This is a genomic window from Streptomyces sp. NPDC016640 (assembly GCF_043076215.1).
In the GTDB taxonomy this organism is placed as follows: domain Bacteria; phylum Actinomycetota; class Actinomycetes; order Streptomycetales; family Streptomycetaceae; genus Streptomyces.
The window spans coordinates 229,988-286,491 of the sequence record NZ_JBIBRG010000009.1 but is presented as its reverse complement, the minus strand read 5'-3'; the positions used below and the strand labels follow the sequence as shown (position 1 = coordinate 286,491).

Below are 56,504 nucleotides of genomic sequence, written 5' to 3'. Positions count from 1 at the left end.
CCCAGTGGTTGCGCAGCCCCCGGCGCAGCAGGTGGTCCTCGTGCGCGAACTGGTGCACGGGCAGCAGCTCGACGGCCGTGACGCCCAGCTTCACCAGGTGCTCGACCGCCGCGGGATGCGCGAGACCGGCGTACGTGCCGCGCAGCTCCTCGGGGACGCCCGGGTGCCGCCGGGTGAAGCCCCTGACGTGCAGCTCGTAGATCACCGAGTCCGCCCACGGGGTCTTCGGCCGGTGGTCGTCCGCCCAGTCGTCGTCGTCGTGGACGACGACGCCCTTGGGCACGTACGGCGCGGAGTCCCGGTCGTCGCGCACGGTGTCCGCGACGTGCTGCTCCGGCCAGTCGCGCACATGCCCGTACACCTCGGGGGCCAGCCCGCCGGCGGCGTAGTCGCCGTCCACCGCGCGCGCGTACGGGTCGAGGAGCAGCTTCGCCGGGTTCCAGCGGGCGCCGGTCCACGGGTCCCAGCGGCCGTGCACCCGGTAGCCGTACCGCTGTCCGGGCAGCACACCCGGCACGAAACCGTGCCAGATCTCGTGCGTCAGCTCGGTGAGCCGGGCCCTGCTCTCCCTGCCCCGCTCGTCGAAGAGGCACAGCTCCACCGCCTCCGCCCCACCCGCCCACAACGCGAAGTTGGTCCCCGCCACCCCGTCCGGGCCGGCCCGGAACCGGGCGCCCAGCGGCGTCGGCCGGCCCGGACGCACCGGCACCGTGGGCACCGGCGCCGCCGGCCGCCCCCCGGTCACGACGGCGACCGGGCGCCCGTCCCCGGTGGCCCGCTCCCCGGTGGCCCGCTCCCCGGTGGCCCGCTCCCCGGTGGCCCGCTCCGCGGCCACCGCCTCCTGCTCGGCTGCGCTGGACACCTGTCAGCCTCCCGCGGCTCGTGGGGGACGACGGCGGACCGGGGGGCGCGGCCCTCTTCCTCGGCTCCGGCCGCGACTCCCGGCGTGTCGTCCTCCCCCTGTTCTGCCCAGAGCGTGCCTCGCACTCACGTTTCCCCGGGGGCGGCATGGTCGTTTCCCGGGGGCGAGGCCGGTCGTTGGGTACCGCGTGAGGTACGTACAAGGGCGCGCACGGCGCGCGAGGGCCGCGCTGGCCGCCGTAGTGACATGGGCAGGACTGCTGACCGGAGCCGCCGGCTGTACCGCGGACGGTCCCGCCGGCGGAGCCCTCGGGCCCCCGGCCGCCGGGGACGCCATCCACGTCGCGCCCGACGACGGGAGCCGGGACGTACGCCCCGGCTCCCGGCTGCGGGTGCGGGTGCCGGACGGGCGGCTGGAGACGGTGAAGGTCGTCGTCTCCCGGGACGCGCGGGAGTCCCCCGTCACCGGGCGGATCTCCGCCGACGGGCTGACCTGGACGCCCGACGACGAACGGCTGGCGCTGGCGGCGAAGTACACCGTCGACGCGGTGGCCGTGGACGGCGAGGGCCGCCGCTCCGCCCGGCACACCACTTTCACGACGCATGTCCCGGAGGAACGCTTCATCGGCTACGTCGCCCCCGAGGACCGCTCCACGGTCGGCACCGGCATGATCGTCTCCCTGGAGTTCAACCGGGAGATCGTCCACCGCGCCGCCGTGGAGCGCGCCGTCCGTGTCACCGCCCGCCCGGCCGTGGAGATCCGCCCGCACTGGTTCGGCGGCTCCCGCCTGGACTTCCGCCCCGAGCACTACTGGAAGCCCGGCACCCGGGTCACCGTCGACCTGCGGCTGCGCGACGTCGAGGGAGCGCCCGGCGTCTACGGCCTCCAGCACCGCAGCTTCACCTTCACCGTCGGGCGCAGCCAGGTGTCGGTGGTCGACGCCTCCCGGCACACCATGCGGGTGCGCCGGGACGGCGAGCTGCTGGCCACCGTGCCGGTCACGGCGGGGGCGCGGAAGACCCCCACGTACAACGGCAGGATGGTGATCACCGAGATGCTCGAGGTCACCCGCATGGACAGCCGCACGGTCGGCTTCGGCGGCGAGTACGACATCCCCGACGTGCCGCACGCCGTCCGGCTGACGGACTCGGGCACCTTCCTGCACGGCAACTACTGGGCCGCGCCCGGTGTCTTCGGCCGCACCAACGTCAGCCACGGCTGCGTCGGTCTGCGCGACGTGAAGGGCGGCGGCGCGGACACCCCGGCGGGCTGGTTCTTCGACCGCAGTCTCGTCGGCGACGTCGTCGAGGTCGTCAACAGCAAGGACGAGGAGGTCGCGCCCGACAACGGCCTCGGTGGCTGGAACATGAACTGGCGGAAGTGGAAGGCGGGCGGCGCGGTGAAGTAATCCCCGGGCGGACCGGAGAAGTTGGAACGCAACGGTGACAAACCCGTCGCGTTCCACGCCCCTGGCCTGTGGTTACTATGCGCCGTGCGCGCGAGGGGCGCGCGGGGGCGCGGGTCCGGCCGGGGCCGGGTCCGCCGAGGGGAGAGCAAGTTGAACATGGGGCCGATATCGGGGGCGTCGGTGGGCGCTCGGGGGCGGGGCGGCAGCAGGCTGGCGGCGCTGGCGCTCGGCGTGATGCTGACGGTCACCGCCTGCGGCGGGTCGTCGGACCGGGGGGCCGGCGCGGGCGAGGGCAAGGGCGAGGACAAGGGCTCCAGCGCGGCGCAGGGCGAGCAGTCCGAGGCCGTGATCGGCATCGCGCCGAAGGACGGCGCCAAGTCCGTGAGGACCAGCGGCGCGCTGAGGGTGACCGCCGGCAAGGGCAAACTGACCGAGGTCGTCGTCAAGGACCCGGACGGCGAGAGGATCGACGGGAAGATATCCGGCGGCGGCGCCTCCTGGACGCCGTCGACCCACCTGGCCGCCTCCACCACGTACACGGTGCACGCGGTCGCCAAGGACTCCGCGGGCCGCACCGCGGCCGAGGACTCCAGATTCACCACCCTGACGCCGGAGAACACCTTCATCGGCCACTTCACGCCCGAGGACGGCTCCAAGGTCGGCGTCGGCATGCCGTTCTCGCTCCGCTTCACCCGGGGCATCACCAACCCCGAGGACGTCGAGAAGGCCGTCCGCATCACCACCGAGCCGGCCGTCGAGGTCGAGGGCCACTGGTTCGGCAACGACCGCCTCGACTTCCGTCCCGAGACGTACTGGAAGGCCGGTACCAAGGTCACCGTCGACCTCGACCTCGACGGCGTCGAGGGCCGTGACGGCGTGTACGGCGAGCAGACCAAGACCGTCTCCTTCACCATCGGCCGCGAGCAGGTCTCCGTCGTGGACGCCAAGAAGCTCACGATGAAGGTCATGCGGGACGGCAAGGCCGTCAGGACCATCCCGGTCACCACCGGCGCACCCGGCTACGAGACGTGGAACGGCAAGATGGTCATCAGCGAGAAGCTGACGGTGACCCGGATGAACAGCGAGACGGTGGGCCACGGCAACGAGTACGACATCAAGGACGTCCCGCACGCCATGCGCCTGAGCACCTCCGGCACCTTCATCCACGGCAACTACTGGGGCGGCGACGCCTTCGGCAACCGCAACGCCAGCCACGGCTGCGTCGGCCTGCGCGACGTCCGCGGCGGCTGGGACGAGCAGGCACCGGCCGCCTGGTTCTTCGACAACTCGCTGCTCGGCGACGTCGTGGAGGTCAAGAACTCCGACGACGCCACCATCGCCCCGGACAACGGACTCAACGGCTGGAACATGTCCTGGGAGAAGTGGAAGGCGTAACCGCCCGCACGGACGCGGCCCCGGTGTGAGGTACGGCACCGGGGCCGCATCCGTTAGTCGCCGTTAACCTGCTGGCATGACCGTACATCTCGAAGTCGCCGGGGGCGTCGGCACGCTGCGCCTGGACCGCCCGCCCATGAACGCGCTGGACATCGCCACGCAGGACCGTCTGAAGGAGCTCGCCGAGGAGGCCGCCCGCCGCGACGACGTGCGCGCCGTGGTGATCCACGGCGGCGAGAAGGTGTTCGCGGCCGGCGCGGACATCAAGGAGATGCAGGCCATGGACCACGCGGCGATGGTCGCGCGCGCCCGCGCCCTGCAGGACTCCTTCACGGCCGTGGCCCGCATCCCCAAGCCGGTCGTGGCCGCCGTCTCCGGGTACGCGCTCGGCGGGGGCTGCGAACTGGCGCTCTGCGCCGACTACCGCATCGCCGGGGAGAACGCCAAGCTGGGCCAGCCCGAGATCCTGCTCGGCCTCATCCCGGGCGCGGGCGGCACCCAGCGGCTGTCCCGGCTGATCGGCCCCTCCAGGGCGAAGGACCTCATCTTCACCGGCCGTCAGGTCAGGGCCGACGAGGCGCTGGCCCTCGGCCTGGTGGACCGCGTGGTTCCCGCCGGGGAGGTCTACGGGCAGGCGCACGCGTGGGCCGCGAAGCTGGCCCAGGGCCCGGCGATCGCGCTGCGCGCCGCCAAGGAGGCGGTCGACACCGGTCTCGAGACGGACATCGACACCGGTCTGGCCGTCGAGCGCAACTGGTTCGCGGGGCTGTTCGCCACCGAGGACCGCGAGCGGGGGATGCGCAGCTTCGTGGAGGAGGGTCCCGGCAAGGCGAAGTTCCTGTGACCCCCCGGAATTCCCTTCGGCTGCTTGCGATTGACGCGACGTCTCGTCCGGGTCCCCCGAAAGGGCGGTTTATGACAGCCTCACCCCGCCCTTGAGCCGTTTGTGCCGAAGGAACCCGCCGACTGTCCGAGAGCGAGCGCTTCCCGCAGGTGGTGCCGGGTTCCCCGCGCTCCGAAGCGCCCCCGGCACATGCCTGCGGGCAGGGGACGGGCGGGGGCGCACGGGGGGCGTATTCCCGGGGAACGGCCCTGGGGGCCGCTGCGGACGGCCATGATGGGGGCATGGCGGGGCTGGAGGGCATGGAACAGCCGCGGGGAGACGGAGGTGCGACCACGTCGCGCTGGTCGCCGACGGTCGAGGACGAATACGCTCTGAGAGTACTGGAGTTGCACGGCAACCCGGCGGACGCAGAGGTTTCGCTCCTGTCCCGGCCCGAGTCTGCAGCCACCGCCCGCCGGCTCGTCCAGGTCGTGACCCTGCGCCACTGGGGCCTCACGGCCAGGACCACCGAGAACGCCGTCCTCCTCGTCTCCGAGCTGGTCGGCAACGCCGTACGCCACACCGGTGCCCGGGTCTTCGGCCTCCGTATGCAACGGCGGCGCGGCTGGATCCGCGTCGAGGTCCGCGACCCGTCCCGCGGCCTGCCCTGCCTCATGCCGGTGCACGACCTGGACGTCAGCGGCCGCGGCCTCTTCCTCGTCGACGAACTGGCGGACCGCTGGGGCGTCGACCTGCTGGCCCGGGGCAAGACCACCTGGTTCGAGATGCGCGTCACCGACCGCTGACGCACGGCACCGGCGCGGTCCCCCGGCCGCGCGGGAACAGCGCCCGCGGACCCACCGGCCGCGCCCCTCGAGTCCCCACGCGCGGGATGACCGAGTTCGACGCGGCGGACGGGGGGCCGGACGTGCCCGCCGGCAGCTCCCCGCGGTTCATGAGCCGCCTGGGGCGGCGCGCGGGCGACGCGCTGCGGGAGGGCGTCGAGCCGGACCCGCCCCGGGCGGCGGGCATCCTGCGCGACCTGATCGGGGAAGCGGACCCGGCCGCCGTACGGGAGTCCGACGTGGCCGGATAATCTGACCTGCGTCAGTAGGACGTACAGGACGAGTCGAGGGGCGGATCGGTGGCGGACATCGAGGAAGCACGCAAGCAGTTCGAGCGGATCGATACGGACGGGGACGGATTCGTCACCGCTGCCGAGTTCAAGACCGCCCTGGCCCAGGGCGGTGACTGGAACGTCACCGAGGCGGTCGCGGAGGCCGTGATCAAGTCCCGTGACCTGGACGGCGACAAGGTGCTGTCGTTCGACGAGTTCTGGGCGCAGCTGAACAAGTAGGTCCCTGCGGAATAGCCCGCCCGTCCGGGGGGTTGATGCCGACCACGACGGTTCCCGCGAGGGACCGAAGCGGACATCGACCCCCGGAAGGGCGAGGCGAGCGGACATGAGGATCGGCATCATCGGTGCGGGCAACATCGGCGGGAACCTCACGCGGCGGCTCACCGCCCTCGGACACGACGTGTCCGTCGCCAATTCCCGAGGTCCCCACACACTCACGGACCTGGCCGAGGAGACCGGCGCGCGGCCGGTACGGGCCGAGGACGCGGCGCGCGGCGCCGAGATCGTCGTCGTCACCGTCCCGCTGAAGGCCGTCCCGGACCTGCCGGCCGGCCTGTTCGACGGCGCCGCGGAGGGCGTGGCCGTCATCGACACCGGCAACTACTACCCCCGGCAGCGGGACGGCAGGATCGCGGCCATCGAGGACGAGGGCCTCACCGAGAGCCGCTGGACCGAACGGCAGCTCGGCCACCCGGTGATCAAGGCCTTCAACGGCACGTACGCCCAGGACATCCTGGACCGCCACCGCCCGGCCGGCGACCCCGGCCGCATGGCCCTTCCGGTCGCCGGCGACGACGAGGCGGCCAAGCGCAGGGTCCGGGACCTGATCGACGAACTCGGCTTCGACACGGTCGACTCGGGCGGCATCGACGACTCCTGGCGCCAGCAGCCCGGCACCCCCGTCTACGGCCTGCGCGCGGGGGCCGAGGCGGTGACCGAGGCCCTGTCGGAAGCCTCCCCGCACCGCACGCCGGACTTCCGGGGCTGAGGCGCGCCGCGGAGAGCGCCGCGGTGCGGCGGAACCCGGCTCGGGCGGTGTGCCGCACCGTCGGGGCCGGTTCCGGCCGGGACCGTGATCAGGTGCCCTGCGCCCACTCCCGCAGCGCCGACCTGCTGGGGAAGTCGGCGACGTTCTTGTCCAGCGGGTCGTCGGTGTACTGGTGGAAACGCCACGTGGCCTTGATGCGGGGCCTGCCCGCGGTGACGTAGTCGGCGATCCAGAGCCCGTCACCGGCGTAGGACGTCGTATCGACGGTGAGCCAGAAATCGCGGTTGCAGTACAGGACGACCCTGTTGTCCGGACGCAGTTGCTTCACCTTGCGGATGAAGCGGTCCTTCTCCGCGTTGCTCGCCCGGGTCCCGTCACCGGTGGTCTCCCAGTCGACCGCGAGGATGTCCCCCCGTCTCTCCGGCGCCCTGCTCACGAAGTACTCGGCCTGGGCGGTGAGATTCCCCGGCCAGAGGAAGTGGTAGAAACCGACGGTCAGACCGGCGTCACGGGCCGTCTTCGTCTGGGCGCCGAGCTTGGGGTTCACATACGAACGGCCCTCCGTCGCCTTGATGAAGACGAAGGAACAGCCGTCCGTGTCGTACGCGGAGGACTGGTACGAGCTCACGTCGATGCCACGCAGCATGCGGGTCTCCCGTGTCGTGCCGTGGGGGACGGGAGTTGTGTTATGCCCCGCTCCAACCGCTTTGACGCGGGGAGCCGTTCAGCATTCGATGATGTTGACCGCCAGCCCGCCCCGGGCCGTCTCCTTGTACTTGACGGACATGTCCGCGCCGGTCTCCTTCATCGTCTTGATGACCTTGTCCAGGGACACCTTGTGGGAACCGTCGCCGCGCATCGCCATCCGCGCCGCCGTGACCGCCTTGACCGCGGCCATGCCGTTGCGCTCGATGCACGGGATCTGGACCAGGCCGCCGACCGGGTCGCAGGTGAGGCCGAGATTGTGCTCCATGCCGATCTCCGCGGCGTTCTCCACCTGCTCCGGCGAGCCGCCCAGCACCTCGGCCAGCGCGCCCGCCGCCATCGAGCAGGCCGATCCGACCTCGCCCTGGCAGCCGACCTCGGCGCCGGAGATGGAGGCGTTCTCCTTGAACAGCATGCCGATCGCGCCGGCCGCGAGCAGGAAGCGGACCACACCCTCCTCGTCGGCGCCGGGGACGAAGTTGACGTAGTAGTGCAGCACCGCCGGGATGATGCCCGCCGCGCCGTTCGTCGGCGCGGTGACGACCCGGCCGCCGGCCGCGTTCTCCTCGTTCACGGCCATCGCGTAGAGGGTGATCCACTCCATGGCGAGGGCCCCCTGATCGCCCTCGGAGCGCAGCTTGCGCGCGGTGTTCGCGGCGCGGCGGCGCACCTTCAGGCCGCCGGGCAGGATGCCCTCCCGGGACATGCCGCGCGACACGCACGCCCGCATCACGCGCCAGATCTCCAGCAGGCCCGCGCGGATCTCCTCCTCGCTCCGCCAGGCGCGCTCGTTCTCCAGCATCAGCGCGGAGATGGACAGGCCGGTCTCCCGGGTCAGGCGCAGCAGCTCGTCGCCCGTGCGGAAGGGGTACTTCAGGACCGTGTCGTCGAGCTTGATGCGGTCCGCGCCCACCGCCTCCTGATCCACGACGAAGCCGCCGCCGACCGAGTAGTACGTCTTCGACAGCACCTCCGCGCCCGCTGCGTCGTACGCCCACAGGGTCATGCCGTTGGCGTGGTACGGAAGCGTCTCGCGGCGGTGCAGCACCATGTCGTCGTCGAAGGAGAACGGGATCTCGTGCTCGCCGAGCAGACGGATCCGGCCGCCCTCCCTGATCCTCTCCACCCGCTCGTCGGCCGATTCCACGTCGACCGTGCGCGGCGAGTCGCCCTCCAGGCCCAGCAGCACCGCCTTGGGCGTGCCGTGGCCGTGACCGGTGGCGCCCAGGGAGCCGTACAGCTCCGCGCGGACCGAGGCGACCGAGCCCAGGAGATCCTCGTTGCGCAGCCGCCGGGCGAACATCCGGGCCGCCCGCATCGGCCCGACCGTGTGCGAGCTGGACGGGCCGATGCCGATCGAGAACAGATCGAAGACCGAGATGGCCACGGGAGGACTCCTAGGGGTTCGGCGGACGGCGCTGTCCGCCGGGAAGGGTGGGATCGGGAGCGGGCGGGGACCGGGGGAGTGCGCGGTGCACGGGGCGGGGCACCGCGCTCACCGACCCAGTGTGCGCGATGCCCCGGATGTCCGTACCAATAAAAGCGTACGGAATTACTTCAGACCGGGATACAGCGGGTGCTTCCCGGCGAGAGCGGTCACCCGCGCCCGGAGGGCCTCGACGTCGTACGACGGCTTCAGCGCCTCGGCGATCACGTCCGCGACCTCGGCGAAGTCCTCGGCCGTGAAGCCGCGGGTGGCCAGCGCGGGCGTGCCGATGCGCAGGCCCGAGGTCACCATCGGCGGGCGCGGGTCGTTCGGGATCGCGTTGCGGTTCACGGTGATGCCGACCTCGTGCAGCCGGTCCTCGGCCTGCCGGCCGTCCAGCTCGGAGTTCCGCAGGTCCACCAGGACCAGGTGCACGTCGGTGCCGCCGGACAGCACGTCCACGCCCACGGCCCTGACGTCGTCCTCGGCCAGGCGCTCGGCCAGGATGCGGGCGCCCTCCAGGGTGCGGCGCTGACGCTCCTTGAAGTCCTCCGAGGCGCAGACCTTGAAGGCGACGGCCTTGGCGGCGATCACGTGCTCCAGCGGACCGCCCTGCTGGCCGGGGAAGACCGCGGAGTTGATCTTCTTGGCCAGCTCGGCCGTGGAGAGGATCACGCCGCCGCGGGGGCCGCCCAGCGTCTTGTGCGTGGTGGTCGTCACCACGTGGGCGTGCGGGACCGGGTTCGGGTGCAGGCCCGCGGCGACCAGACCGGCGAAGTGCGCCATGTCGACCATGAGGTACGCGCCGACCTCGTCCGCGATCCGGCGGAACGCGGCGAAGTCCAGCCGGCGCGGGTACGCCGACCAGCCGGCGACGATCAGCTTCGGCCTGCTCTCCTTGGCGAGGCGCTCGACCTCGGCCATGTCGACCCGGCCGTCGTCGCCGACGTGGTAGGCGACCACGTCGTAGAGCTTGCCGGAGAAGTTGATCTTCATGCCGTGGGTCAGGTGCCCGCCGTGCGCGAGGTCCAGACCCATGATCGTGTCACCGGGCTGGAGCAGCGCGAACATGGCGGCGGCGTTGGCCTGGGCGCCGGAGTGCGGCTGCACGTTGGCGTGCTCGGCGCCGAAGAGCTCCTTGACCCGGTCGACGGCGATCTGCTCGACCACGTCGACGTGCTCGCAGCCGCCGTAGTAGCGGCGGCCGGGGTAGCCCTCGGCGTACTTGTTGGTGAGGACCGAGCCCTGGGCCTCCATGACCGCGACCGGGGCGAAGTTCTCCGAGGCGATCATCTCGAGCGTGGACTGCTGGCGGTGCAGTTCGGCGTCGACCGCGGCAGCCACCGCCGGGTCGAGCTCGTGCAGGGGCGTGTTCAGAACGGACATGCGGTGACGACTCCTCAGCCCGCGACGTGCGCGTCGTACTCGGCGGCGGTCAGCAGGTCGTCCGGCTCGTCCGTGACCCGCACCTTGAACAGCCAGCCACCCTCGAAGGGGGCCGAGTTCACCAGCGACGGGTCGTTCACCACGTCCTCGTTGACCTCGGTGATCTCACCGGACACGGGGGAGTACAGGTCGCTGACCGACTTGGTCGACTCCAGCTCGCCGCAGGTCTCGCCCGCGGTCACGCCGTCACCGACCTCGGGGAGCTGGACGAAGACCACGTCGCCGAGCGCGTTGGCCGCGTGCTCCGTGATGCCGACCGTCGACACGCCGTCCTCGGCGGCCGACAGCCACTCGTGCTCCTTGCTGTAACGCAGCTGCTGGGGATTGCTCATGGCCTGGATTCTCCTGTATGCGGGGGCTGCTGGTGACGGGGGGAACCGCGCGAAGCGCGCGTGAGCGGGCACGGCGCGGGAACGACGGGGCCGGCCCGGGTGCCGGCCGGATGCCCGGGGACCGCTACGACGGTGTCACTTCCGCCGCTTGTAGAACGGCAGCGCCACGACCTCGTAGGGCTCGTGGCTGCCGCGGATGTCCACGCCGACGCCCTCGGTGCCCGGCGCCGCGTACGCCGCGTCGACGTAGGCCATCGCGATCGGCCTGCCCAGCGTCGGGGAGGGGGCGCCGGAGGTGACCTCGCCGACCACCTCGCCGCCGGCGACGACCGCGTACCCGGCGCGCGGGACCCGGCGGCCCTCGGCGACCAGGCCGACCAGCACGCGGGGCGGCGTGGCGGCGGCGCGCCCGGCGGCCTCGGTCAGCGCCGCGCGGCCCACGAAGTCACCCTCCTTCTCGAACTTCACCACCCGGCCGAGACCGGCGTCGAAGGGGGTCAGGGAGGTGGTCAGCTCGTGCCCGTACAGCGGCATGCCCGCCTCCAGGCGCAGTGTGTCCCGGCAGGACAGCCCGCACGGGACCAGGCCGGCGTCCTCGCCCGCCTCGGTCAGCGCCTGCCACAGCGCCACCGCGTGCTCCGGCTTCACGAACAGCTCGAAGCCGTCCTCGCCGGTGTAGCCGGTGCGCGCGACGAGGGCCGGCACGCCGGCGACGGTGCCGGGCAGGCCGGCGTAGTACTTCAGGCCGTCGAGGTCGGCGTCGGTCAGCGACTTCAGGATGCGGGGGGACTCCGGGCCCTGGACGGCGAGCAGCGCGTAGGCCTCCCGGTCGTCGCGCACCTCGGCGTCGAAGGCGGCCGAGCGCTCCACCAGCGCGTCGAGCACCACCTGCGCGTTGGAGGCGTTGGCGACCACCATGTACTCGGTCTCGCCGAGCCGGTAGACGATCAGGTCGTCCAGGATGCCGCCGTCCTCGCGGCAGATCATGGTGTAGCGGGCGCGGCCGGGCTTGACGCCCCCCATGTCGCCGACGAGGGCGTGGTCGAGGAGCGCGGCGGCCTGGCGGCCGCCGACCGTGATCTCGCCCATGTGGGAGAGGTCGAAGAGGCCGGCCCTCGTGCGCACGGCGTTGTGCTCGTCGCGCTCGGAGCCGTAGCGCAGGGGCATGTCCCAGCCGGCGAAGTCGGTCATCGTCGCGCCGAGCGCGCGATGCAGGGCGTCGAGCGCGGTCCGGCGGGGTTCGGTACTGCTCATCGGGCGTTCTCCCAAGGCGATGGGGGTCCCTCCCGCGCGAGTTCGTCCGGGCGTGAGGGAGGGCGAGGGCGTGTCCTCCCCATCTGTCATCGGAACCTGAGAGGTTCGCCGTGACCGCCCGCGCGGGGCGGGAAGCACGGCTTGCACCGTGGGTGGGACCGGCGCGGTACGACCGCGGCGGCCCGCTTTTCAGATGTGCCTCGCCCGCGCGGTAACGGGGCCTGAGAGATTCAAGGGAGGGACTTGCTCCTTCGGCGCCCCGGCGGCAAACGGTGCCGGGGACTCTCCCGCGCGGATTCAAACGGCCGGTATGCAGTTGGCGCGCACATCATTGCACGCATTGTGCGGGTGTGGCAGGGGGACCCTTCCCAGGGGGTGCACAGTGCGTACGGGCCCGGTCACGGGCGGCTGTGACAGGCCTGTTTCAGGAAATGGACGAAAACGAGAGCACCCGGCATTACCTTCTTTTTACACTCGGTGGGGACCGGGACGTGTATCCGGCCCCAGGGGAGGACGATCACGGTGAACAGGACCACGGCGTGCGCCACCACCACGGGGGTCGCGCTGCACCAGCAGCCGGCCGCACCGGTCCGTCGGGCCCGCGGCGCGCTGCCGGCGCCCGTCGTCCGTGATCTGCGCGAGCGGGCCGGCCGCAGCCCGCGCGCCCTGCTCTTCGGGCCCCGTGACGTCGTCGTGGTCACCGGGCTGCCCGGCAGCGGCAAGTCCACGCTGATGCGGCGCGCGGTGCGGGGGGTCGGCATCGACTCCCAGGACGCCCGTGACCGCTGGGAGCGCCGGATGCCGGACTTCCTGCCGTACGCCGTCTACCGCCCGCTGGTCCGCCTCGCCCACTACGCCGGGCTGCGCCGCGCGCTGCGGGCCGGCGAGGGGGTCGTCGTGCACGACTGCGGCACGCAGGCCTGGGTGCGCCGCTGGCTGGCCCGCGAAGCCCGCCGCCGGGGCGCCGGCCTGCACCTGCTGCTGCTCGACGTCACCCCCGGGGAGGCGCTGGCCGGCCAGCGCGAGCGCGGGCGCGGGGTCTCCCGGTACGCGTTCCGACGTCACCGCGCGGCGAGCGACCGGCTGCTGCGGGCCGTGGAGCGCGGGGAGGCGCCGGCCGGCTGCGGTTCGGCGGTCCTGATCGACCGGGACGCGGCGAACACGCTGCGCCGCATCGGCTTCACGGGCTGACCCCGACGGCCGGACCGGGCGTGCCCACCGGACCGGGCGGACCGGGCGCGGCCCCGCGTCGCAGCGGTTAGCCTTTCCAGCCACAGCAGTGGTTCCAGGCGAGTGGCAGGCAGAGATGGACTTCCCGGCGGACTTCCCGGCGCAGACGCATCCCCATCCGCACGGTGGATGGCCCGGCAACGAGCTGGAGGAGGTGCTCTCCGCCTCCCTCGGCGTCCCCTCGGCCGGGGGCAGGATCATCGAGGTGCTGGGCCGCAGCTTCGTCTGGGTCCCGCTGCCGAACGGCGGCGGCCCGGACAGCGGCCCGCTCGACCTGCCCACGATGGAACTCCAGGGCCAGGCGTACGTCCCGGTGTTCAGCTCGGAGGAGCAGTTCCGCCAGGTCGTCGGCTCCCACGCGGCGTACACCGTCGCGCCCGCCGTGGAGTTCGCGCGTGGTCTGCCGCCGCAGGCCGGGATCGCGGTGAACCCCGGCGGTGTGGTCGGCATCCCGCTGCCGCCGGCGGCCGTGGCCGAGCTGTGCCGGGCCGGACGCACCCCGCTGGACGGCTCGGCGAGCGGCGGCCGGGTCCGGCTGTTCGAGCCCGACTGGCAGGACGACCCGGTCGACTTCCTCGGCGCGGCCTCGGCCGAGTTCGCCTCCCTCGGCGTGGTGACCAGCGCCCGCCGCTGTCTCGCCGCGATCGAGACGGCCGACCCCGTGCTCTTCGTCGGCGTGGAACTCTCCTCGTGGGAGGGCGACGCCCGCACCCTGCCGATGGAGGCGCTGGGCCGCGCCCTGGGCCGTGTGCCGGTGCGGTGGCCGGTCAACCTGGTGCTCCTGGACGTGACCCGGGACCCGGTGGGGGAGTGGATGCGCACCCACGTCCGCCCCTTCCACCAGCAGCCGTGAGGACCCCGCCCGCGGGCAGCCACGCGGCGCACGGACAGCGGCCGCCCGGGCGCGGGCGGCTTAAGCTAGGTTCATTGGCCGGCTGGTGTTGTACGGAGGGGCGATACAAGTGAGCGCTGGCACCGCGGCGGCCGGGCAGGTCGAGCACATGCTGCGCCAGGTGACGCCCGGGCGTTACGACGCGTACGAGGCATTGCTGCGCGCGCTCGCGACCCCTTCGTCCGGCCAGGTCTGGATGCTGCTCTGGCACGGCCAGGCCGGCTCGCCGGACGCCCAGTACGGGAACGTGGAGGTCGACGGCTTCGGCTACGCCCCCTGTGTCACCTCCGCGCAGGAGCTGTCGGCCAGCGGCTGGAACCGGTCGTACGAGGTGGTCGACGGCCTCGAAGTGGCCCGCGCGCTCTATCCCGGCCACTACGGGCTCTGGCTGAACCCGCACGCCCCCGGCGGCGGTGTCGGCATTCCCTGGCTGGACCTGCGCCGGATCGCCGGCGGCCTGGACCACCGGCCCGCCGGACCGCTCAGACTGTCCGAACCGGCCATCGAGATCCCGCAGTTCTACGCCCTGCTGGCGCAGAACGCCCACCGCACCCCGGCCGTCCGCGCGCTGCGCCGCGCCTGGGTGCAGCCCGCGCTGGGCGCCCCGTACCTCGCCATCGGCCTCGACGTGTACGACGCCTCCCCGCCCGCCGTGGACGCGGTGCGCGCGATGATGCAGCAGTCCCTCGGCGCGGTCCCGGACGGGCTGCCCGTGTCGACCGTCGCCATGTCCGACGAGCACGACCCGGTCGCGATGTGGCTGCGCGCCAACGCCCGCCCGTTCTACGACCGTGAGGCCCACGCGCCGACCCCCGCGGCGGGGTACGGATACCCGCCCGCGCAGCGGCACTGACCCGCGCTTTCGCACCCCGGGAGGCCGCCGCGAGCGGCCCGGCCGCGACCGTTCGTGATGACTCAGCGTGACCACTGTCCACGGAGTGGACACGGGTGCCGGTGCGGACGGACAGGGTCCGGCCGGAAGCTGAAATCGCGTCAGATTTTCGGTCGTGTGCGCTGTGCTATGACCGGTTGACTGCCTGTCACCTGCGGTTTCACCTGTTCTTCACGTCAGTTGACGCCCTTCCGGGGGCCTCGTGGGGCGGGGCCGACGTGTCCGGCAGGTTAATTTCCGGCGGCGGGACGCCTGAAGCATCCCTTATGTCAACTGTTCAGATCTCAGGTAGGTATCACCGTTATCCGGACTGTTCCTGACTCACTGCGAACGTCTGTAGTGTTCGGCCGGTCAAGATGCATCCACATAGCGGACCCGGAGTGGCCCCAATATGCGCATACTCAAGTCCCGAGCCGCTCGGGCGATCACGGCCGCGGTGGCGGTCGGTCTGATCGCCACGGGCTGCTCCAGCGAGCGGGACAACAAGAGCGACGGCGACGGCGCCAAGGACACCTTCGTCTTCGCCGGTGCAGGTGACCCGGGTTCACTGGACCCTGCCCTCGCCAGCGACGGTGAAACCTTCCGTGTGACGCGTCAGGCGTTCGAGGCCCTGCTCGAGCACGAGTCCGGCGGCACCAAGCTGGTCGGCGGCCTCGCCGAGACCTGGTCGAGCAACGACAAGGGCACCGTCTGGACCTTCAACCTCCGCAAGGGCGTGAAGTTCCACGACGGCGAGGCGTTCAACGCCGCGGCCGTCTGCGCCAACTACGACCACTGGTTCAACTGGACGGGCACCTACCAGTCCAGCGCGGTCTCGTACTACTGGCAGACCATCATGGGCGGCTTCGCGAAGAACGAGGACAAGGAGACGCCCGAGGCGAACTACAAGTCCTGCACCGCGAAGGACGAGAACACCGCCGTCATCGAGGTCAAGAAGCCCTCCGCGAACCTCCCCGGCGGCTTCTCCCTCCAGGCCCTGGCGATCCACTCGCCGAAGGCCCTCGAGGAGTACGAGAAGCAGGACGCGTCCGCCAAGGGCGATGCGATCACGTACCCCAAGTACAGCCAGGAGGCCGGCACGGTCGCCGGCACCGGCCCGTACAAGATCGTCAAGTGGAACAAGGGAAACAAGGAAGTCTCCCTCCAGCGCTTCGACGACTACTGGGGCGACAAGGCGAAGATCAAGAACCTCGTCTTCCGCACCATCGACACCGAGGAGGGCCGCCGCCAGGCGCTCCAGGCCGGTGACATCGACGGCTACGACCTCGTCGCCCCGGCCGACGTCAAGACCCTCGAGGACCAGGGCTACGTCGTCCCGACCCGCGGCGTCTTCAACCTCTTCTACGTGGGCATGAGCCAGGGGGCCAACAAGGCCCTGAAGAAGAAGGAAGTCCGCCAGGCCATCGCGCACTCCATCGACCGGGAGAACCTGGTCAAGACCCAGCTGCCCGAGGGCGGCAAGGTCGCGGACCAGTTCATGCCCGACACGGTCGCCGGCTACTCCAAGAACGTCACGAAGTACCCGTACGACGTCGCGAAGGCCAAGGGCCTGCTGAAGAAGGCCGGCGCGGAGAAGCTCGAGATCGAGTTCTGCTACCCGACCGAGGTCACCCGCCCGTACATGCCTGCCCCGCAGGACCTGTTCGAGCTGATGAAGGCCGACCTCGAGAAGTCCGGCATCAAGGTCAAGCCCAAGGCCATGAAGTGGGCCCCGGACTACATCGACGCCACCGAGGCGGGCTCCTGCGCCCTGCACATGCTCGGCTGGACCGGTGACTTCAACGACGGCTACAACTTCATCGGCACCTGGTTCGCCGGGTACGACAAGCAGTGGGGCTTCAAGGACAAGAAGGTCTTCGACGCCGTGAACGCCGGCTCGAAGCTGGGCAAGGTCGAGGAGCGCGTCGCCGCCTACGAGAAGGCCAACGAGGCCATCATGGACTACCTGCCGGGTGTCCCGATCTCGTCCTCCCCGCCGGCCATCGCCTTCGCCAAGAACGTGAACCCGCCGAACGTCTCCCCGCTGACCCAGGAAGTCTTCGCCGAGACCTCCTTCAAGTAAGCGCGCACGCGGCAGAAAACCGAACGGGGGGGTCCGCCCGGCCGTCGCAACCCGGCGGCCGGGCGGGTCCATTCATGTAAGACACCACGTAAGAAAGGGGCATGCGGGGTGCTGCGTCTCGTCGTACGAAGACTGCTCCAGCTCATACCCACGCTGCTCGGCCTGTCGGTACTGCTCTTCCTCTGGCTCGACCGGCTGCCCGGCGGACCCGCCTCAGCGATCCTGGGGGAAAAGGCCACCGAGGCCGAAGTGGCGCGCATCAACCGTGCGCTCGGACTGGACCAGCCCGTCTACGTCCAGTACTGGCGCTTCCTCAAGCGCATCGTCGAGCTCGACCTGGGCACCTCCACCCAGACCGGACAGCCGGTGTGGGACGAGTTCGTCCTGCGCTTCCCCGCGACCGTGGAGCTGTCCCTCCTCGCGATCGTCATCGCCGTGGCCGTCGGCGTCCCGCTCGGCTACTTCGCCGCCCGCAACCGCGGCGGCTGGCTCGACGTCACCGCGGTCTCCGGCTCGCTCATCGGCATCTGCATCCCGGTCTTCTTCCTCGCCCTGATCCTCAAGGGCGTCTTCGCCGTCGAGCTCGGCATCTTCCCCAGCTACGGACGCCAGGACACCGGCATCGACGCCACCAGCGTGACCGGATTCGCCGTCCTGGACGGCATCCTCACCGGGGAGCTCGACGCCTCCTGGGACGCGATCATGCACCTGATCCTGCCCTCCGTCGCCCTGGCCTCCATCCCCCTCGCGGTCATCGTGCGCATGACCCGCGCCAGCGTCCTGGAGGTGCAGGACGAGGACTACGTCCGCACCGCCGAGGCCAAGGGCCTCAAGCGGAGCGTCGTCCGCAGCCGGCACGTGCTGCGCAACGCGATGCTCCCCGTGGTGACCGCGGTCGGCCTGCTCACGGGCTCGCTGCTGTCCGGCGCCGTCCTGACCGAGTCCGTGTTCTCCTTCGGGGGCATCGGCTCCTTCATCCGGACCGCGATCGACGCCCGCGACTACCCCGTGCTCGTCGGGTTCATCATGTTCATCGCGATGGTGTACGTCCTGATCAACCTGCTGGTGGACCTGGCGTACAGCCTCATCGACCCGAGAGTGCGGGTGCACTGACGTGAGCGTCGCCACCAAGACAGACAAGATCCAGCGCCTCGCCGAACTGACCGCGGTCAAGGAGACCAGCACCGGCGCCAGCCTGTGGCGGGAGGCCTTCCGCCGCCTCAAGCGCAGCAAGATGGCGATCATCGGCGCGGCCATCATCGCCCTGTTCGTCGCCATCGCGATCGTCGGTCCCTACCTCACGCCGTTCACCCCGACCGCCCAGACCTGGCGCGGCGAGGTCTTCCCCAACCGGGGCGAGTTCGTCGGCCCGCGCGGCGAGAACTGGTTCGGGCTCGACCACCTCGGCCGGGACATGTTCTCCCGCATGCTGGTCGGCGCCCGCCAGACGCTCCTCGTGGGCGTCGTCTCCACGCTGATCGGTCTGGTCGCCGGCTTCCTGATCGGCGGCGTCTCCGGAGCCTTCGCCACCCTCGGCGGCGAGGCCGGCCGACGCGTCGACTCGTTCATCATGCGCTTCATCGACATGATGCTGGCGCTGCCCTCGCTGCTGCTGGCGGTGTCCGTGGCCGCCGTCATGGGCCAGTCGCTGACCACCGTGATGATCGCCGTCGGTGTGGTCCAGGTACCGGTCTTCGCACGGCTGCTGCGCGGCGCCATGCTGGCGCAGGGCGGCGCGGACTACGTGCTCGCGGCCAAGTCCCTGGGCGTGCGCAAGCGGCGCATCGTGGTCTCGCAGATCATCCCCAACTCGCTCAGCCCGGTGATCGTGCAGGCCACGCTCTCCCTGGCCACCGCGATCATCGAGGCGGCCGCCCTGTCCTACCTGGGCCTGGGCAATCCCGACCCGGCGATTCCCGAGTGGGGCGTCATGCTCGCCCAGGCGCAGCGCTTCTTCGACAACGCGCCGATGATGGCGGTCTACCCCGCCGTCGGCATCATCATCACCGCCCTCGGCTTCACCCTCCTCGGCGAGGCCATGCGGGAAGCCCTCGATCCGAAGCTGAGGGGCTGAACCACCATGTCTCTGCTCACTGTCGACGAACTGACCGTCACCTTCGGCGGCCGCGGCCGCAAGGAGTCCCGGGCGGTCGACGGCGTCTCCTTCGAGGTCGACCAGGGCCAGGTCGTGGGCCTGGTCGGCGAGTCCGGCTGCGGGAAGTCCGTCACCTCGCTGGCCCTGATGGGCCTGCTGCCCCACAAGGGCGTCAAGGTCGGCGGCCGTGCCGAATTCGACGGCAAGGACCTGTTCACCATGAGCGCGTCCGCCCGCCGCGACCTGCGCGGCAGCAGGATGGCGATGATCTTCCAGGACCCGCTGTCCTCCCTCAACCCGGTCGTGCCGGTCGGCGTGCAGGTCACCGAGATCCTGGAGCGCCACCGCGGGATGAAGGGCGAGGCCGCCCGCAAGGAGGCCGCCCACCTGCTGGACCGGGTCGGCATCCCCGACCCGGCCCGGCGGCTCAAGGAGTACCCGCACCAGCTCTCCGGCGGCATGCGCCAGCGCGCGCTGATCGCCATGGCGGTGGCCTGCGCCCCGAGCCTGCTCATCGCCGACGAGCCGACCACGGCCCTCGACGTGACGATCCAGGCGCAGATCCTGGAGCTGCTCAAGGAACTCGTGGACCAGGAGGGCACCGCCCTGCTGATGATCACCCACGACCTCGGCGTGGTCGCCGGTCTCTGCGACCAGGTCAACGTGCTCTACGCGGGCAAGGTCGTGGAGTCCGCGGGCCGCCGCGAGCTGTTCGCCCACCCCACCCACCCCTACGCGCACGGCCTGCTGGGTTCCATCCCGCGTCTGGACGCGCCCCGGGGCGAGTCCCTCAAGCCCATCCGGGGCTCCATCAACGACCGCATCGCCTGGGCCGACGGCTGCGCCTTCGCGCCCCGCTGCGACCGGTACGAGATGGGCTGCCTGACCGGCACCCCGCAGCTCACCGAGCCCCGCGCGGCCGGTCACCAGGTGCGGTGCGTCAACCCCGTACTCGTCGACGGCGTCAAGGCCGAGGAGGTCCCCGCATGAGCCTGCTCGAACTGGACGGCGTCAAGGTCCATTTCCCGATCAGGAAGGGCGTCTTCTTCGACCGCACGGTCGGCCACGTCTACGCCGTGGACGGGGTGTCCCTGAAGGTCGAGGCCGGCGAGACCTACGGTCTGGTCGGCGAGTCCGGCTGCGGCAAGACCACCCTGGGGCGGTCCGTGCTGCGGCTGGTCGACATCACCGAGGGCTCGGTCGTCCTGGACGGCACCGACCTGGCGAAGCTGCCCGGTGACGAGATGCGCCGCTTCCGGCGCCGGCTCCAGATGGTCTTCCAGGACCCGCTGGGCTCGCTCAACCCGCGGCAGAACATCGAGTCGATCCTCTCCGAGGGCATGGTCGCCCACGGCATCGGCAAGGACCAGGAGGAGCGGCGGGAGAAGATCAAGGCGATCCTGGAGCGGGTCGGCCTGCCCTCCAACGCGCTCTCCCGCTACCCGCACGAGTTCTCCGGCGGCCAGCGCCAGCGCATCGGCATCGCCCGCGCGCTCGTCCTCGAACCGGACGTGATCATCTGCGACGAGCCGGTCTCCGCGCTCGACGTGTCGATCCAGGCGCAGGTCATCAACCTGCTGGAGGAGCTCCAGGAGGAGCTCGGCCTGACCTACCTGGTGATCGCGCACGACCTCGCGGTGGTCCGGCACATCTCCGACACCATCGGCGTGATGTACCTGGGCTCGCTGGTCGAGGAGGCGCCGAGCGACGCGCTGTACGCCGAGCCGAAGCACCCGTACACCAAGGCCCTGATGTCGGCCGTGCCGGTGCCGGACCCGGAGGTGGAGGACCGCCGCGAGCGCATCCTGCTCACCGGCGACCTGCCCTCCCCGGCGAACCCGCCGGCCGGCTGCCGCTTCCACACCCGCTGCCCCTGGGCCCAGGCCGAGCGGTGCTCGACCGAACGCCCTGAGCTGCGGGACGTCGGCAGCGGTCACCGGGTGGCCTGCCACTTCGCCGAGGAGATCCAGTCGGGAACGCTGGCGCGGACCCGGCCCACGGGCATCGAGGCCGTCACGGAGGGCGAAGGCGTGGTGGCCGAGCGGACCGAGGGCGAGGCGGAGGTTCCCGCCGCGCTCCTGCCGGCCGACTCGACGACCAAGCCGGACGCCGCGGTGGTCAAGGAGAAGGTGCCGACAGTGGCCGAGGCCCCGGGCGACCGGACGGCCGGCGCCGCCGCGAAGGACCCCGGCGCCGCGGCGCCGGATGCGTCCGGCAAGGACTCGGGCGGGAGCGCCTGACGGGCCGCCGTACCGCTCGGGCCTCCGGGCGGTTCCGCTGAGCGGTCCGAGGACAGCAAGTCCTCATCACCCCTCGCCTTGCTTTGCAAGGCGGGGGGTTCTTGCTGGGTGAGAATGTAAGGGTGCTCCAGCAACTGTTCAGTCCGTCCGTCCTGCACGTGCTCGACCTGATCGGCATCTTCGTCTTCGCGATCTCCGGCGCCCTGCTGGCCGTCCGCAAGAACTTCGACGTCTTCGGCATCGCCGTGCTCGCCGAGGTCACCGCCCTGGGCGGAGGACTCTTCCGCGACCTGGTGATCGGCGCGGTACCGCCCGCGGCCTTCACGGACCTGGGGTACTTCGTCACCCCCCTGCTCGCCACGGCCCTGGTGTTCTTCCTCCATCCGCACGTGGAGCGCATCCAGAACGGCGTGAACGTCTTCGACGCGGCCGGCCTCGGACTCTTCTGCGTGGTCGGCACCATCAAGGCGCACGACTACGGGCTCGGCCTGACCGCCTCCGCCTGCCTGGGACTGGCCACCGCGGTGGGCGGCGGCGTGCTGCGCGACGTGCTCGCCAACGAGGTGCCCTCGCTGCTGCGCTGGGACCGCGACCTCTACGCGGTCCCCGCCATCGTCGGCGCCACCATGGTCGCGCTGTGCATCCGTCTCGACGCCCTGACGCCGCTGACCAGCGGACTCGCCGTGATCACGGCCTTCGTGCTGCGGCTGCTGGCGATGCGCCACCACTGGCGGGCGCCCCGCGCGTGGCACCGGCGTTCCACGGTCCGGGAGGAGTAGCGCCACCCGCGCCGTGCCCGCTGCCGTCCGCGCAGTCTCCGCGCCGTGCCCGCTGCCGTCCGCGCAGTCTCCGTGGCCGTCCGCGCCGTCCGCGCCGTCTCCGTGGCCGTCCGCGCCGTCCGAGCCGTCCCGCTCTGGAAAGCTACCGCTTAGTATTTCGTTCTTGTACTGTTCGGTCATGCCAGAAGCAGCCTCCGCCCGGCCCGCCGCCCCGGCCGCCCTCGGCGCCAGTGAGTTCGACCGCGACACCGCGGTCACCCCGCGCGAGCCCGGCGTCTACGACATCGACCTCTCCACCGGCTGGACGATCATGAACGCCGTCAACGGCGGTTACCTGCTGGCCGTCCTGGGCCGCGCGCTCGCGGACGCCCTGCCGCACTCCGACCCGTTCACCGTCTCCGCGCACTACCTGACCGCCTCCCAGCCCGGCCCGGCGGTCGTCCGCACCGAGGTCGTGCGCACCGGGCGGACCCTGTCGACCGGCCAGGCGTCCCTGTACCAGCTCGACGACGAGGGCCGGGAGACCGAGCGCATACGCGTCCTCGCCTCCTACGGCGATCTGGACGCCCTCCCCGACGACGTCCGTACGACGGCCAAGCCGCCGGCGATACCGCCCATGGAGCAGTGCCTCGGCCCCGCGGACGGACGCGCCCCCGTCGACGTCGGCTCCGCCATCACCGACCGCCTGCTGCTCAAGCTCGACCCGTCGACCCTGGGATGGGCGCTCGGGCAGCCCTCCGGCAAGGGGGAGATGCGGGCGTGGTTCGGTCTCGCCGACGGCCGGGATCCCGACCCGCTCGCGCTGCTCCTCGCCGTGGACGCCCTGCCGCCCACCGCGTTCGAGCTGGGCCTGTCCGGCTGGGTCCCCACGGTGGAGCTGACCGTCCACGTCCGCTCCCGCCCGGCGCCGGGCCCCCTGCGCGTCTCGGTCACCACCCGCAACCTCGCCGGCGGCTTCCTGGAGGAGGACGGCGAGGTGTGGGACAGCGCCGACCGCCTGGTCGCCCAGTCCCGCCAGCTCGCCCGCGCCCGCCTGGCCTGACGCGGCGCCCGCGGCCGTCCCGGACCGGTCGCACGCGCCCGGAGGCCCGGACCGCGACCCCGACCGGCCGTCCCGCACGCGGGGCGGCCGTCGTCATGGGGCGGGCGTGCCTCCGGCCGGTCCGTGCGAGGCGGTCGTGCCCCCGGCCGGCTCGTCGAGCCGGTGCAGGCGGCCGACGCCGATCAGCCGCAGCTGCCGGGGCACCAGCCGGGTCACCCGCTCCCGCCGCTCCCGGCCGGCCGCCGGTGCCTCCAGGAACAGCGAGGCCGCGCCGAGCATCTGGTCGACACAGAGCCGGGCCGGCATCAGCAGGTCCTCCTCGCTCCAGCCCGCGGACTGCGGGTCCTCGGCCGGCGCCTCGGCGACCTCCGCGGTGAACCGGGCCAGTTCGCCCCGGATCGCGTCCCGCACCGGCCGGACCCCGCCGTCCGCTCACGGGCGGTCCCCGGCCGGTGCGCCGGGCCCCGTAGAATCGGCGCACCATGGCCTACCTCGACCACGCCGCGACCACCCCGATGCTTCCCGAGGCAGTCGAGGCGCTCACCGCGCACCTGGGCGTCACCGGCAACGCCTCCTCCCTCCACGCGGCCGGCCGGCGTGCCCGGCGCACCGTCGAGGAAGCCCGCGAAACCCTCGCCGAAGCCCTCGGCGCCCGCCCCAGCGAGGTGGTCTTCACCTCGGGCGGCACCGAGGCCGACAACCTCGCCGTGAAGGGCCTGTACTGGTCCCGGCGCGACGCGGACCCGGCCCGCACCCGGGTCCTCGCCAGCCCCGTCGAGCACCACGCCGTCCTCGACGCCGTCCACTGGCTCGGCGAGCACGAGGGCGCCACCGTGGAGTACCTGCCCGTCGACTCCCACGGCCGGGTCCACCCGGAGGCCCTGCGCGAGGCCATCGCCCGCGACCCCGACGACGTCGCCCTCGCCACCGTCATGTGGGCCAACAACGAGATCGGGACAATCCTGCCGGTTGCCGAACTCGCCCGCACCGCCGCCGAGTTCGGCGTTCCCCTGCACTCCGACGCGGTCCAGGCCCTCGGTCAGGTCCCCGTGGACTTCGCCGCCTCCGGGCTCGCCGCGATGACCGTGTCCAGCCACAAGATCGGCGGGCCGTACGGCATCGGCGCGCTCGTCCTGGGCCGCGAGCACACCCCCGTTCCCGTACTCCACGGCGGCGGTCAGGAGCGGCACGTGCGCTCCGGGACCCTGGACGTGCCCGCCATCGCCTCCTTCGCGGCCGCCGGGCGGCTCGCCGCCGGGCAGCGGGAGTGGTTCGCCCGCGAGATCGGCGCCCTGCGCGACGACCTGGTCGCCGCGGTCCGCGCGGCCGTCCCCGACGCGATCCTCGGTGGCGACCCCGCCCCCGGGGGCCGGCTGCCGGCCAACGCGCACTTCACGTTCCCCGGCTGCGAGGGCGACTCGCTGCTGCTCCTCCTCGACGCCCAGGGCATCGAGTGCTCCACCGGATCCGCCTGCACCGCCGGAGTCGCCCAGCCCAGCCATGTCCTCCTGGCCACCGGCACCGACCCCGACCTGGCCCGTGGCACCCTGCGCTTCTCCCTGGGCCACACCTCCACGGAGGCCGACGTGGAGGCGCTGGCCAAGGCCATCGGCCCGGCGGTGGAACGGGCCAGGGCGGCGGGCCTGACGTGACGGCCGGCGGCGCGACCGGCCGGATGCCGGTCCGTACGGCTCCGGATCAGGCCTGCCGCGTCGTGGCGGCCCGGCGGACCAGCCGCATGTAGCGGTCCCAGTCCCAGTGCGGGCCCGGGTCGGTGTGGTCCGTGCCCGGCACCTCGACGTGGCCGACGATGTGCTCCCGGTCGACCGGGATGCCGTACCGCGCGCATATCCGCGCCGTGAGCCGCGCCGACGCCTCGTACATCTCGTCCGTGAGGTCCTGCGGCCGGTCCACGAACCCCTCGTGCTCGATGCCGACACTGCGCTCGTTGTAGTCCCGGTTCCCCGCGTGGTAGGCCACGTCCAGCTCGCGGATCATCTGCGCCACCCGCCCGTCCTGGCCGACGACGTAGTGCGCGGCCGCCTGGTGCCCCGGGTCCTGGAACGCCCGCACCGCGCTGTCGAAGCTGCCCTGGGTGACATGGACGATCACCATGTCGATGCCGAAGTCGTCCGGCCGGTCCGCGCGCCGCCAGTTGGCGTCCGAGGCCGCGACCCAGCGGGCGTCCGCGTAGTCGACCGCTCCCTGCTCGCGCGGCTTCTCGACACCGGGTATGCGCCACCACAGCCGCGCCAGCTCGTCCCGCGCCAGCACCGCCGTGCCGGCCGTGGCCGCCACCCCGCCCACGATCAGGGCACGGCGACCGATGCGCCGGTCGCCGTCCCCGGAGTTCCCGGATGCTCTTCTCTCCCCCACACGATCCTGAACGGATACCCGGCGGCCGTGGTTCCCGCGCCCCCGTACCCTGGAAGGGTTATGACTGACACCTCGCAGCCCTCCCGCCCCCTCCGCGTCCTGGCCGCCATGTCCGGCGGAGTCGACTCCGCCGTCGCCGCCGCCCGCGCGGCCGAAGCGGGCCACGACGTGACCGGCGTCCACCTCGCGCTCTCCGCGAACCCGCAGTCGTTCCGTACCGGAGCGCGGGGCTGTTGCACCATCGAGGACTCGCGCGACGCCCGCCGCGCCGCCGACGTCATCGGCATCCCGTTCTACGTGTGGGACCTCGCCGACCGCTTCCGCGAGGACGTCGTCGAGGACTTCGTCGCCGAGTACGAGGCCGGCCGCACCCCCAACCCGTGCCTGCGCTGCAACGAGAAGATCAAGTTCGCCGCCCTGCTCGACAAGGCGCTCGCGCTCGGCTTCGACGCGGTGTGCACCGGCCACTACGCCAAGGTGATCACGCGCGAGGACGGCACCCGCGAACTGCACCGCGCCTCCGACATGGCCAAGGACCAGAGCTACGTCCTCGGCGTGCTGGACGACCGCCAGCTCGCCCACGCGATGTTCCCGCTCGGCGACACGGTCACCACCAAGGAGGAGATCCGCGCGGAGGCGGAGCGCCGCGGACTCGCCGTCGCCAAGAAGCCCGACTCGCACGACATCTGCTTCATCGCCGACGGCGACACCCAGGGCTTCCTCGCCCACCGCCTCGGCCGGGCGGAGGGCGACATCGTCGACGAGTCCGGCACCAGGATCGGCACCCACGACGGCGCGTACGGCTTCACCATCGGCCAGCGCAAGGGCCTGCGGATCGGCACCCCCGCCCCCGACGGCAAGCCCCGCTACGTCCTCGACATCTCCCCGGTGACCAACACCGTCACCGTCGGTCCCGCGGCCTCCCTCGACGTCGGCGCCCTCACCGCGGTCAGGCCCCGCTGGTGCGGCGCCGCCCCGGCCGGCCCCGGCACCTACACCGCCCAGCTGCGCGCCCACGGCGACGAGACCGAGGTGACGGCGGAACTCGCCGACGGGGAACTGCGGGTGCGCTTCACCGAGCCCGTCCGCGGCGTCGCCCCCGGCCAGGCGATCGTGCTGTACGACGGCACCCGCGTGGTGGGCTCGGCGACGATCGCCTCGACGGTCCGGGCGACGGCGGACGTGGCCTGAGGAGCCGGAGCCACCGCCGGGCGGCTCAGCGCGCGAAGAACTCCGCCAGTACCGGCGCCAGGACGTCCGGTTCCACCATGTGGGTCTGACCCCCCAGGGTGCGGTACGTGCCCCGGGGGACCGCGTCGGCGATCGCCCGGGCGGCCTCGCGCATCCACGCCGGGCTCGCGTCGCCCGCGATCGACAGCACCGGCACACGGATCGACGACAGCAGCTCGCGCGGGACGCTGCCGTCGCCCATCACGGCGTCGTCGTACGCGAGGCTCTGCGCCATCGACTCCATCCCCGCCCACAACGGGGACTGCCGGGCGCCCTGGATGACCCCCTCGTCCAGCCCGGTCAGCCGCAGGAACAGCTCCACCGCGTCCCCGCGCCGCCCCTCGTCCAGCGCCCGGGTCAGGTTCTCCGTGTACCGGGCCCGCGCCGCCCGCTCGTCCTCCGACATCGCGTACGGCGTCTCGTACACGGCGACATGGCGCACCGGCAGCCCGCTCGCCGCCGCCCTGAGCGCCAGCGCGCCACCGGAGGAGATGCCGTGGAGCGAGGCCTCGCCGCCCACCGTCTCGATCAGCGCCGCCAGGTCCTCGACCTCGCGCTCCACCGCGTACGGTGCCGTGTCCCCGCTCCCGCCCCGGCCCCGGCGGTCGTACACGACCACCCGGAACCGCTCCGAGAGGGGCGCCGCGAGCGGCGCCGCCGTGGCCCCCGTCGACATCGCGCCGCTGACGAGGACGACCGCGGAGCCGCGCCCGGCGCTCTCGTACGCGAGGGAGGTGCCGTCACGCGAAGAGATGTTCTTGTCCATGTCTCACCAGACTGCCGCACCGCACGGGGTTCGTCGGTGAGGCGGGCGGCGCGTCCGCCGATCGCAACCCTTCCACGCGATCACCGCAGTTCCACCTCGTGGAAACAGAGGTGGTCCCTGATCCGCGCGACGTCCGGCTTCGGCTCCGGATACGCCCAGACCAGGTCCGCCGCGTCCGGCAGCGACCAGTAGGACGCGGTGCCCTTGAAGGGGCAGTACGTGTGCGTGTCGGAGGGCGTCAGCAGATCGAGCCGCACGTCCTCCGGCGGGATGTAGTACCGCGCGGGACAGCCCGTCTCGCGCAGCACCAGTGCCCGGTCGCTCTCCGCCAGCACCTGTTCGCCGCGCACCGCGCGCACGCGGCGGTCCGCGGGCTCGACGGTGATCCGGTGGCCTGTGGTCATGATCGCCCTCCTCGGGTGGCCGACTCACCCGTCACAGCGCAGGCTGGAGCGGAATTCTTCCCGAGGAGGCCCCATGGGAGCCACGGACACCGGCCGGAACCGCGGCAGCCTCGCCCACCGGGCGCGCTACGCCCTGCGCCACCCGCGCCGTGTCCCCGCCCACGCGCGGCGCGCGCTGCGCGACGCCTGGCTGCGGCTGCTCCACCGCGACCACATCGCCTACTACCGCGCGGTGATGGCCTCCGACACGGCCCGCAGCGCCGAGGCGGCGGTCGGTCACAACCCCTCGCGCGAGCAGTGGGCGCGCATCGGCCGGATGCAGTTCGACTACCTGCTGCGGCACGGGCTGCGGCCGCACCACCGGATGCTGGAGATCGGCTGCGGCAACCTCCGCGCGGGGCGTCTGTTCATCGGCCACCTGGAACCCGGTCACTACTACGGCATCGACATCTCGCCGCACATCCTGCTCGCCGCCCAGGACACCCTCGTACGCGACGGCCTCCAGGCCAAGATGCCCTACCTGGCCCTCGCCGACGACCTCACCCTCGCGTTCCTGCCCGACGGCCACTTCGACGTCGTGCACGCGCACAGCGTGTTCTCCCACTCGCCCCGGCACGTCATCGAGGAGTGCTTCGCGCACGTCGGCCGGGTGCTGGCGCCCGGCGGGTTCTTCGACTTCACCTTCGACCGCACGGAGGGCGAGGAGCACCAGGTGCTGCACGAGGACTTCTACTACCGGACCGAGACGCTGGTGGAGCTGGCCGCCGGGCACGGGCTGGCGGCGCGGTTCATGGAGGACTGGGAGGAGCTGCCGCACCGGCAGTCGAAGATGCGGCTCACCGCGGTGTCCGACCGGGCCCGTACCGTGGGGCCGTGAACATCTGCGTCTTCCTCTCCGCGGCCGACCTCGACGACCGCTACACACGCCCCGCGCGGGACTTCGCGCGGCTGCTCGGCAAGGGCGGGCACACCCTGGTGTGGGGCGGCTCGGACGTCGGTCTGATGAAGGTGGTCGCCGACGGGGTGGAGGAGGCGGGCGGCCGGCTCCTCGGCGTCTCCGTGGAGTTCCTCTCGGCCAAGGCGCGCGCCGGCGTCGACGAGATGGTGGTCGCCAGGGACCTCGCCGAGCGCAAGCGGCTGCTGCTGGAGAAGGCCGACGCCGTGGTGATCATGGTGGGCGGCACCGGCACCCTCGACGAGGCGACGGAGATCCTGGAGCTGAAGAAGCACGGGCACACCGACAAGCCGGTGGTCCTGCTCAACACGGCGGGCTTCTACGACGGCCTCAAGGAGCAGTTCCGCCGCATGGAGGACGAGGGCTTCCTGCCCCGCCCGCTCGCCGAACTGGTGTTCTTCGCCGAGGAGCCGGCGGACGCGCTGGCCTACCTGGAGGAGAGCCCGGGGACGGCCTGACCGCGTGATGGTGCGAGCATGGCGGGCATGGCTACACATGTGATCACCGGGGCGGGCTCCGGCATCGGCGCGGCCGCCGCCCGCCGCCTGCACGCGCGCGGGGACCAGCTCGTGCTGCACGCGCGCGACGCGGGCCGGGCGAAGGAACTGGCGGCCGCGTTCCCCGGCGCCCGCACCCTCGTCGGCGACCTCGCCGACCCCGACCGGCTCAGCTGGGCCTTCTCCCACCAGTCGCTCCCGGACCGGGTGGACTCCCTGCTGCACATCGCCGGCGTCGTCGACCTCGGCCCGGTCGGCGAGCTGACCCCGAAGACCTGGCGCCACCAGCTCGACGTCAACCTGATCGCGCCCGCCGAGCTGACCCGCCACTTCCTGCCGCAGCTGCGCGCGAGCCGCGGCCACGTGCTCTTCGTCAACTCCGGCGCCGGCCTGGCCGCCCACGCCGACTGGTCCGCGTACGCGGCCTCCAAGCACGGTCTGAAGGCCCTCGCCGACTCCCTGCGCCACGAGGAGCACGGCAACGGCGTGCGCGTCACCTCGGTCTACCCCGGCCGCACCGCGAGCCCCATGCAGGCCAAGGTCCACCAGCAGGAGGGCAAGGACTACGACCCCGGCCGGTGGATCGACCCGGAATCGGTCGCCACGACCATCCTGATGGCGCTGGACCTGCCCAGGGACGCGGAGGTCAACGACCTGACGGTACGCCCGGGGCGGTAGGACCAGCCCGTCCGGCGTCCGAGGACGGGGCCCGTCCGGGGCCGGAAGCGGGGGTACGGGGGCGGCAGCCCCCGGGGACGGGACGGGACGGGGCGGCGGGGGCGGGAAGCACCCCCGGCCCCCACCTGCGTACGCTTCCCCCGTGAACGACAACCTTCGCCTCGGCCCCGCCACCGGCATCGGATCCCTGCCGGGCGGGGACGCACGAGAGGCCGCCAAGACCGTCACCGGAAGCTTCGAGGACTTCCCGCACCTCCCCGAACTCCCCGCCCGCGGCCCCGGCGCCGACATGATCGGCCGGACCGCCGGAATGCTCGTCGAGCTGTACGCGCGCGTGGAGCCCAGCGGCTGGCGGATCGGGGACCGTCCCGGACGGGACACCAGGCGGGCCCGCTCCTGGCTCGGCGAGGACCTCGACGCGCTGGAGGAGTTCACCCAGGAGTACGAAGGGCCGCTGAAGGTGCAGGCGGTGGGCCCCTGGACCCTCGCCTCCGCCCTCGAGCTGAGGAACGGCGAGGCCGCCCTGTCCGACCCCGGCGCCTGCCGCGACCTCGCCGCCTCCCTCTCCGAGGGCCTGCGCCTGCACCTCGCCGAGGTGCGCCGGCGCGTGCCCGGCGCGCGGCTCGTCCTCCAGCTCGACGAACCCTCCCTCACCCCGGTGCTGCGCGGGGAGGTCAGGACCGCCAGCGGCTACCGCACCCATCGCGCCGTGGACCGGCAGATCGCCGAGGCCACCCTGCGGGACGTCGTCGGGGTGCACGAGGGCGGGCCCGTCGTGGTCCACTCCTGCGCCCCGGACGTGCCGTTCGCCCTGCTGCGCCGGGCGGGCGCGGCGGCGATCTCCCTCGACTTCTCCCTCCTCACCGAACGTGACGACGAGGCGATCGGGGAAGCCGTGGAGAACGGCACCCGGCTGTTCGCCGGCGTCGTCCCGGGCACCGACGGCCCGTTGTCGGACCCTGCCGGTAGCGTCATGGGTGTCAGGACGCTGTGGCGCAGGCTGGGGCTGCGTCCGGGACTCCTCCCGGAGGCGGTCACGCTCACCCCGGCGTGCGGACTCGCGGGGGCCTCCCCGGAGTACGCGCGCCGTGCCTACGCCCACTGCGCCCGGGCGGCGAGATCCCTCGCGGACAACCCTGAGTAACGGGAGGACACACGGTGGCCGGCGACAGGCAAGCGGAGACGACGGGCGTGCCCGCCGAGGCGCGGGAGAAGCACGCCAGGCTCGCCGAGCAGATCGAGGAGCACCGCTTCCGGTACTACGTGAAGGACGCTCCCGTCGTCAGCGACGCGGAGTTCGACACCATGCTGCGGGCACTGGAGGCGCTGGAGGACGAGCACCCGGAGCTGCGCACACCGGACTCGCCGACCCAGAAGGTCGCCGGGACGTACGCGACGGAGTTCACCTCCGTCGAGCACCGCTCGCGCATGCTCTCCCTCGACAACACCTTCAACGACGACGACCTCGCCGCCTGGACGGAGCGCATCCACCGCGAGCTGGGCACGCAGACGTACCACTTCCTGTGCGAGCTGAAGGTCGACGGCCTCGCCGTGAACCTGACCTACGAGCGGGGCCGGCTCGTCCGCGCGGCGACCCGCGGCGACGGCCGCACCGGCGAGGACATCACGCCCAACGTCCGCACCATCGCGGAGATCCCCGACCGCCTCGGGGGCGACCGCGTTCCCGACCTCGTCGAGATCCGCGGCGAGGTCTATTTCCCGATGGAGAAGTTCGAGGAGCTGAACGCCCGTCTGGTCGGTGCCGGTGACAAGCCGTTCGCCAACCCGCGCAACGCGGCGGCCGGTTCCCTGCGCCAGAAGGACCCGCGGGTCACCGCGACCCGGCCGCTGCACATGGTGGTGCACGGCATCGGTGCCCTGGAGGGCTACGAGGGCATGACCCGCCTGTCCCAGGCCTACGACCTGCTGGCCGAGTGGGGCCTGCCCACCTCCACGCACAACCGGGTCGTCGACGGCCTCGACGGAGTCCGCGCGTTCATCGCGCACTACGGCGAGCACCGCCACTCCGTGGCGCACGAGATCGACGGCGTGGTCGTCAAACTCGACGAGATCCGCCTCCAGGGCCGGCTCGGCACCACCGCACGCGCGCCGCGCTGGGCGATCGCCTACAAGTACGCGCCGGAGGAGGTCAACACCAAGCTGATCGACATCAAGGTGGCCGTCGGCCGCACCGGCCGCGTCACCCCCTACGCCCAGGTCGAACCGGTCACGGTGGCCGGCTCGGAGGTGGAGTTCGCCACCCTGCACAACCAGGAGGTCGTCAAGGCCAAGAACGTGCTCATCGGGGACACCGTGGTGCTGCGCAAGGCGGGCGACGTCATCCCGGAGATCCTCGGACCGGTCATCGACCTGCGCGACGAGGACGAGGTGCGCCCCTTCGTGATGCCCTCGCAGTGCCCCGAGTGCGGGACCGCGCTGCGCCCCATGAAGGAGGGCGACATCGACCTGCGCTGTCCCAACGCCCGTACCTGCCCGGCGCAGTTGCGCGGCCGCGTCTCCTACCTCGCGGGCCGGGAGTGCCTGGACATCGAGCACTTCGGCGATGTCGCCGCGGCCGCGCTGACCCGGCCGCTGGAGCCCGCCGACCCGCCGCTGGCCGACGAGGGCGACCTGTTCGACCTCACCGTCGAGAAGCTGCTGCCCATCAAGGCGTACGTCCTCGACCCGGACAGCGGACTGCCCAAGCGCGATCCGAAGACCGGCGAGGAGAAGATCGCCACGGTCTTCGCCAACCAGCAGGGCGAGCCGAAGAAGAACGCGCTGGCCCTGCTGCGCAACGTCGAGGCCGCCAAGGGCCGCCCGCTCGCCCGCTTCCTCAACGGGCTCTCCATCCGCCACGTCGGCCCCGTCGCCGCCGAGGCCCTGGCCCGCGAGTTCCGCTCCATCGACCGCATCGAGCAGGCCGACGAGAGCGAGCTCGCCAACACCGACGGCGTCGGCCCCGTCATCGCCGCCTCGCTCAAGGAGTGGTTCGCCGAGGACTGGCACCGCGAGATCATCCGGAAGTGGAAGGCGGCCGGCGTCCGCATGGAGGACGAGGCCTCCGGCGAGGACGAGGGCCCGCGTCCGCTCGAAGGGCTCACCGTGGTGGTGACCGGAACGCTCGAGCACTTCACCCGTGATGGCGCGAAAGAGGCGCTGCAGAGCCGGGGGGCGAAGGTGACCGGATCGGTGTCCAAGAAGACGTCGTTCGTCGTCGTGGGTGACAATCCCGGGTCAAAGTATGACAAGGCGATGCAGGCGAAGGTGCCGGTTTTGAACGAGGACGGCTTCACCGTCCTGCTGGAACAAGGGCCGGGGGCCGCCGCCGAAGTCGCCCTTTCGGCCGAGGAGTAGCGGTTGAAGGCCACCCGATCGGCGCATACCAGATGCATACGGGTGGCTGGGGCGCATTCGGGCAACCGTCGGCGACCGGGGCCCGTACGGGCCCTGTGCGGCCTACTGTTGAGATGTGCGCCTGCCGTGCCCAGTTGCGGTCGGGGCGACCCCGTACTCGCGAAGGGTGCGGGAAAGGGCTCTCCACCGCGGAGCCGTTGAGGGTTGTCGGGCATCGGGCCGCGTGGCGCGGGCACCGCCGGCCGTGAGAGGGACGGGAATGGAACCGACCGAGAGCGCCGCGCCGGGCTCACCGCTGCGCCTGCGCCGCATGGCGGTCGCATGGCGGCGCGGCCGGGAGGACGCGCGGCCCGCGGGGCGACCCGGCGCGCGGTCACGCACCGGGTCGGGCGCCGCGGACGTGCGCGCCGGACGACCGGCCGCCGTGCACGGCGCCGCCCTGTCCGCGGCGGACACCGAACGGCACCCGTCCTGGCCCGCGTTGCCCACGGCGGTCGTCGGGGCGGCGGCGTTCGTGCTGGGCGCCGGATTCCTGCGGGCGTTCACCGGAGGGCACGCGCTCTTCCCGTCCGGCACCGTCGGCTGGTCCCTGGCCCTCCTGACCGGGATCGTCGTCGGCCATCTGGTGATGCTCGGCCGCTCCCGCTGGTGGGGCGGCACCGGTTCGGGCGCCGCCCTCACCCTCGCCGTGCTGCTGTTCTACGGCTGGGTCCCGGCCGGCATGGTCAGCCTCACCGTCGTCGTGCTGGTCGGCGTGGCCCGGCGGGGCCGCTGGCGGCAGGGCGTGCTGCACGGCGCGGTCGATCTGCTCGGCATCGGAGCCGGCGCCCTGGTGCTGGCGGCCTTCGGCTCCGTACCGTCCGTCGAGTCGCCCTCGACCCCGGACGACTGGACCCCGTACACCGCCCCCGGGGTGGTGCTCGTGGCCGCCGTCTACCTCGCGGTCACCCGCACCCTGCTCTGGTATCTGCACACCCCGCGCGCCGGACTGCCCACGGTGGCCCGCACCGCCCTGGTCCGGCAGGGCCTGATGGCGGTCGCCCTGCTCGGCATAGCCCCCTTGATCTGTGTGGTCGCCGACGCCAAGCCGGTGCTGCTGCCGCTGTTCGCCATCCCGCTGATCGCCCTCGACTCCACCCTGTGGATAGCCCGCGCGCGGGCGGAGGAGCAGCTGCGCGACCCGCTCACCGGACTGCCCAACCGGCAGTGGCTGCTGGAGCGCATCTGGACCGCGCTGGACGACGCCGAGCGCATCGGCGCCCGCGCCGCCCTGATGCTGATCGACCTGGACCGCTTCCGCTCGGTCAACGACACCCTCGGCCACCTCGCCGGTGACCGGCTGCTGCTGCAGATAGCCGACCGGCTGAGACTGGCCCTGCCGCGCGGGGCGGAGGCCGCGCGGCTCGGCGGTGACGAGTTCGCCGTGTTACTGCCCGTCGCCGACTCCACGACCTCCGCGACCCGCGTCGCCCGCTCCCTGGTCGCCGCCCTCAGCTCCCCGCTCGACCTCGACGGGCTCACCCTCGTCCTGGAGGCGAGTGCGGGGGTCGCCGTCTTCCCGGACCACGCGGTCGACGCGGAGGGACTGCTGCGGCGGGCGGACGTGGCGATGTACCAGGCCAAGCGGGACCGCACGGGCGTCGAGGCCTACGAGGTCAAGCGCGACTCCAACACCCCCGACCGGCTCGGGCTGCTGGGCGATCTGCGCCGGGCGCTGGACGCCGGCGAGGTCGAGCTGCACTACCAGCCCAAGGTCCGCTTCGACGGTCAGGTCGCGGGCCTGGAGGCCCTGGTGCGGTGGGTGCACCCCGAGCGGGGCAAGGTGCCGCCGGACGAGTTCATAGCGATCGCCGAGTCCTCCGGGCTGATGCCCCACCTCACCGAGTACGTGCTGGAGAGCGCGCTCGGCCAGGTCGCCCGGTGGCGCGCGCAGGGCCTGTTCGTCCCGGTCGCCGTCAACGTCTCCCCGCGCGACGTCCACACCCCGGGGTTCGCCGGCTCCGTCGCGGCGCGGCTGGCCCGGCACGGCGTCCCGGCGGGAGCACTCCAGCTGGAGATCACCGAACACGTCCTCCTGGAGGACCCGGGGCGTGCCGCCGACACCCTCAACGCGCTGACCGGGCACGGCGTCAAGATGTCCCTGGACGACTTCGGCACCGGCTACTCCTCGCTGGTGCACCTGCGGCGGCTGCCGGTCAGCGAACTGAAGATCGACCGCTCCTTCGTGGCCCGGCTGGCCATCGACACCGAGGACGCCGAGATCGTGCGCTGCACCGTCGACCTGGCCCACTCGCTCGGACTGCTCGTCGTCGCCGAGGGCGTGGAGGACGACGAGACCTGGGAGCGCCTGCGCGACCTCGGCTGCGACGCGGTCCAGGGCTGGCTGGTCGCCGCCGCCATGCCCCCCGACGAGACCACGGCCTGGCTCCTCGCCCGCGGCTCCTGCGGCTGGCAGCGCCCGGCGGCCGCCCTGCCCGCCGCGGCGGGGGACGACACGGGACGGATCGGCTGACGCGCACGGCCCGACCCGGACCGTTTCACGGGCACGCCCTCCGGCCCCCTAGGATTGGGCCAAACCACACACACTCACCCCAGAGGATCGCTGCATGCCTGGCATCACGCGCGAGGAGGTCGCCCACCTCGCCCGGCTGGCGCGTCTGGAGCTGAAGCCCGAAGAGCTCGACCACTTCGCGGGACAGCTGGACGACATCATCGGCGCGGTCGCCCGCGTCAGCGAGGTCGCCGACCAAGACGTACCGCCGACCTCGCACCCGCTCCCGCTGACGAACGTCATGCGGCCGGACGAGGTCCGTCCCTCGCTCACCCCCGGGCAGGCGCTCTCCGGCGCCCCGGCCCACGAGCAGCAGCGTTTCAAGGTGCCGCAGATCCTGGGGGAGGAGTAAGCCGCCATGACGGACATCATCAGGCTCACCGCCGCCGAGACCGCCGCGAGGATCGCCTCCGGCGAGCTCACGGCCGTCGAGGTCACCGAGGCCCACCTCGCCCGCATCGAGGCCGTCGACGAGAAGGTGCACGCCTTCCTGCACGTCGACCGCGAGGGCGCCCTGGCCCAGGCGCGCGCCGTCGACGAGAAGCGGGAGCGCGGCGAGAAGCTCGGCCCGCTGGCCGGCGTCCCCCTCGCGCTCAAGGACATCTTCACCACCGAGGGCATCCCGACCACCGTCGGCTCCAGGATCCTCGAGGGCTGGATCCCGCCGTACGACGCGACGCTCACCCGGCGGCTGAAGGCCGCCGACGTCGTCATCCTCGGCAAGACCAACATGGACGAGTTCGCCATGGGGTCCAGCACCGAGAACAGCGCGTACGGGCCGACCGGCAACCCGTGGGACCTCACCAGGATCCCCGGCGGCTCCGGCGGCGGTTCCTCCGCCGCGCTGGCCGCGCACATGGCGCCGCTCGCCATCGGCACCGACACCGGCGGTTCCATCCGCCAGCCGGCCGCCGTCACCGGCACCGTCGGCGTGAAGCCGACGTACGGGGCCGTCTCCCGCTACGGCATGGTGGCGTTCTCCTCCTCCCTCGACCAGGGCGGCCCCTGCGCCCGTACGGTCCTGGACGCGGCCCTGCTGCACGAGGTGATCGCCGGTCACGACCCGATGGACTCCACCTCCGTCGACGCCCCGGTCCCGCCGGTCGTCGAGGCCGCCCGCAACGGCTCGGTCGCCGGCATGCGCGTCGGCGTGGTCAGGCAGTTCCGCGGCGAGGGCTACCAGGCCGGCGTCATCCAGCGCTTCGACGAGTCCGTCGAGCTGCTGAGGGAGCTGGGCGCCGAGATCGTCGAACTGGACTGCCCGTCCTTCGACCTCGCCCTGTCGGCGTACTACCTGATCGCCCCCTCCGAGTGCTCCTCCAACCTCGCCCGCTTCGACGGCCTGCGCTACGGCCTGCGGAGCGGCGACGACGGCTCGCACTCCGCCGAGGAGGTCACCTCGCTGACCCGCGAGGCCGGCTTCGGTCCCGAGGTCAAGCGCCGCGTCATGCTCGGCACGTACGCCCTGTCGAGCGGCTACTACGACGCCTACTACGGCAGCGCCCAGAAGGTCCGCACGCTGATCAAGCAGGACTTCGACACGGCGTTCGAGCAGGTCGACGTGATCGTCTCCCCGACGACCCCCACCACCGCCTTCCCGATCGGCGAGCGCGCCGACGACCCGATGGCGATGTACCTCGCCGACCTGTGCACCATCCCGACCAACCTGGCCGGCAACGCGGCCATGTCGCTGCCCTGCGGCCTCGCGCCCGAGGACAACCTGCCGGTCGGACTGCAGATCATCGCCCCGGTCATGAAGGACGACCGCCTCTACAAGGTGGGTGCCGCCGTCGAGGCCGCCTTCGTGGAAAAGTGGGGCCACCCGTTGCTCGAGGAGGCTCCGTCGCTGTGAGTGCACTGACCAAGGCCAAGGGCTTCAAGAAGTCCAGGTCCGGTACGTACCTGTCCATGGCCGCCACCGCGTTCGGCGCCGTCGGCGTCGCCAAGCGGCTCAAGAAGGCCCGGCTGGAGAAGGACACCCTGGTCCTGATCGACGCCACCGTGTCCGCCGCCGCGATCGTCACCGGCCTCGCCATCCTCTACCGCGAGCTGAAGCGGCTGGGCGACGACGACGTCCTGCTGGGCTGAGAGGGAAGTTTCACCGTGACCACCACGACCGACCTGGTGTCGTACGAGGACGCACTCGCGTCGTACGACCCCGTCATGGGCCTCGAGGTCCATGTCGAACTCGGCACCCGCACCAAGATGTTCTGCGGCTGCTCGACCACCCTCGGCGCCGACCCGAACACCCAGACCTGCCCGGTCTGCCTCGGCCTGCCCGGCGCGCTGCCGGTCGTCAACGCGACCGGCGTCGAGTCCGCCATCAGGATCGGCCTCGCGCTGAACTGCGAGATCGCCGAGTGGTGCCGCTTCGCCCGGAAGAACTACTTCTATCCGGACATGCCGAAGAACTTCCAGACCTCCCAGTACGACGAGCCGATCGCCTTCGACGGCTACCTCGACGTGCAGCTGGAGGACGGCGAGACCTTCCGCGTGGAGATCGAGCGCGCCCACATGGAGGAGGACACCGGCAAGTCGACGCACGTCGGCGGCGCCACCGGCCGTATCCACGGCGCGTCCCACTCCCTGCTGGACTACAACCGCGCCGGCATCCCGCTCATCGAGATCGTCACCAAGCCCATCGTGGGCGCCGGCGAGCGCGCCCCCGAGGTCGCCCGGGCCTACGTCCGTGAGCTGCGCGAGCTCATCCGGGCGCTCGGCGTGTCCGAGGCCCGCATGGAGATGGGCCAGATGCGCTGCGACGTGAACCTGTCGCTGATGCCGAAGGGCGCCGACACGTTCGGCACCCGCAGCGAGACCAAGAACGTCAACTCGCTGCGCTCCGTCGAGCGCGCCGCCCGCTTCGAGATCCAGCGGCACGCGGCCGTGCTGAACGACGGCGGCACGATCGTCCAGGAGACCCGGCACTTCCACGAGGACACGGGGTCCACGACCTCGGGCCGGGTGAAGGAGGAGGCCGAGGACTACCGGTACTTCCCGGAGCCCGACCTGGTGCCGGTGGCCCCCTCCCGCGAGTGGGTCGAGGAGATCCGTTCCTCGCTGCCCGAGCTGCCGCTGGTGCGCCGCAACCGGCTCCGCGAGGAGTGGGGCGTCTCCGGCACCGACATGCAGGCGATCCTCAACGCCGGTGCCCTGGACCTGATCGTCGCCACGATCGACGCCGGTGCCGACGCGGCCTCCGCCCGCAAGTGGTGGATGGGCGAGCTGGCCCGCAGCGCCAACGAGTCCGGCAGGACGCTCGACGAGCTGGCGATCACTCCGGAGCAGGTCGCCCGGGTCACCGCGCTGGTGGCCTCCGGCGACCTCAACGACAAGCTGGCCCGCCAGGTCATCGAGGGCGTCCTCGCCGGCGAGGGCACCCCGGACGAGGTCGTCGACAAGCGCGGTCTGAAGGTCGTCTCCGACGAGGGCGCGCTCACCACGGCCGTGGACGAGGCCATCGCCGGCAACCCGGCCGTCGCGGACAAGATCCGCGGCGGGAAGGTCGCGGCGGCCGGCGCGCTGGTCGGCGCGGTCATGAAGGCCACGCGCGGCCAGGCGGACGCGGCCCGCGTGAAGGAGCTGATCCTGCAGAGGCTGGGCGTCGCGGAGGGCTGATCCCGGCACGGCGGCATGAGGAGGGGGACGCGTCCCGGACGCGTCCCCCTCTTTCACGCCGGCGGGGTCAGGGCCGCCGGCCCACCACGCGGGCGAAGCCCAGCGTGCGGCCCCGGTCCGCGCGCAGCATCCGCGCGTTCTCCCGGCTCGACCGCACGGGGAACTCCTCCGTGCTCTCCTCGGCGACGACGTCGCACCACAGCAGCCACTCGCGCCAGCCGTCGGTGAGCCAGTCGGCCGTCTCGACCTCCACGGACCCGCTGCGGATCCAGTGGCGGCGCCACCAGGCGGGGGAGTGGAAGCACCAGAACGCCGGTTCCCAGAAGGGCCGCAAGTGCTCCGGCGGCTCGGTGCCGCCGATCTCCTCGCGGACCGCCGGGACGACGACGCCGATCCGCCCGCCCGGCCTGAGCAGCCGGGTCAGCACGGGCAGGTACAGGTCGTCGGTGCCGAAGTACTGGTACGCGTCGATGGAGACGATCGCGTCGAAGCTCTCCTCGCCGAAGGGCAGGTCGTGCGCCTCGGCGAGGACCGGCAGCACCCGGTCGGCGACGCCCGCCCCGGCGATGCGGCGCGCGTTGTCGTCCGGCTTGATCCACAGGTCGGCCGCGGTGACCTGGACGTCGTACTCCCTGGCCAGGAAGACGGACGTCATGGCGCGTCCGCAGCCCAGGTCGAGCACGCGGGCGCCGGGGCGCAGGGTGTCGAGGCCGAGGGCCGGGGCGAGCCATTCCAGCAGCCACAGGGCGTGCGGGCCCATCGCGTTCTCGACGGTCCAGCGGGCGTCGTAGGCGCTGCTGCGCGGGTACCGGGGCAGGGTGAGACGGCCAGCGAGGTCGTCGTGCGGGGTGTTCGGGGCGATGTCCGACATCGGCGAAAGGGCTCCTGGGGTCCGTGCGAGGGGGAGGGGATGGTGTCGGAGGCCGGGCGGACCGTCATCACAGCACCTGCTTCGGCCGGGGCGGCGGGCTGCCGCGGGACGTCGGACCGACGGACGGTAACAGCCGGTCGCGCGGCCCCGCATCCGGGTTTCCGGCCCCCGGGCGGGGACCGGTCCGGCCGGCCGTGCGGGGAGGTGCTTCACGGCAATGTGACTAAACGCACGAAAGCGACAAACGATCACTTTTGCCTGCGACAGTGGCAGTGCACTGCTCATATGTTCTTTGCGGGCTGTTCGGTCGATGCAGGACGGTTCCCGGTCAAAGATCCGCACTCAGTCCCTCCGGGAGCACGTTCGTGGCAGCCCTCGCACGCTGGTGTGTCCAACGCCGTCCGATCACCGTTCTGCTGTGGCTCATCACCTTCGGCGGGATCGTGGCGGGCGCCTTCGCCGCCGGTTCCGCCTACTCGAACGACTACCAGGTGCCCGGTACCGAGTCGGGGCGGGCCACCCAGCTGCTGCGGGAGGGCTTCCCGGACCTCGGCGGCGACAGCGACACCGTGGTCTGGCACACCTCGTCCGGCAGCGTCCGGGACACCGGTGTCGAACAGACCATGACCCGCGCCCTGGACCGGATCGAGGACCTGCCCGGTGTGGCCGCCGTGAACGGCCCGTACGACGACCGGGGCGCGGGACGGGTCAGCGCGGACGGCCGCACCGCCTACGCCACGGTCACCTTCGACGACCCGGCCCGGGACATCGACGCGGGCGAGGCGGCCGCCGTCGTGCGGACGGCCGAGGCCGCGGAGGCCGACGGACTCCGGATCGAGCTGGGCGGCAGCGCCGTCGAGCTCGGCGAGTCCTCCGGCGGGCACCTCGCCGAGATCGTCGGTGTGCTGGTCGCCGCCGTCGTCCTCTTCCTCGCCTTCGGTTCGCTCGCCGCCTCGTTGCTGCCCATAGCCACCGCCCTGGTCGGCGTCGGCACCGCCTACGCCGGGATCGTGCTGCTCGGGCACGTGATGACGGTCGCCGACTTCGCGCCCATGCTCGGCATGCTGATCGGGCTCGGCGTCGGCATCGACTACGCGCTGTTCATCGTCACCCGGCACCGGCGCGGACTGAAGCGCGGCCTCACCGTCACCGAGGCCGTCACCGACGCCGTCGCCACCACCGGACGCGCGGTGGTGTTCGCGGGCGCCACCGTGTGCATCGCCCTGCTGGGCATGCTGGTACTCCGGCTGACCTTCCTCAACGGCGTCGCCGTCGCCGCCTCGCTCACCGTGGTGCTGACCGTCGCCGCCTCCGTCACCCTGCTGCCCGCCCTGCTGTCGTTCATCGGTCCGCGCGCGCTCAGCCGCCGGGAGCGGCGCCGGCTGGCCGAGCACGGGCCCGAACCGGAGCTGCCGACCGGGTTCGCCGCCCGCTGGTCGGCCTTCGTCGAGCGCCATCCCAAGCTGCTCGGCGCGGTCGCGGTGGTCGTCATGGCCGTCCTCGCGCTGCCCACCCTCTCCCTCCACCTGGGCACCTCCGACCAGGGCAACGACCCCGAGGCGTCCACCACCCGCCAGGCCTACGACCTCCTCGCCGAGGGCTTCGGCCCCGGGGTGAACGGCCCCCTCACCCTCGTCACCGAGGTCGACGGCGCCGAGGACCGGCTCGCCCTGGACAACCTCGACGCCACCCTGCGCCAGACCGACGGCGTGGCCTCGGCGACCCCGGTGACCTACGGCACGGGCGGCGACACCGCGTACCTCACCGTCGTACCGGAGTCGTCCCCGCAGTCGAAGCAGACCAGCGACCTGGTCGACCGGCTGCGCTCCGACGTACTGCCCCGGGCCGAGTCGGGCACCTCGCTCGACGTGCAGGTCGGCGGCGTCACGGCCGGCTACGACGACTTCGCCGACGTCATCGTGGACAAGCTGCCGGTCTTCGTCGGCGTCGTGATCGGTCTGGGCTGTCTGCTGCTCCTGCTGGCCTTCCGGTCCGTGGGCATCCCGCTGAAGGCCGCCGTGATGAACGTGGCCGCCGTCGCCGCCGCCTTCGGCGTCGTCGTGGCGATCTTCCAGTGGGGCTGGGGCAGCGAACTGCTCGGCCTCGGCCGGGCGGGCCCCGTCGAGCCCTTCCTGCCCGTGATCATGGTCTCGGTCCTCTTCGGGCTGTCCATGGACTACCAGGTCTTCCTGGTGAGCCGGATGTACGAGGAGTGGCTGGAGACCGGCGACAACCGGCGCGCCGTCCGCGTCGGCCTCGCCGAGACCAGCCGGGTGATCAACTCCGCCGCGGTGATCATGATCTCGGTCTTCCTCGCCTTCGTCCTCACCGGTGACCGGGTGATAGCCATGTTCGGCATCGCGCTCGCCGCGGCCGTCGCGCTGGACGCCTTCGTGCTGCGCACCCTGCTCGTCCCCGCCCTCATGCACCTGCTCGGCGGCGCCAACTGGTGGCTGCCGCGCTCCCTGGACCGGATCCTGCCGCGGATCAGCATCGAGCCGCCCGAGTGCCGTGCCGCACATGAGAGGCTGGCCGCGGCCACGGACGCCGAGGTGGCGGATGTGCTGGTGAGCGAGGAGCGGCAGCGGGATGTACGCGATACGACTGGGTGACGACGGAGCCGAACTGCGCCCCCTGGAGCCCTGGCACGCCGGGGAGTTCCTCGCCCACCTGGACCGGGGCCGGGAGTTCGTCAACCGGTACGTCCCCTTCGCGTCCAAGGCGACGGACGTCTCCGGGGCCCGCGAGGTGCTCCAGCGGTACGCCGACCGGCGTGCGGCGGACACGGGCTCGCTGCACGGGCTGTGGCTGGACGGCACGCTGGTCGGCGGGGTCCTCACCCTGAACTTCGACGCCGCCAACGGCACCTGCGAGGTCGGCTGCTGGCTGGAGCCCGCCGCCACGGGGCGCGGGCTCGTCACCCGCGCGATGCGGGTGCTGATCGACTGGGCGGTCGAGCAGCGCGGCATCCACCGCGTCGAGTGGGTCGCCGCGGCCGGCAACGTGCCGAGCATCGACGTCGCCCGCCGGCTCGGCATGACCCGGGACGGGGTGCGGCGCGAGGCCCACCTCCACCACGGCGTACGGCACGATCTCGAGGTCTGGTCCGTCCTCGCCCCGGAGTGGCGGGCGCACAACGGTCGTTAAGCGGACTCTCAGACAGCGTCCGTACGGTGCGGGGCATGGGAACCAGGACAGTGGACGAGACCGGCGCCGGAACCGAAACCGAGACCGGTGCCGGGACCGCGAACGCGAACAAGACCGGGACCGGATTCGAGCACGACGGGACCGCGGCGGAAGCCGCCGGGTCCACCGGCGGCACCGGAACGGAGCCGGGAACGGAGGAAGCGCCCGGGGCCGAGGAGGGCGAGCGGGCGGAGAACGCGTCCGGTGTCGGGCAGGGCGCCGCCGCGGTCGTCTCCGCGGCCCTCGGCGTCGTCTCCCTCACCGGCAGCTGGCTCGGCACGGTGGCCGCCGCGCGCGAGACCCTCGTGGGACAGCTGGGGACGTCCGCGGACGCGGGCGTCGCCACCCAGGTCAAGGAGGTGTACGGCGACGCCTGGCAGACCAGCGCGCTGTGGGGCGGCCTGTTCGCGCTGACCGCGCTGATCGTGGGCGCGGTGGTGCTGGCGCGGCCCGCGTTCGGGACGCCCGGCCGGACGGTCCAGGCACCCTGGACCAAGTCGGTCGCCTGGGCGGGCGTCTCGCTCGGCGTCATCGGACTGCTGCTGGCCGTCCTGAAGTACACCGACGTCCTCCTGGGCCTGCCCGCGGCCGGCTGAGCCGGCGCAGGTCACCAGGGGCCCCGGTCGCCCGGGGACCCCTGGCGGGCGTCCGCGCGCCGCTCAGGAGGCGAGCACGGCGCGGCCCTCGGCGATGATGGCCGCCAGTTCCTCGACCTCCCGGGGGGCCAGGGACGTCAGCGGCGGCCGCACCGGCCCGGCCTCCAGACCCCCCAGGGTGACTCCGGCCTTCACCAGCGCCACCGCGTAGCCCGGGACCCGCTGGCGCAGCCGCACCAGGGGGTGGAAGAAGGCGCGCTGTAGCGCGTCGACCCGCTTGTGGTCCCCCTCCTCCACCGCGCGGTGGAAGGCGAGGGAGACATCGGGCGCGAAGGCGAAGGCGGCCGACGAGTACAGCTCCACCCCCAGTGCCCGGTACGCGAGCTGGCTGGCCTCGGCGGTGGGCATGCCGTTGAAGAACTGGAACCGCTTGCCGGTCCCGTCGAGCACCTCGCGCACGGCGGGGATGATCCGGGCCAGCAGGTCGAGGTCCCCGGTTCCGTCCTTGAAGCCCGCGACGTGGGGCACCTGGGCGACCTCCGCCGCCGAGCGCTCGTCGAAGCGCGCGTTCGCCCGGTTGTAAACGATCAGCGGCAGACCGGTCTCCCCGGCGACCTCGCGGGTGTAGGCGACGAGCCCGTCGGCGGGCGCCGTGACCAGGTAGGGCGGCATGAGCAGCAGTCCGTCCGCACCGGCCTCGGCCGCGGCCCGCGCGAACCGCCGGGCCAGGCCGAGGGAGCCGCCGGCCCCGGCGTACACCGGGACGCGTCCTCCCGCCGCGTCGACGGCGGTGCGCACGGCCGCGGTGAACTCCTCGAGGTCCAGGGCGTGGAACTCGCCGGTGCCGCAGGCGACGAAGACTCCGCCGGGGCCGGCGTCGACCCCGGCCGCGATGTGCCGGCGCAGGGCGTCGAGGTCGACGTCACCGGTCGCGGTGAACGGGGTGACGGGGAAGAAGAGAACGCCTTCGAGCATGGGTGGTTTCCTACTCACTCGTGAGGGACGGCGGGGGCGGGGGACGGGGGCCGTGCGGTGTCGCTTCCATCGGCCGCGGCGACGCTGCCGGCTGCCGCCGGACCGCGGACCACGTTGCCGAGCGGGTCGCCTCGCTCCAGCCGGTCGATGTTGGCGGCGATCTCCGTCGCGCGGGCGGCGAAGGTGTCGGCCGTGTGGCCCGAGTGGTGCGGGGTCATCAGGACGTTCGGCAGCTCGTGGAAGGGCAGCCGGCTCGGCGCGTCGGGCGGAGCGGACCACCACACGTCCAGCGCGGCGCCGGCGATGGTGCCCGAGCTCAGCGCCTCGTAGAGCGCCTCCTCCCGCACCACCGGTCCCCGGGCCACGTTGACCAGCAGGGCCTCGGGGCCCATGGCCGCCAGTTCGGACGGGCCGATCAGCCCTTCGGTGGCGGCGGTCAGGGGGACGGTGACCACCACGATGTCGGAGTCGGCGAGCAGCTCGGGCAGGCGGTCGTCGCCGCCGATCCAGTCGGGCCGCAGATCGGCGGGGACCGGCGCGCGGGGGTCACGCCGTACGGCGCGGATCCGCAGGCCGACCGCCTGGCACAGCCGGGCGACCTCGGTGCCGGTCTCGCCGAAACCGACGATGCCCATCCGGCGGCCCGCCAGCGTGGTCCCGAAGGGCAGCGTGGGATCGACCGCCACGTTGCGCCAGCGTCCGGCGCGCAGCGCCCGGTCGGCTCCCAGGACGTCCCGGGAGAGCATCAGGACCGACATCAGCACGTGCTCGGCGATGGAACGGCCGTGATGGTGGGTGGTGGCGACCGTGACCCCGGGACGGAGCGCGTCCAGCGGGATGCCGTCGTAGCCGGCGCCGACGACGTGGACGAGCCGCAGTCGTCCGGCGCGGCGCGCGTCCTGCGCCCGCAGCGTGGAACCGACGTAGACGTCGGCGTCGGCGATGGCCTCGGAGAGCCGTGCCGGCTCCCGGTCGAAGACTTCCAGCCACTCGTGTTCGCCCTGGGTGGAGGCCTTGAGCCGGTCGTGGAAACGGCTCAGGATGCGGTGGTTGAGCAGGATGCGCACGAGCCGCTCACCACCTGGGGGTCTTGGTGGGGAAGGAGGGCTCGAAGCGGCGCATGTAACCGGTGTCGTCGCGGTCGCGCAGCCCGCAGTCGAGGTACTGCCGGTGCAGCCGGGCCAGGGCGTCCCGGTCCAGCTCCACGCCGAGTCCCGGGGCCGTCGGGACGGCGAGGCGTCCCTCGTGGAACGTCAGGGGCGTGGGGTCGATCACGTCCTCGTCCGGCCGCTTCCAGGGCCAGTGCGTGTCACAGGCGTACGTCAGCCGAGGTGTCGCGGCGGCGAGGTGGGTCATCGCCGCGAGGCTGATGCCCAGGTGCGAGTTGGAGTGCATCGACATGCCGAGCCCGAAGGTCTCGCAGATCGAGGCGAGCCGGCCGCAGCGCCGCAGACCGCCCCAGAAGTGGTGGTCGGACAGGACGATGCCGACCGCTCCCTTCGCCACGGCCGGGGCGAGGTCGTCGAACGACACGACGCACATGTTGGTCGCCAGCGGTGTGGGCGTCCGGCCGGCCACGGCGGCCATGCCGTCGATGCCCTCGGTCGGGTCCTCCAGGTACTGCAGGACGCCTTCCAGCTCCCGGGCGACGCGCAGCGAGGTCTCCGTGCTCCAGGCGGCGTTGGGGTCCAGGCGCAGGGGGAGGCCGGGGAACGCCTCGCGCAGCGCCCTGATCGCGGCGATCTCCTCGTCGGGAGGGAAGACACCGCCCTTGAGCTTTATGGAGGTGAAGCCGTAGGTGCCGATCATGCGGCGGGCCTGCTCGACCAGCCCCGCCGGGTCGAGCGCGGCGCCCCAGTCGTCGTCCTCCTGGCCCGGGTGCCCGGCCCACTTGTAGAAGAGGTACGCGCTGTAGGGGACCGAGTCGCGCACCGCTCCGCCCAGCAGGTCGCTGACCGGCCGGCCCACGAGCTTGCCCTGGATGTCGAGGCAGGCGACGTCGAACGGCGACACGACCCGGTCCACGGTGCTGCTGCCCGTGACCATGCCGGACATGCCGTCGCCGCCCGTGGTGTCGGGGCCCAGGGAGCGGGTGGTGCGGGCGATCAGGTCGTTGAGGCTCCACACGTCCATGCCGACCAGCTCGTCGGCGGCGCGGCGCAGCCGCTGGAGGTGCACCGTGCCGCCGTAGGTCTCGCCGACGCCGCTGACGCCGCCCTCCGTGGTGATCTCCACGACGGTGCGCAGCGCGTAGGGCTCGTGCACCCCGACCGTGTTCAGCAGGGGGTGGTCCCGGAAGGCCACGGGGGTCACGGTGACGCCGGCGATCCGCTCTGAGGTCCGTACCATGCATGCCATCCTCATATGTAGTCGGCGTTCTCATTTGTAGACAGCATGAGCGGCGGTGTCAATGGGCTCACCCCGGTACCGGGGTGAGCAGGACGCCCTCGGTCATGAACCGCTCCACATTGCGCAGCACCAGGTCGCCCATGGCCTCGCGGGTCTCCCTGGTCGCGCTGGCGATGTGGGGGAGCAGCACGACGCGGTCCGATTCCAGGAGCGCCCGCGGGACGTTCGGCTCGTCGGCGAAGACGTCCAGCGCCGCGCCCGCGATCCGCCCCGCCGCCACCGCCGCGACCAGGGCGGACTCGTCGACGACGCTGCCCCGCGCGACGTTCACCAGGTGGCCCTCGGGCCCGAGCGCCTCCAGCACCGCCGCCGACACCAGCCCTTCGGTGTCCGCGCCGCCCGCGACGGTGACGACGAGCGCGTCGCACGCGGCGGCCAGCGCCTGCGCGGTGGGCAGGTGCCGGTACGGCACGTCCGCCACCGGGACCCGCGAGCAGTACGACACCTCCGTGCCGAACCCCTCCAGCCGTCGCGCGACGGCCCGGCCGATGCGGCCGAGGCCGAGGATGCCGACCCGCTTCCCGCTCACCCGGGCGGCCAGTGGGAACGGCGCCGCGCTCCACCCTCCGCCGCGCACGTACCGGTCGGCGGCCGACAGCCGGCGCATGGAGTCGATCAGCGCGCCCACGGCGAGGTCGGCCACGCAGTCGGTCAGCACGTCCGGGGTGTTGCCGACGTCGATGCCGCGCGCCCGGGCGCGGGCCACGTCCGTGGTCTCGTGGCCGACGCCGAAGTGGACGATCGCGCCCAGCCGCGGCAGCGCGTCCATCAGGTCGTCGCCGACCCCGAACCGCGCGCTGGTCACGGCGGCCGCCACGTCGCCGCCGTGGTCGCGCAGGTACGCGGCCGGATCGGGCAGTTCGTGCAGGCGCACCGTGCGGTAGCGGCCGGCCAGGGCCCGCTCCAGGCTCGGGAGCAGGGGTGACACCTGGAGCACGGTGGCCGGCCGGGTCGGGGCGCCGGGAGTGATGTCGGTCGTGGTGCCGGGAATGGGCATGTGTTCTCCTGTCGTCGTCGAGGGGCTCCGGGTGCGCGGCGCGGCGCGGACGGCCGGGGTGCGGGAGCGGTGCGGCGGATCCGTTGCCGCGCATCTCTTGACGCTGCCACGGTGCCGGTTTAGCTTCGGCGTTCACAGATGCGGACCGGGTACGTCAGTGTAGACAGCTCCTCGCAGTCGCCCGTACGTGGAACGCGACACATCCGCACTCACCGGAGACAAGCCGACGATGAAGTTCTCCGAATTCCCCCGCCCACCCGCCCGGTTGGGCCGCCCGTCCGCCCGGCGAACGCGGCGCCGCGCGGCGACCGCGACGCTCCTGGCGGGCACGGTGCTGCTGTCCGGCGGCTGCGCCGTGGCGGGCAGCGCCGCCGGTGACGCCGGACGTGCCGACGGCCGCACGCTGCGGGTGGTGCTCACCCAGGAGCCCCCGACCCTGGAACCCTGCGAGGCCTCACTGACCGGCACCGGCGTCGTCGTCCGGTCCAACATCACCGAGCCCCTCGTCGAACGGGACCCGGACTCCGGCGAACTGCACCCGCTGCTCGCCACGGGCTGGAAACGGACCGGCGAGCGCACCTGGGACTTCGACGTGCGCACCGGGGTGACCTTCCAGAACGGCGAGCCGTTCACCGCCGAGGACGCCGCCTTCTCCATCGACCGGGCGGTCAACTCCGACCTCGCCTGCAACGTCGAGGGCTATGTCTTCGGCGACGAGGACCTGGAGGTGAGGGCGGTGAGCGACACCCGGCTGACCGTCACCACCGAGCGGCCCGACCCGATCCTGCCGCTGCGCCTGAGCTTCGTGGAGATCGTGCCGCGCACCACCGACGCCGACGCCAAGGTCCGCATCCCCGTCGGCACCGGCCCCTACGCCGTCGGCTCCTGGCAGCCCGGAGCGGCCATCTCCCTGAACCGCCACGACGGCTACTGGGGCGAGGCCCCGGACTTCCCCCGCGCCCGCTACGTCTGGCGGAGCGACGCGAGCGTCCGGGCCGCGATGATCGACAAGGGGGAGGCGGAGATAGCGGTCGCCCTCGACCCCGCCGAGGCGGAGAAGGACACGACCGCGTCCTACCCCAACAACGAGACGACCGCGCTGCGGCTGGACGGCCGCGAGGCACCGCTCGACGACATCCGGGTGCGCCGGGCCGTCGACCTGGCCGTGGACCGCGAGGGCATCATCGGCGCCCTGCTCGGCGGCCTCGCCGAACCGGCCGGCCAGCTGGTCCCGCCCGGAGTGGTCGGACACGACGACGACATCGAGCCGACCCGGCAGAACGTGGCCCGGGCCAAGGCCCTGATCGAGGAGGCCGAGGCCGACGGCGTGCCGGTGGACCGGCAGATCACCCTGGTAGCACGCAACGGCATGTTCGCCGGGGTGTCCGAGACCGCGGAGGCCCTCCAGTACCAGATGCGGCGGATCGGGCTGAACGTCAAGGTCCGCATGGCGGACACCGCCACCCAGCTCCAGTACCAGCTCCGGCCGCTGCCCGAGGGCGTGGGCCCCATCGCCCTGCTGATCATGCACGGCAACCAGGCCGGTGACGCGGCCTTCACCACCAGCCAGTACCTGCTGAGCGACGGACCCCAGTCCGCCTTCGGCACCGAGGAGCTCGACCGGCGCATCGACGAGGCGGGCGCGCTCTCCGGCGAGGAGCGGCAGAAGGCCTTCGCCGATCTGCTCGCCGACCAGAACAAGACGGTCGTCCAGTACACCCACCTGGCCCACATGAGCGGACTGCTCGGCCTGTCACGGTCGATCCGGTACGAGCCGGACTCCGCCACCGGCGACGAGATGCGGCTGGCAGAGGTCAGCCCGGCGAAGGCGAAGCACTGACATGGTTCCTTTTCTGCGCAAACGCATCCTCTCCAGCGCCGTCCCCCTCGTGTGCGTGGTGCTGGGCGTGTTCTTCCTGGCCCGGATGACCGGCAACCCGGTCGACCTCTACCTCCCGCTGAGCGCCACCGCCGAGCAGCGCGCGGAGTTCTCCGCCGCGCAGGGCTTCGACCTCTCCGTCCCGGCACAGCTGTGGAACTACCTCGTCGACGCCGCGCACCTGGACTTCGGCACCTCGCTCAGGACCGGCGAGTCCTCGACCTCGATGGTCCTGGACGCCTTCCCGGTCACCCTCCAGCTCGCCGGCGTCACCATGCTGCTGGCTATCACCGGAGCGGTGCTGATCGGCAGCCTGGCCGCCCACCGGCCCAACTCCCCGGCCGACCGGGTCGCCAGCCTGCTGTCGATGACCGCCGCCAGCATCCCCGACTTCTGGTTCGCGGTCATGGGCGTCCTGGTCTTCGGCGTGAGCCTCGCCTGGCTGCCCACCTCGGGCACCCTGGGCGGGCCCGAGGTCTGGGTCCTGCCCGTCGCCACCCTGCTGATCCGCCCGTTCGGCGTGCTGGTCCAGGTGGTGCGCGGCAGCATGGTCTCCGCGCTCTCCGCGCCCTACGTCAGGATCGCCCGCAGCAAGGGCGCCACACCCCGCCGGGTGATCTTCGGGCACGCCCTGCGCAACGCGGTGACGCCCGTGCTGACCGTCGCCGGCGACCTGACGGTGGGCCTGGTCAACGGCGCCGTGATCGTGGAGACGATCTTCGGCTGGCCCGGCATCGGCAAGCTCATGATCGACTCCATCCTGCAGCGCGACTTCGCGGTCCTCCAGGCGGCCGTGCTGCTCACCGCGGTGACCATCTTCGCGCTGAACATCCTGGTCGACGTCTGCCACGCGCTGACCGACCCCCGAGTCCGTCAGGCGGTACCGGCGTGAGCCAAGGAAACAGCATGACCACAACAGAGACCTCCGCCGATCCCGCGAAGGACACCGCCCCCGCCGGCGACCGTCCGCCGCGCTGGTGGCGGCTGCTCGGCCGGGACCGCGCCGCGGCCGCCGGAGCCGTCGTCCTCACCCTGGTCGTCCTCGTCGCCCTCTTCGGCCGGCTGTTCATCGGCGACCGCGCACAGCGCCAGGACCTGGACGCCTCGCTGCGCCCGCCGTCCCTGGGCGACGGGGTGTACGGGCTGCTCGGCACCGACGTCCTCGGGCGCAGCGTGCTGGCCCGCCTGATCGACGCGGCGGCGACGACCCTGTCCGTGGCCGTCCCCGCGGTGCTGTGCTCCCTCCTCATCGGATCGGCCCTGGGACTGTGGGCCGGCTACCACGGGGGGCGCCGGGAGAGCCTGGCGATGCGCCTCGCCGACGTCATCCTCAGCTTCCCCTCCCTGCTCATCGCGGTGGTCGTGCTCTACGTCTTCTCACCCTCCGCGCTGAACATCGTGCTGATCCTCGCCGTGGCCCGCATCCCGGTGTACCTGCGCACCTCCCGTGCGGAGGCGGCCGAGCTGCGCAGCCGGCTGTTCGTCGACGCGGCCCGCACCTTCGGCACCCCCGCCCGGCACATCATCCACCGGCACATCCTGCCGATCGCCCTGCCGACCCTGCTCACCGTGGCCACCCTCGACTTCTGCTTCGTGATGCTCACCGAGTCCTCCCTGAGCTTCCTGGGCATCGGCATCCAGCCGCCGGACGTCAGCTGGGGCCTGATGGTCGCCCAGGGCCGGCAGTACCTCCAGACCGCCTGGTGGATCACGGTGCTGCCCGGGCTCGCCATCGTGGTCACCACCGTGTCCGCCACGGTGCTCGCCGCCTGGGCCCGCATGGCCACCGACCCCGCCCAGCGCTGGCGTCTGACGCTGCCCCGCAAGCGCCGCGGAGCCTCCGCAGCCGTTCCCCCGGAGTTGATCCCGTGACGACCACATCCGCCCCCGCCCCGTCCGCCACCGACCCCGCCCTCGACGTCGAGGGGCTGTGCGTGGACCTGAGCACGCCCTCCGGGACCGTACGCGCCGTGGACGGCGTCAGCTTCAGCGTCCGCCGCGGCCGCACCCTCGCCCTGCTGGGCGAGTCCGGCTGCGGCAAGTCGATGACCGCGCTGTCGGTGGTCGGACTCCTCGACCCCGCGGCCTCCGTGACCGGCGGCGCCGTACGGGTCAGGGGCCAGGACACCCTGCGGCTCGGCCCGGCCGAACGCCGCAAGCTGGCCGGCCCCGTGCTGTCCATCGTCTTCCAGGACGCCCTGACCGCCCTCAACCCGGTGCAGCCGGTCGGCCGGCAGATCGGCGAGCCGTTCCGCATCCACCGCGGACTCTCCCGGCGCGCGGCCCGGGAGAAGGCGATCGAGCTGATGACCCGCGTGGGCATCCCCGAGCCCAGGCAGCGGGCCAGGTCCTATCCGCACCAGTTCTCCGGGGGCATGCGCCAGCGGCTGCTGATCGCCATGGCCGTCGCCCTCGACCCGGACGTCCTCATCGCCGACGAGCCGACCACCGCGCTCGACGTCACCGTGCAGGCGCAGATCATGCGGCTGCTGCGGGACCTCCAGGACGAGCGGGACATGGCCGTCGTACTGATCACCCACGACCTGGCCGTGGTCGCCCAGCGCGCCGACGACGTGGTCGTGATGTACGCCGGCACGGTGGTGGAACAGGGAACGGTGCACGACGTCCTCACCTCCCCCCGTCACCCCTACACCCGCGGGCTGCTCGACTCCGTGCCGGAGGACGCCGAGCGCGGACAGCCGCTGCCCGCCGTCCCCGGCAGCCCGCCCGAGCTGAGCGCGGTGCCGCCCGGCTGCGTCTTCCAGGCCCGCTGCCCGCTGGTGCGGGAGCGCTGCCTGCGGGAGCGGCCGTCCCTGCGCGGCGCCGGCGACGGACGCGCGGCCGCCTGCCACTTCTCCGAGGAGCTCGACCGTGCCTGACTCCCCTGCCACCACCGCCACCCCCGCGTCCCGGTCCGGCGGAGCCGACGGCCACCCGCCGCTGCTGGAGGTCCGCGGCGTCACCAAGACCTTCGGCAGCGGCCGGCACCGGCTCACCGCCCTGGACGGAGTGGACCTGCGGCTCGGCCGGGGGGAGACACTGGGGCTCGTCGGCGAGTCCGGCTGCGGCAAGTCCACCCTGGCCCGGGTGCTGCTCGGCCTGGAACGGCCCGACACGGGCACGGTGCGCTACGACGGCGTCGACCCCTTCGCCCTGCGCGGCAGGGAACTGCTGAACTGGCGCCGCCGCGTCCAGATGGTCTTTCAGGACCCCTTCGCCTCGCTCAACGCCCGGATGTCGGCCGCCGACCTGATCGGCGAGCCCTGGCGCACCCACCGGGACGTCGTACCGGACGCGAAGGCCCGCGAGAAGCGGATCCGTGAACTGCTGTCCCTGGTCGGGCTGCGGGACAGCGACGCCCACCGCTTCCCCAACGAGTTCTCCGGCGGACAGCGCCAGCGCATCGGCATCGCCCGCGCGCTCGCCCTGGACCCCGACCTCATCGTGTGCGACGAGCCGGTGTCCGCCCTGGACCTGTCGGTGCAGGCCCAGGTCCTCAACGTGCTCTCGGAACTCCAGGCGCGCCTCGGGGTCGCGTACGTGTTCATCTCCCACGACCTGTCCGTGGTGCGGTACATCGCCGACCGGGTCACGGTGATGTACCTGGGCAAGGTCGTCGAACACGGCGGGACCGACGACGTCTTCGAACGGCCGCGGCACCCCTACACGGCCGCGCTGATGTCGGCGGCGCCGACCCTGGACACCTCCCGCACCACCGACGACCAGGAGATCCAGCTCAAGGGCGAGATCCCCTCGCCCTTCGACATCCCGTCCGGCTGCCGCTTCCGCACCCGGTGCTGGCGCGCCGAGGACACCTGCGCCACCCAGCCGCCGCCCGCCGTCGCCCGGGAGTCCGAGGGCGCGGACGACGCACACAGCGCCCTGTGCCACTTCCCGCTGGAGGCGCGGTCCGCGTGGGCATGACCGGAGGGGAGTTCGCCCTGCTCTCCCTCACGCTCGGCGTCGGAGCGGTGCTCCAGGTCTCCGTCGGCTTCGGCCCGGGCGTGATCGCCGCGCCGGTGTTCTCCCCGGTCGACCCGGGTCCGGCACCGTCCGTGGTGCTCCTGCTCGCCGTCGGTGTGACGGCGGCGGTGCTGGTGCGCGAAGGCGGCGGGGCGGATCTGCGCGCGCATCGGCGCGGTCCGTTCCCGGCGGGGGCGGGGGAGCGGCCGGCGGGGGGACAGCAGGGGTAGGACCCATTCGCCCTGGGGAAGGGGAGCGGTGTTCGACGCCTTCGAGGAACTGTTCGCCCTCCGGCCGCAAGCACACCCGCGACGGGCAGAACCGCCTGGAACCGACCCGGGAGGACGCCGGCGACGCCGACCCCGGACGCGGGCCGGCAGGCCTCGCGTCCGGAAAGGCCACCGTGCGCACACCGACGGCGCCGGAGGAGGTGCCCGAGGCGGACCGGGCGACTAGCTCACCTCCAGCTCCAGGATCCGGTCGTCGCCCTCCTCCGGGTTGCCGCGCCCGTCCGTGTTGCTGGTGACCAGCCACAGCTTGCTGCCGTCCGCCGCCACCGTGCGCAGCCGGCCGTACTCGCCCTCCAGGAAGGCCTGCGGTTCCGCCGAGGCCTCCGTGCCCTTGAGCGGTATGCGCCACAGCCGCTGGCCGCGCAGCCCCGCCATCCAGACCGAGCCCTCGGCGTGGGCGATACCGCTGGGAGAGGCCTCGTCGGTGCTCCACTGGCCGATCGGGTCGTGGAAGCCGCCGTCGTCCGACTCACCCTCCGCCTCCGGCCAGCCGTAGTCGTCGCCCGGCTTGATCGCGTTCAGCTCGTCCCAGGTGTTCTGGCCGAACTCCGAGGCGAACAGCCGCTGCTTGCCGTCCCACGCCAGACCCTGCACGTTGCGGTGGCCGTACGAGTACACCGCGGAGCCGGGGAACGGATTGCCCGGGGCCGGCTCGCCCTCCGGGGTCAGCCGCAGGATCTTGCCGCCCAGGGACTCCTTGTCCCGGGACAGACCCGTGTCACCGCTCTCGCCCGTGCCCGCGTACAGCATCTTGTCCGGGCCGAAGGCGATCCGGCCGCCGTTGTGGATCTCGCCCTTGGGGATGCCCCGGAAGACCGTGTCCGGCGCGCCCAGCTGCTCACCGGCCGGTTTCCCCTCGTCATGGATCATGCGGACGATGCGGTTGTCGGAGACCGAGGTGAAGTACGCGTAGATCATGCGGTCCGAGGCGTACCCGGGGGAGAGCGCGATACCGAGCAGGCCGCCCTCACCGGACGGCGACACCCCGGGCACCTCGCCCAGCTCGGTCTTCTCGCCGGTCCTCCCGTCGACCCGGGTGATCGTCGCCTCGTCCCGGGAGGAGACCAGCAGATCGCCGTCGGCCATCGGGGCCAGGCCCCAGGGGGAGCTCAGGCCCGTGGTCACCGTGCGGACCACCTTCACCGAGCCCTTCGCGGGCGGTGTCTCCTCCGCGGTCCCCTCCGGCGGCGGTGACGAGGACGTCGCCGCCGTACCGGTCGGGGAGGCGCTGCCGTCTCCGCCCGGCGGTCCCCCGTCGTCGGAGGAGCAGCCGGCGGTCAGCAGGAGCGCGGCGGCGGCCAGTACGGCCGTCACGGCTCGTCGTTGCACGATCTCGTCCCTTCGGCGCGGCGGGGTCCTACCTGTCATACACCGCTCGTGGTCCCGAAGTTCCCGATCATGGAACCCCGAACCCCGAACCGCGAATCCCGAACCACGAACCGCGAGACCGCCGCCGCCGGTCCGCCGCTCAGTCCCACGACCCCTGCGCCGCCGGCAGCTCCGCGATCTCCGTGAGGTCGCGCTCCGTCAGGCGCAGGTCCACCGCCGCCGCGTTCTCCGCGACCCACCGCTCCCGCTTGGCACCGGGGACCGGGATCACCTGGCGGCCCCGGGACAGCACCCAGGCCAGGGCCACCTGCGCCGGGGTGACGTGCTCGCCGTGCCGGCGGGCGACACGGCGCAGGCCGACCACGATCGGCTGGTTCGCGGCCATCATCTCGGCCGTGAAGCGGGGGTGCCGGGCGCGCAGGTCGTCCGCCTCGAAGCCCACGCCGGGTGTCAGCGTCCCGGTCAGGAAGCCGTTGCCCAGCGGCATCGCGGCCAGGAAACCGATGCCCCGCGACGCGCACCACGGCAGCAGCGTCTCCAGTGCCTCCGGCGACCACACCGACAGCTC

At 72.5% G+C, this 56,504-nt stretch carries 55 protein-coding genes, 1 pseudogene and 1 riboswitch (2 of these 57 running past the window's edge); of the genes and pseudogenes, 39 read left to right on the top strand and 17 right to left on the bottom strand.

The window, feature by feature from the left end; all coding sequences use genetic code 11:
- Positions 1–862, bottom strand: the start of a protein-coding gene (glgX, locus tag ACF07S_RS20955) for a glycogen debranching protein GlgX (RefSeq protein ID WP_391974764.1). 1,445 nt of this gene lie to the left of the window's left edge; 862 of the gene's 2,307 nt are visible here — the first part of the coding sequence; its start codon is at positions 860–862; its stop codon lies off the left edge, out of view.
- Between the two features lie 187 nt (positions 863–1,049).
- Here glgX and ACF07S_RS20950 point away from each other — a divergent pair, with 187 nt between their 5' ends.
- The 7 genes from ACF07S_RS20950 (at position 1,050) to ACF07S_RS20920 (ending at position 6,614) form a co-directional block, all read left to right on the top strand.
- Positions 1,050–2,270, top strand: a complete 1,221-nt coding sequence (locus tag ACF07S_RS20950) for an Ig-like domain-containing protein (RefSeq protein WP_391974763.1) — start codon at positions 1,050–1,052, stop codon at positions 2,268–2,270.
- Positions 2,271–2,420: 150 nt separating this feature from the next.
- The gene (locus ACF07S_RS20945; RefSeq protein ID WP_391974762.1) at positions 2,421–3,665 is read left to right on the top strand and encodes an Ig-like domain-containing protein; all 1,245 of its coding nucleotides are present in this window, start codon (positions 2,421–2,423) and stop codon (positions 3,663–3,665) included.
- Positions 3,666–3,741: 76 nt separating this feature from the next.
- Positions 3,742–4,509: an enoyl-CoA hydratase/isomerase family protein gene (locus ACF07S_RS20940; RefSeq protein WP_391965353.1), complete on the top strand. Its 768-nt coding sequence runs from the start codon at positions 3,742–3,744 to the stop codon at positions 4,507–4,509.
- A gap of 281 nt (positions 4,510–4,790) precedes the next feature.
- A complete protein-coding gene (locus ACF07S_RS20935) occupies positions 4,791–5,294 on the top strand; it encodes an ATP-binding protein (protein ID WP_391965354.1) in 504 nt (167 codons plus the stop codon).
- Between the two features lie 86 nt (positions 5,295–5,380).
- Entirely contained in the window at positions 5,381–5,584 is a 204-nt protein-coding gene (locus ACF07S_RS20930) for a hypothetical protein (RefSeq protein WP_391974761.1), read from the top strand.
- A 48-nt stretch (positions 5,585–5,632) separates the two neighbouring features.
- Positions 5,633–5,845, top strand: a complete 213-nt coding sequence (locus ACF07S_RS20925) for an EF-hand domain-containing protein (protein WP_391965356.1) — start codon at positions 5,633–5,635, stop codon at positions 5,843–5,845.
- A 4-nt stretch (positions 5,846–5,849) separates the two neighbouring features.
- Positions 5,850–6,614 (top strand): NADPH-dependent F420 reductase, encoded by a 765-nt coding sequence (locus ACF07S_RS20920; protein ID WP_391965566.1) that lies wholly within the window; start codon positions 5,850–5,852, stop codon positions 6,612–6,614.
- 88 nt (positions 6,615–6,702) lie between these two features.
- Here the strand turns inward: ACF07S_RS20920 and ACF07S_RS20915 are convergent, their stop codons facing one another.
- The 5 genes from ACF07S_RS20915 to gcvT form a co-directional block, all read right to left on the bottom strand.
- The gene (locus ACF07S_RS20915; RefSeq protein ID WP_391965357.1) at positions 6,703–7,260 is read right to left on the bottom strand and encodes a glycoside hydrolase family 25 protein; all 558 of its coding nucleotides are present in this window, start codon (positions 7,258–7,260) and stop codon (positions 6,703–6,705) included.
- 78 nt (positions 7,261–7,338) lie between these two features.
- Complete coding sequence (locus tag ACF07S_RS20910) at positions 7,339–8,706, bottom strand: L-serine ammonia-lyase (RefSeq protein WP_391965358.1); 1,368 nt, start codon at positions 8,704–8,706, stop codon at positions 7,339–7,341.
- 165 nt (positions 8,707–8,871) lie between these two features.
- Complete coding sequence (glyA, locus tag ACF07S_RS20905) at positions 8,872–10,131, bottom strand: serine hydroxymethyltransferase (protein ID WP_391965359.1); 1,260 nt, start codon at positions 10,129–10,131, stop codon at positions 8,872–8,874.
- A 14-nt stretch (positions 10,132–10,145) separates the two neighbouring features.
- A complete protein-coding gene (gene gcvH, locus ACF07S_RS20900; RefSeq protein ID WP_391965360.1) occupies positions 10,146–10,523 on the bottom strand; it encodes a glycine cleavage system protein GcvH in 378 nt (125 codons plus the stop codon).
- Positions 10,524–10,658: 135 nt separating this feature from the next.
- On the bottom strand, positions 10,659–11,777 hold the full coding sequence (gene gcvT, locus ACF07S_RS20895; protein WP_391965361.1) for a glycine cleavage system aminomethyltransferase GcvT: 1,119 nt from the start codon (positions 11,775–11,777) through the stop codon (positions 10,659–10,661).
- Positions 11,778–11,976: 199 nt separating this feature from the next.
- Positions 11,977–12,077: riboswitch (glycine riboswitch) on the bottom strand.
- Positions 12,078–12,299: 222 nt separating this feature from the next.
- Between gcvT and ACF07S_RS20890 the strand changes: the two genes are divergently transcribed.
- The 10 genes from ACF07S_RS20890 (at position 12,300) to ACF07S_RS20845 (ending at position 23,009) form a co-directional block, all read left to right on the top strand.
- Positions 12,300–12,968, top strand: a complete 669-nt coding sequence (locus tag ACF07S_RS20890; RefSeq protein ID WP_391965362.1) for an AAA family ATPase — start codon at positions 12,300–12,302, stop codon at positions 12,966–12,968.
- 115 nt (positions 12,969–13,083) lie between these two features.
- On the top strand, positions 13,084–13,860 hold the full coding sequence (locus tag ACF07S_RS20885) for an enhanced serine sensitivity protein SseB (RefSeq protein WP_391974781.1): 777 nt from the start codon (positions 13,084–13,086) through the stop codon (positions 13,858–13,860).
- A 109-nt stretch (positions 13,861–13,969) separates the two neighbouring features.
- Positions 13,970–14,752: an enhanced serine sensitivity protein SseB C-terminal domain-containing protein gene (locus tag ACF07S_RS20880; RefSeq protein WP_391974760.1), complete on the top strand. Its 783-nt coding sequence runs from the start codon at positions 13,970–13,972 to the stop codon at positions 14,750–14,752.
- A gap of 430 nt (positions 14,753–15,182) precedes the next feature.
- The gene (locus ACF07S_RS20875; RefSeq protein WP_391965364.1) at positions 15,183–16,853 is read left to right on the top strand and encodes an ABC transporter substrate-binding protein; all 1,671 of its coding nucleotides are present in this window, start codon (positions 15,183–15,185) and stop codon (positions 16,851–16,853) included.
- Between the two features lie 108 nt (positions 16,854–16,961).
- Positions 16,962–17,966, top strand: a complete 1,005-nt coding sequence (locus ACF07S_RS20870) for an ABC transporter permease (protein ID WP_391965365.1) — start codon at positions 16,962–16,964, stop codon at positions 17,964–17,966.
- Position 17,967: 1 nt separating this feature from the next.
- Positions 17,968–18,927, top strand: a complete 960-nt coding sequence (locus ACF07S_RS20865) for an ABC transporter permease (protein ID WP_391965366.1) — start codon at positions 17,968–17,970, stop codon at positions 18,925–18,927.
- A gap of 6 nt (positions 18,928–18,933) precedes the next feature.
- Entirely contained in the window at positions 18,934–19,938 is a 1,005-nt protein-coding gene (locus ACF07S_RS20860; RefSeq protein WP_391965367.1) for an ABC transporter ATP-binding protein, read from the top strand.
- Positions 19,935–21,188 carry an ABC transporter ATP-binding protein gene (locus tag ACF07S_RS20855; protein ID WP_391965368.1) on the top strand — a complete coding sequence of 418 codons (1,254 nt, stop codon included), beginning with the start codon at positions 19,935–19,937 and terminating at the stop codon, positions 21,186–21,188. Before ACF07S_RS20860 ends, ACF07S_RS20855 begins: the two co-directional genes overlap by 4 nt.
- 122 nt (positions 21,189–21,310) lie before the next feature.
- Positions 21,311–21,967 carry a trimeric intracellular cation channel family protein gene (locus tag ACF07S_RS20850; RefSeq protein ID WP_391974759.1) on the top strand — a complete coding sequence of 219 codons (657 nt, stop codon included), beginning with the start codon at positions 21,311–21,313 and terminating at the stop codon, positions 21,965–21,967.
- 178 nt (positions 21,968–22,145) lie between these two features.
- The gene (locus tag ACF07S_RS20845; protein ID WP_391974758.1) at positions 22,146–23,009 is read left to right on the top strand and encodes a thioesterase family protein; all 864 of its coding nucleotides are present in this window, start codon (positions 22,146–22,148) and stop codon (positions 23,007–23,009) included.
- 93 nt (positions 23,010–23,102) lie between these two features.
- Here ACF07S_RS20845 and ACF07S_RS20840 read toward each other — a convergent pair.
- Positions 23,103–23,470 (bottom strand): annotated as a pseudogene (locus ACF07S_RS20840) (hypothetical protein); the annotation flags it as partial.
- A 21-nt stretch (positions 23,471–23,491) separates the two neighbouring features.
- Between ACF07S_RS20840 and ACF07S_RS20835 the strand changes: the two are divergent.
- Positions 23,492–24,661 (top strand): cysteine desulfurase family protein, encoded by a 1,170-nt coding sequence (locus ACF07S_RS20835; protein WP_391965372.1) that lies wholly within the window; start codon positions 23,492–23,494, stop codon positions 24,659–24,661.
- 46 nt (positions 24,662–24,707) lie between these two features.
- Here ACF07S_RS20835 and ACF07S_RS20830 read toward each other — a convergent pair whose 3' ends face one another.
- A complete protein-coding gene (locus ACF07S_RS20830; RefSeq protein WP_391965373.1) occupies positions 24,708–25,385 on the bottom strand; it encodes an N-acetylmuramoyl-L-alanine amidase in 678 nt (225 codons plus the stop codon).
- Between the two features lie 60 nt (positions 25,386–25,445).
- Between ACF07S_RS20830 and mnmA the strand changes: the two genes are divergently transcribed.
- Complete coding sequence (mnmA, locus tag ACF07S_RS20825; protein WP_391974757.1) at positions 25,446–26,576, top strand: tRNA 2-thiouridine(34) synthase MnmA; 1,131 nt, start codon at positions 25,446–25,448, stop codon at positions 26,574–26,576.
- Positions 26,577–26,601: 25 nt separating this feature from the next.
- Here the strand turns inward: mnmA and ACF07S_RS20820 are convergent, their stop codons facing one another.
- Positions 26,602–27,381, bottom strand: coding sequence for an alpha/beta fold hydrolase (locus ACF07S_RS20820; protein WP_391965375.1), 780 nt, complete (start codon positions 27,379–27,381; stop codon positions 26,602–26,604).
- Between the two features lie 80 nt (positions 27,382–27,461).
- Positions 27,462–27,785 (bottom strand): DUF427 domain-containing protein, encoded by a 324-nt coding sequence (locus tag ACF07S_RS20815; protein ID WP_391965376.1) that lies wholly within the window; start codon positions 27,783–27,785, stop codon positions 27,462–27,464.
- 73 nt (positions 27,786–27,858) lie between these two features.
- On the opposite strand from ACF07S_RS20815, the gene ACF07S_RS20810 reads away from it, so the two are divergent.
- The 10 genes from ACF07S_RS20810 (at position 27,859) to gatB (ending at position 39,441) form a co-directional block, all read left to right on the top strand.
- Entirely contained in the window at positions 27,859–28,662 is an 804-nt protein-coding gene (locus tag ACF07S_RS20810) for a class I SAM-dependent methyltransferase (protein ID WP_391965377.1), read from the top strand.
- Positions 28,659–29,198 carry a TIGR00730 family Rossman fold protein gene (locus tag ACF07S_RS20805; RefSeq protein WP_391965378.1) on the top strand — a complete coding sequence of 180 codons (540 nt, stop codon included), beginning with the start codon at positions 28,659–28,661 and terminating at the stop codon, positions 29,196–29,198. Before ACF07S_RS20810 ends, ACF07S_RS20805 begins: the two co-directional genes overlap by 4 nt.
- 18 nt (positions 29,199–29,216) lie before the next feature.
- Positions 29,217–29,915 (top strand): SDR family oxidoreductase, encoded by a 699-nt coding sequence (locus ACF07S_RS20800; protein ID WP_391965379.1) that lies wholly within the window; start codon positions 29,217–29,219, stop codon positions 29,913–29,915.
- Between the two features lie 142 nt (positions 29,916–30,057).
- A complete protein-coding gene (locus tag ACF07S_RS20795; RefSeq protein WP_391974756.1) occupies positions 30,058–31,059 on the top strand; it encodes a methionine synthase in 1,002 nt (333 codons plus the stop codon).
- A 14-nt stretch (positions 31,060–31,073) separates the two neighbouring features.
- On the top strand, positions 31,074–33,272 hold the full coding sequence (gene ligA, locus ACF07S_RS20790) for an NAD-dependent DNA ligase LigA (RefSeq protein WP_391965381.1): 2,199 nt from the start codon (positions 31,074–31,076) through the stop codon (positions 33,270–33,272).
- A gap of 259 nt (positions 33,273–33,531) precedes the next feature.
- Positions 33,532–35,784, top strand: a complete 2,253-nt coding sequence (locus ACF07S_RS20785) for a putative bifunctional diguanylate cyclase/phosphodiesterase (RefSeq protein WP_391965382.1) — start codon at positions 33,532–33,534, stop codon at positions 35,782–35,784.
- Positions 35,785–35,878: 94 nt separating this feature from the next.
- Positions 35,879–36,175, top strand: coding sequence for an Asp-tRNA(Asn)/Glu-tRNA(Gln) amidotransferase subunit GatC (gatC, locus tag ACF07S_RS20780; protein WP_391965383.1), 297 nt, complete (start codon positions 35,879–35,881; stop codon positions 36,173–36,175).
- A gap of 6 nt (positions 36,176–36,181) precedes the next feature.
- Positions 36,182–37,675, top strand: a complete 1,494-nt coding sequence (gene gatA, locus ACF07S_RS20775; protein ID WP_391965384.1) for an Asp-tRNA(Asn)/Glu-tRNA(Gln) amidotransferase subunit GatA — start codon at positions 36,182–36,184, stop codon at positions 37,673–37,675.
- Positions 37,672–37,911, top strand: coding sequence for a hypothetical protein (locus ACF07S_RS20770; RefSeq protein ID WP_391965385.1), 240 nt, complete (start codon positions 37,672–37,674; stop codon positions 37,909–37,911). Before gatA ends, ACF07S_RS20770 begins: the two co-directional genes overlap by 4 nt.
- A 15-nt stretch (positions 37,912–37,926) precedes the next feature.
- The gene (gene gatB, locus ACF07S_RS20765; protein ID WP_391965386.1) at positions 37,927–39,441 is read left to right on the top strand and encodes an Asp-tRNA(Asn)/Glu-tRNA(Gln) amidotransferase subunit GatB; all 1,515 of its coding nucleotides are present in this window, start codon (positions 37,927–37,929) and stop codon (positions 39,439–39,441) included.
- A gap of 67 nt (positions 39,442–39,508) precedes the next feature.
- Here gatB and ACF07S_RS20760 read toward each other — a convergent pair whose 3' ends face one another.
- Positions 39,509–40,312 carry an SAM-dependent methyltransferase gene (locus ACF07S_RS20760; protein ID WP_391974755.1) on the bottom strand — a complete coding sequence of 268 codons (804 nt, stop codon included), beginning with the start codon at positions 40,310–40,312 and terminating at the stop codon, positions 39,509–39,511.
- 365 nt (positions 40,313–40,677) lie between these two features.
- Here ACF07S_RS20760 and ACF07S_RS20755 point away from each other — a divergent pair, with 365 nt between their 5' ends.
- From ACF07S_RS20755 to ACF07S_RS20745, 3 genes are read left to right on the top strand one after another with little or no spacing between them, the layout of a single operon-like run.
- The gene (locus ACF07S_RS20755; RefSeq protein WP_391974754.1) at positions 40,678–42,924 is read left to right on the top strand and encodes an MMPL family transporter; all 2,247 of its coding nucleotides are present in this window, start codon (positions 40,678–40,680) and stop codon (positions 42,922–42,924) included.
- Positions 42,902–43,459, top strand: coding sequence for a GNAT family N-acetyltransferase (locus ACF07S_RS20750; protein WP_391974753.1), 558 nt, complete (start codon positions 42,902–42,904; stop codon positions 43,457–43,459). Before ACF07S_RS20755 ends, ACF07S_RS20750 begins: the two co-directional genes overlap by 23 nt.
- Before the next feature lie 35 nt (positions 43,460–43,494).
- Positions 43,495–44,094 carry a hypothetical protein gene (locus ACF07S_RS20745; protein WP_391974752.1) on the top strand — a complete coding sequence of 200 codons (600 nt, stop codon included), beginning with the start codon at positions 43,495–43,497 and terminating at the stop codon, positions 44,092–44,094.
- A gap of 63 nt (positions 44,095–44,157) precedes the next feature.
- Here the strand turns inward: ACF07S_RS20745 and ACF07S_RS20740 are convergent, their stop codons facing one another.
- From ACF07S_RS20740 to ACF07S_RS20725, 4 genes are all read right to left on the bottom strand, one after another.
- A complete protein-coding gene (locus ACF07S_RS20740) occupies positions 44,158–45,069 on the bottom strand; it encodes a 5-dehydro-4-deoxyglucarate dehydratase (protein WP_391974751.1) in 912 nt (303 codons plus the stop codon).
- Positions 45,070–45,083: 14 nt separating this feature from the next.
- Positions 45,084–46,136 carry a 2-hydroxyacid dehydrogenase gene (locus tag ACF07S_RS20735; protein ID WP_391974750.1) on the bottom strand — a complete coding sequence of 351 codons (1,053 nt, stop codon included), beginning with the start codon at positions 46,134–46,136 and terminating at the stop codon, positions 45,084–45,086.
- 7 nt (positions 46,137–46,143) lie between these two features.
- On the bottom strand, positions 46,144–47,418 hold the full coding sequence (locus ACF07S_RS20730) for a glucarate dehydratase family protein (RefSeq protein ID WP_391965393.1): 1,275 nt from the start codon (positions 47,416–47,418) through the stop codon (positions 46,144–46,146).
- A gap of 67 nt (positions 47,419–47,485) precedes the next feature.
- Complete coding sequence (locus ACF07S_RS20725) at positions 47,486–48,475, bottom strand: 2-hydroxyacid dehydrogenase (RefSeq protein WP_391965394.1); 990 nt, start codon at positions 48,473–48,475, stop codon at positions 47,486–47,488.
- Positions 48,476–48,704: 229 nt separating this feature from the next.
- Here ACF07S_RS20725 and ACF07S_RS20720 point away from each other — a divergent pair, with 229 nt between their 5' ends.
- The 7 genes from ACF07S_RS20720 to ACF07S_RS20690 are packed head-to-tail and all read left to right on the top strand — an operon-like array spanning position 48,705 to position 54,843.
- On the top strand, positions 48,705–50,315 hold the full coding sequence (locus tag ACF07S_RS20720; RefSeq protein ID WP_391965395.1) for an ABC transporter substrate-binding protein: 1,611 nt from the start codon (positions 48,705–48,707) through the stop codon (positions 50,313–50,315).
- A 1-nt stretch (position 50,316) separates the two neighbouring features.
- Complete coding sequence (locus ACF07S_RS20715; RefSeq protein ID WP_391974749.1) at positions 50,317–51,246, top strand: ABC transporter permease; 930 nt, start codon at positions 50,317–50,319, stop codon at positions 51,244–51,246.
- 14 nt (positions 51,247–51,260) lie between these two features.
- The gene (locus ACF07S_RS20710) at positions 51,261–52,226 is read left to right on the top strand and encodes an ABC transporter permease (RefSeq protein ID WP_391965397.1); all 966 of its coding nucleotides are present in this window, start codon (positions 51,261–51,263) and stop codon (positions 52,224–52,226) included.
- Complete coding sequence (locus ACF07S_RS20705; protein WP_391974748.1) at positions 52,223–53,233, top strand: ABC transporter ATP-binding protein; 1,011 nt, start codon at positions 52,223–52,225, stop codon at positions 53,231–53,233. Before ACF07S_RS20710 ends, ACF07S_RS20705 begins: the two co-directional genes overlap by 4 nt.
- Positions 53,226–54,278, top strand: coding sequence for an ABC transporter ATP-binding protein (locus ACF07S_RS20700; RefSeq protein ID WP_391974747.1), 1,053 nt, complete (start codon positions 53,226–53,228; stop codon positions 54,276–54,278). Before ACF07S_RS20705 ends, ACF07S_RS20700 begins: the two co-directional genes overlap by 8 nt.
- A complete protein-coding gene (locus tag ACF07S_RS20695; protein WP_391974746.1) occupies positions 54,269–54,547 on the top strand; it encodes a hypothetical protein in 279 nt (92 codons plus the stop codon). The genes ACF07S_RS20700 and ACF07S_RS20695 overlap by 10 nt, the downstream gene beginning before the upstream one ends.
- A 5-nt stretch (positions 54,548–54,552) precedes the next feature.
- A complete protein-coding gene (locus tag ACF07S_RS20690; protein ID WP_391974780.1) occupies positions 54,553–54,843 on the top strand; it encodes a DUF6191 domain-containing protein in 291 nt (96 codons plus the stop codon).
- On the opposite strand, the gene ACF07S_RS20685 is transcribed toward ACF07S_RS20690, so the two are convergent.
- Positions 54,770–55,975 (bottom strand): PQQ-dependent sugar dehydrogenase, encoded by a 1,206-nt coding sequence (locus ACF07S_RS20685; RefSeq protein WP_391965401.1) that lies wholly within the window; start codon positions 55,973–55,975, stop codon positions 54,770–54,772. The genes ACF07S_RS20690 and ACF07S_RS20685 overlap by 74 nt on opposite strands.
- Positions 55,976–56,075: 100 nt before the next feature.
- Positions 56,076–56,504: the 3' end of an aldo/keto reductase gene (locus ACF07S_RS20680; RefSeq protein ID WP_391965402.1), read on the bottom strand. Its footprint extends 570 nt past the window's final position; only the last 429 of its 999 coding nucleotides appear in the window; the start codon falls outside the window, past its right edge; its stop codon occupies positions 56,076–56,078.

Bases quoted from the DNA above. Each gene is read 5' to 3' on its own strand.
- ACF07S_RS20745 (WP_391974752.1), top strand. From the start codon at position 43,495: ATGGGAACCAGGACAGTGGACGAGACCGGCGCCGGAACCGAAACCGAG.
- ACF07S_RS20800 (WP_391965379.1), top strand. From the start codon at position 29,217: ATGGCGGGCATGGCTACACATGTGATCACCGGGGCGGGCTCCGGCATC.
- glyA (WP_391965359.1), bottom strand. From the start codon at position 10,131: ATGTCCGTTCTGAACACGCCCCTGCACGAGCTCGACCCGGCGGTGGCT.
- ACF07S_RS20715 (WP_391974749.1), top strand. From the start codon at position 50,317: ATGGTTCCTTTTCTGCGCAAACGCATCCTCTCCAGCGCCGTCCCCCTC.
- gatA (WP_391965384.1), top strand. From the start codon at position 36,182: ATGACGGACATCATCAGGCTCACCGCCGCCGAGACCGCCGCGAGGATC.
- ACF07S_RS20820 (WP_391965375.1), bottom strand. From the start codon at position 27,381: ATGGACAAGAACATCTCTTCGCGTGACGGCACCTCCCTCGCGTACGAG.
- ACF07S_RS20760 (WP_391974755.1), bottom strand. From the start codon at position 40,312: ATGTCGGACATCGCCCCGAACACCCCGCACGACGACCTCGCTGGCCGT.
- ACF07S_RS20835 (WP_391965372.1), top strand. From the start codon at position 23,492: ATGGCCTACCTCGACCACGCCGCGACCACCCCGATGCTTCCCGAGGCA.
- mnmA (WP_391974757.1), top strand. From the start codon at position 25,446: ATGACTGACACCTCGCAGCCCTCCCGCCCCCTCCGCGTCCTGGCCGCC.
- ACF07S_RS20810 (WP_391965377.1), top strand. From the start codon at position 27,859: ATGGGAGCCACGGACACCGGCCGGAACCGCGGCAGCCTCGCCCACCGG.
- ACF07S_RS20940 (WP_391965353.1), top strand. From the start codon at position 3,742: ATGACCGTACATCTCGAAGTCGCCGGGGGCGTCGGCACGCTGCGCCTG.
- ACF07S_RS20685 (WP_391965401.1), bottom strand. From the start codon at position 55,975: ATGACAGGTAGGACCCCGCCGCGCCGAAGGGACGAGATCGTGCAACGA.
- ACF07S_RS20725 (WP_391965394.1), bottom strand. From the start codon at position 48,475: ATGCCCATTCCCGGCACCACGACCGACATCACTCCCGGCGCCCCGACC.
- ACF07S_RS20750 (WP_391974753.1), top strand. From the start codon at position 42,902: ATGTACGCGATACGACTGGGTGACGACGGAGCCGAACTGCGCCCCCTG.
- gatC (WP_391965383.1), top strand. From the start codon at position 35,879: ATGCCTGGCATCACGCGCGAGGAGGTCGCCCACCTCGCCCGGCTGGCG.
- ACF07S_RS20815 (WP_391965376.1), bottom strand. From the start codon at position 27,785: ATGACCACAGGCCACCGGATCACCGTCGAGCCCGCGGACCGCCGCGTG.
- gcvT (WP_391965361.1), bottom strand. From the start codon at position 11,777: ATGAGCAGTACCGAACCCCGCCGGACCGCGCTCGACGCCCTGCATCGC.
- gcvH (WP_391965360.1), bottom strand. From the start codon at position 10,523: ATGAGCAATCCCCAGCAGCTGCGTTACAGCAAGGAGCACGAGTGGCTG.
- ACF07S_RS20785 (WP_391965382.1), top strand. From the start codon at position 33,532: ATGGAACCGACCGAGAGCGCCGCGCCGGGCTCACCGCTGCGCCTGCGC.
- ACF07S_RS20855 (WP_391965368.1), top strand. From the start codon at position 19,935: ATGAGCCTGCTCGAACTGGACGGCGTCAAGGTCCATTTCCCGATCAGG.
- ACF07S_RS20930 (WP_391974761.1), top strand. From the start codon at position 5,381: ATGACCGAGTTCGACGCGGCGGACGGGGGGCCGGACGTGCCCGCCGGC.
- ACF07S_RS20740 (WP_391974751.1), bottom strand. From the start codon at position 45,069: ATGCTCGAAGGCGTTCTCTTCTTCCCCGTCACCCCGTTCACCGCGACC.
- ACF07S_RS20860 (WP_391965367.1), top strand. From the start codon at position 18,934: ATGTCTCTGCTCACTGTCGACGAACTGACCGTCACCTTCGGCGGCCGC.
- ACF07S_RS20710 (WP_391965397.1), top strand. From the start codon at position 51,261: ATGACCACAACAGAGACCTCCGCCGATCCCGCGAAGGACACCGCCCCC.
- ACF07S_RS20935 (WP_391965354.1), top strand. From the start codon at position 4,791: ATGGCGGGGCTGGAGGGCATGGAACAGCCGCGGGGAGACGGAGGTGCG.
- ACF07S_RS20885 (WP_391974781.1), top strand. From the start codon at position 13,084: ATGGACTTCCCGGCGGACTTCCCGGCGCAGACGCATCCCCATCCGCAC.
- ACF07S_RS20720 (WP_391965395.1), top strand. From the start codon at position 48,705: ATGAAGTTCTCCGAATTCCCCCGCCCACCCGCCCGGTTGGGCCGCCCG.
- ACF07S_RS20845 (WP_391974758.1), top strand. From the start codon at position 22,146: ATGCCAGAAGCAGCCTCCGCCCGGCCCGCCGCCCCGGCCGCCCTCGGC.
- ACF07S_RS20915 (WP_391965357.1), bottom strand. From the start codon at position 7,260: ATGCTGCGTGGCATCGACGTGAGCTCGTACCAGTCCTCCGCGTACGAC.
- ACF07S_RS20875 (WP_391965364.1), top strand. From the start codon at position 15,183: ATGCGCATACTCAAGTCCCGAGCCGCTCGGGCGATCACGGCCGCGGTG.
- ACF07S_RS20730 (WP_391965393.1), bottom strand. From the start codon at position 47,418: ATGGTACGGACCTCAGAGCGGATCGCCGGCGTCACCGTGACCCCCGTG.